This is a genomic window from Methylobacterium sp. 190mf (genome assembly GCF_900107945.1).
Lineage (GTDB): Bacteria > Pseudomonadota > Alphaproteobacteria > Rhizobiales > Beijerinckiaceae > Methylobacterium.
The window spans coordinates 1-56,439 of sequence record NZ_FNVI01000011.1 but is presented as its reverse complement, the minus strand read 5'-3'; the positions used below and the strand labels follow the sequence as shown (position 1 = coordinate 56,439).

The 56,439-nt window shown below is 70.7% G+C and carries 50 protein-coding genes and 1 riboswitch (1 of these 51 only partly in view); of the genes, 29 read left to right on the top strand and 21 right to left on the bottom strand.

Features of this window, described 5'->3' with window-relative positions:
* The 3 genes in view from C4T42_RS14670 to C4T42_RS14660 are tightly spaced (at most 44 nt apart) and all read left to right on the top strand, a layout consistent with a single transcriptional unit that may run on beyond the window.
* Window positions 1–310, top strand: partial view of an alpha-E domain-containing protein gene (locus tag C4T42_RS14670; RefSeq protein ID WP_056522445.1) — the final stretch only. Its footprint begins 638 nt before the window's first position; the window shows 310 of its 948 coding nt (coding positions 639–948); the start codon falls outside the window, past its left edge; the stop codon is at window positions 308–310.
* Window positions 311–331: 21 nt separating this feature from the next.
* The gene (locus C4T42_RS14665; protein ID WP_020093522.1) at window positions 332–1,159 is read left to right on the top strand and encodes a transglutaminase family protein; all 828 of its coding nucleotides are present in this window, start codon (window positions 332–334) and stop codon (window positions 1,157–1,159) included.
* Window positions 1,160–1,203: 44 nt separating this feature from the next.
* The gene (locus C4T42_RS14660; protein ID WP_020093523.1) at window positions 1,204–1,956 is read left to right on the top strand and encodes a peptidase; all 753 of its coding nucleotides are present in this window, start codon (window positions 1,204–1,206) and stop codon (window positions 1,954–1,956) included.
* Between the two features lie 58 nt (window positions 1,957–2,014).
* Here C4T42_RS14660 and C4T42_RS14655 read toward each other — a convergent pair whose 3' ends face one another.
* From C4T42_RS14655 to thiO, 4 genes are read right to left on the bottom strand one after another with little or no spacing between them, the layout of a single operon-like run.
* Window positions 2,015–2,671, bottom strand: coding sequence for a thiamine phosphate synthase (locus tag C4T42_RS14655; protein ID WP_103985298.1), 657 nt, complete (start codon window positions 2,669–2,671; stop codon window positions 2,015–2,017).
* Entirely contained in the window at window positions 2,668–3,471 is an 804-nt protein-coding gene (locus tag C4T42_RS14650; RefSeq protein ID WP_103985297.1) for a thiazole synthase, read from the bottom strand. The genes C4T42_RS14655 and C4T42_RS14650 overlap by 4 nt, the downstream gene beginning before the upstream one ends.
* A 2-nt stretch (window positions 3,472–3,473) precedes the next feature.
* Window positions 3,474–3,686, bottom strand: coding sequence for a sulfur carrier protein ThiS (thiS, locus tag C4T42_RS14645; RefSeq protein WP_103985296.1), 213 nt, complete (start codon window positions 3,684–3,686; stop codon window positions 3,474–3,476).
* Entirely contained in the window at window positions 3,683–4,906 is a 1,224-nt protein-coding gene (thiO, locus tag C4T42_RS14640; RefSeq protein WP_103985295.1) for a glycine oxidase ThiO, read from the bottom strand. Before thiO ends, thiS begins: the two co-directional genes overlap by 4 nt.
* A 64-nt stretch (window positions 4,907–4,970) precedes the next feature.
* Window positions 4,971–5,099, bottom strand: a riboswitch (TPP riboswitch).
* A 233-nt stretch (window positions 5,100–5,332) separates the two neighbouring features.
* Here thiO and C4T42_RS14635 point away from each other — a divergent pair.
* Together C4T42_RS14635 and C4T42_RS14630 are read left to right on the top strand one after the other, a co-directional pair.
* Window positions 5,333–5,839 (top strand): TIGR02281 family clan AA aspartic protease, encoded by a 507-nt coding sequence (locus tag C4T42_RS14635; RefSeq protein ID WP_244526933.1) that lies wholly within the window; start codon window positions 5,333–5,335, stop codon window positions 5,837–5,839.
* A gap of 397 nt (window positions 5,840–6,236) precedes the next feature.
* Entirely contained in the window at window positions 6,237–7,358 is a 1,122-nt protein-coding gene (locus C4T42_RS14630) for a glycosyltransferase (protein WP_244603205.1), read from the top strand.
* A gap of 88 nt (window positions 7,359–7,446) precedes the next feature.
* Here the strand turns inward: C4T42_RS14630 and C4T42_RS14625 are convergent, their stop codons facing one another.
* The 4 genes from C4T42_RS14625 to C4T42_RS14610 form a co-directional block, all read right to left on the bottom strand.
* Window positions 7,447–8,706 carry an adenylate/guanylate cyclase domain-containing protein gene (locus C4T42_RS14625; RefSeq protein WP_020093530.1) on the bottom strand — a complete coding sequence of 420 codons (1,260 nt, stop codon included), beginning with the start codon at window positions 8,704–8,706 and terminating at the stop codon, window positions 7,447–7,449.
* 76 nt (window positions 8,707–8,782) lie between these two features.
* The gene (rpoD, locus tag C4T42_RS14620; RefSeq protein WP_103985293.1) at window positions 8,783–10,765 is read right to left on the bottom strand and encodes an RNA polymerase sigma factor RpoD; all 1,983 of its coding nucleotides are present in this window, start codon (window positions 10,763–10,765) and stop codon (window positions 8,783–8,785) included.
* Window positions 10,766–10,963: 198 nt separating this feature from the next.
* Window positions 10,964–12,853: a DNA primase gene (gene dnaG / locus C4T42_RS14615; RefSeq protein WP_103985292.1), complete on the bottom strand. Its 1,890-nt coding sequence runs from the start codon at window positions 12,851–12,853 to the stop codon at window positions 10,964–10,966.
* A gap of 100 nt (window positions 12,854–12,953) precedes the next feature.
* Window positions 12,954–13,415, bottom strand: coding sequence for a GatB/YqeY domain-containing protein (locus tag C4T42_RS14610; RefSeq protein ID WP_020093533.1), 462 nt, complete (start codon window positions 13,413–13,415; stop codon window positions 12,954–12,956).
* A gap of 192 nt (window positions 13,416–13,607) precedes the next feature.
* Here C4T42_RS14610 and carA point away from each other — a divergent pair, with 192 nt between their 5' ends.
* Both carA and C4T42_RS14600 read left to right on the top strand, forming a co-directional pair.
* The gene (gene carA, locus C4T42_RS14605; protein ID WP_103985291.1) at window positions 13,608–14,831 is read left to right on the top strand and encodes a glutamine-hydrolyzing carbamoyl-phosphate synthase small subunit; all 1,224 of its coding nucleotides are present in this window, start codon (window positions 13,608–13,610) and stop codon (window positions 14,829–14,831) included.
* Between the two features lie 187 nt (window positions 14,832–15,018).
* On the top strand, window positions 15,019–15,396 hold the full coding sequence (locus tag C4T42_RS14600; RefSeq protein ID WP_103985290.1) for a hypothetical protein: 378 nt from the start codon (window positions 15,019–15,021) through the stop codon (window positions 15,394–15,396).
* Between the two features lie 33 nt (window positions 15,397–15,429).
* Here C4T42_RS14600 and C4T42_RS14595 read toward each other — a convergent pair whose 3' ends face one another.
* Window positions 15,430–15,819 carry a pseudoazurin gene (locus C4T42_RS14595; RefSeq protein ID WP_103985289.1) on the bottom strand — a complete coding sequence of 130 codons (390 nt, stop codon included), beginning with the start codon at window positions 15,817–15,819 and terminating at the stop codon, window positions 15,430–15,432.
* A gap of 353 nt (window positions 15,820–16,172) precedes the next feature.
* On the opposite strand from C4T42_RS14595, the gene carB reads away from it, so the two are divergent.
* The 7 genes from carB to C4T42_RS14560 all read left to right on the top strand — a co-directional run bounded on the left by carB (window position 16,173) and on the right by C4T42_RS14560 (window position 24,276).
* The gene (carB, locus tag C4T42_RS14590; RefSeq protein ID WP_103985288.1) at window positions 16,173–19,646 is read left to right on the top strand and encodes a carbamoyl-phosphate synthase large subunit; all 3,474 of its coding nucleotides are present in this window, start codon (window positions 16,173–16,175) and stop codon (window positions 19,644–19,646) included.
* Between the two features lie 90 nt (window positions 19,647–19,736).
* Window positions 19,737–20,213, top strand: coding sequence for a transcription elongation factor GreA (gene greA / locus C4T42_RS14585; protein WP_170855149.1), 477 nt, complete (start codon window positions 19,737–19,739; stop codon window positions 20,211–20,213).
* Between the two features lie 4 nt (window positions 20,214–20,217).
* Window positions 20,218–20,718: a hypothetical protein gene (locus C4T42_RS14580; protein WP_020093539.1), complete on the top strand. Its 501-nt coding sequence runs from the start codon at window positions 20,218–20,220 to the stop codon at window positions 20,716–20,718.
* 51 nt (window positions 20,719–20,769) lie between these two features.
* Window positions 20,770–21,819, top strand: a complete 1,050-nt coding sequence (locus C4T42_RS14575) for a mitochondrial fission ELM1 family protein (protein WP_103985287.1) — start codon at window positions 20,770–20,772, stop codon at window positions 21,817–21,819.
* A 14-nt stretch (window positions 21,820–21,833) separates the two neighbouring features.
* Complete coding sequence (gene trxB, locus C4T42_RS14570) at window positions 21,834–22,814, top strand: thioredoxin-disulfide reductase (RefSeq protein ID WP_103985286.1); 981 nt, start codon at window positions 21,834–21,836, stop codon at window positions 22,812–22,814.
* A 269-nt stretch (window positions 22,815–23,083) separates the two neighbouring features.
* Window positions 23,084–23,974 (top strand): LysR family transcriptional regulator, encoded by an 891-nt coding sequence (locus tag C4T42_RS14565; protein WP_012317569.1) that lies wholly within the window; start codon window positions 23,084–23,086, stop codon window positions 23,972–23,974.
* A 41-nt stretch (window positions 23,975–24,015) separates the two neighbouring features.
* Entirely contained in the window at window positions 24,016–24,276 is a 261-nt protein-coding gene (locus C4T42_RS14560; RefSeq protein ID WP_056522408.1) for a YARHG domain-containing protein, read from the top strand.
* A gap of 97 nt (window positions 24,277–24,373) precedes the next feature.
* Here C4T42_RS14560 and msrP read toward each other — a convergent pair whose 3' ends face one another.
* From msrP to C4T42_RS14540, 4 genes are all read right to left on the bottom strand, one after another.
* Entirely contained in the window at window positions 24,374–25,327 is a 954-nt protein-coding gene (msrP, locus tag C4T42_RS14555) for a protein-methionine-sulfoxide reductase catalytic subunit MsrP (protein ID WP_091680143.1), read from the bottom strand.
* A 161-nt stretch (window positions 25,328–25,488) separates the two neighbouring features.
* A complete protein-coding gene (locus tag C4T42_RS14550; protein WP_103985370.1) occupies window positions 25,489–27,180 on the bottom strand; it encodes an AMP-binding protein in 1,692 nt (563 codons plus the stop codon).
* A 153-nt stretch (window positions 27,181–27,333) separates the two neighbouring features.
* Window positions 27,334–28,065: a hypothetical protein gene (locus tag C4T42_RS14545; RefSeq protein ID WP_103985285.1), complete on the bottom strand. Its 732-nt coding sequence runs from the start codon at window positions 28,063–28,065 to the stop codon at window positions 27,334–27,336.
* Window positions 28,066–28,114: 49 nt separating this feature from the next.
* Entirely contained in the window at window positions 28,115–29,626 is a 1,512-nt protein-coding gene (locus C4T42_RS14540) for a leucyl aminopeptidase (protein WP_103985284.1), read from the bottom strand.
* Between the two features lie 184 nt (window positions 29,627–29,810).
* Here C4T42_RS14540 and lptF point away from each other — a divergent pair, with 184 nt between their 5' ends.
* From lptF to rsmA, 5 genes are all read left to right on the top strand, one after another.
* Complete coding sequence (gene lptF / locus C4T42_RS14535) at window positions 29,811–30,971, top strand: LPS export ABC transporter permease LptF (RefSeq protein WP_103985283.1); 1,161 nt, start codon at window positions 29,811–29,813, stop codon at window positions 30,969–30,971.
* Between the two features lie 8 nt (window positions 30,972–30,979).
* Window positions 30,980–32,068, top strand: coding sequence for an LPS export ABC transporter permease LptG (gene lptG / locus C4T42_RS14530; RefSeq protein WP_103985369.1), 1,089 nt, complete (start codon window positions 30,980–30,982; stop codon window positions 32,066–32,068).
* A gap of 77 nt (window positions 32,069–32,145) precedes the next feature.
* Window positions 32,146–34,725 carry an LPS-assembly protein LptD gene (locus C4T42_RS14525; RefSeq protein ID WP_103985282.1) on the top strand — a complete coding sequence of 860 codons (2,580 nt, stop codon included), beginning with the start codon at window positions 32,146–32,148 and terminating at the stop codon, window positions 34,723–34,725.
* Window positions 34,726–34,835: 110 nt separating this feature from the next.
* On the top strand, window positions 34,836–35,951 hold the full coding sequence (gene pdxA, locus C4T42_RS14520; RefSeq protein ID WP_103985281.1) for a 4-hydroxythreonine-4-phosphate dehydrogenase PdxA: 1,116 nt from the start codon (window positions 34,836–34,838) through the stop codon (window positions 35,949–35,951).
* A gap of 10 nt (window positions 35,952–35,961) precedes the next feature.
* Window positions 35,962–36,840 carry a 16S rRNA (adenine(1518)-N(6)/adenine(1519)-N(6))-dimethyltransferase RsmA gene (gene rsmA / locus C4T42_RS14515; RefSeq protein WP_056522390.1) on the top strand — a complete coding sequence of 293 codons (879 nt, stop codon included), beginning with the start codon at window positions 35,962–35,964 and terminating at the stop codon, window positions 36,838–36,840.
* A gap of 43 nt (window positions 36,841–36,883) precedes the next feature.
* On the opposite strand, the gene C4T42_RS14510 is transcribed toward rsmA, so the two are convergent.
* The 3 genes from C4T42_RS14510 to C4T42_RS14500 all read right to left on the bottom strand — a co-directional run bounded on the left by C4T42_RS14510 (window position 36,884) and on the right by C4T42_RS14500 (window position 39,893).
* Entirely contained in the window at window positions 36,884–37,858 is a 975-nt protein-coding gene (locus C4T42_RS14510; RefSeq protein WP_091977123.1) for a TIM44-like domain-containing protein, read from the bottom strand.
* Between the two features lie 172 nt (window positions 37,859–38,030).
* Window positions 38,031–39,128 carry an ATP-binding protein gene (locus tag C4T42_RS14505; protein ID WP_103985280.1) on the bottom strand — a complete coding sequence of 366 codons (1,098 nt, stop codon included), beginning with the start codon at window positions 39,126–39,128 and terminating at the stop codon, window positions 38,031–38,033.
* A 132-nt stretch (window positions 39,129–39,260) separates the two neighbouring features.
* Window positions 39,261–39,893, bottom strand: coding sequence for a helix-turn-helix transcriptional regulator (locus C4T42_RS14500; protein WP_012317556.1), 633 nt, complete (start codon window positions 39,891–39,893; stop codon window positions 39,261–39,263).
* A gap of 316 nt (window positions 39,894–40,209) precedes the next feature.
* On the opposite strand from C4T42_RS14500, the gene C4T42_RS14495 reads away from it, so the two are divergent.
* The 4 genes from C4T42_RS14495 (at window position 40,210) to C4T42_RS14480 (ending at window position 44,423) form a co-directional block, all read left to right on the top strand.
* A complete protein-coding gene (locus tag C4T42_RS14495) occupies window positions 40,210–40,560 on the top strand; it encodes a DUF952 domain-containing protein (protein ID WP_020093554.1) in 351 nt (116 codons plus the stop codon).
* On the top strand, window positions 40,557–41,633 hold the full coding sequence (locus C4T42_RS14490) for a quinone-dependent dihydroorotate dehydrogenase (protein ID WP_103985279.1): 1,077 nt from the start codon (window positions 40,557–40,559) through the stop codon (window positions 41,631–41,633). Before C4T42_RS14495 ends, C4T42_RS14490 begins: the two co-directional genes overlap by 4 nt.
* A gap of 199 nt (window positions 41,634–41,832) precedes the next feature.
* Entirely contained in the window at window positions 41,833–44,130 is a 2,298-nt protein-coding gene (locus C4T42_RS14485) for an FdhF/YdeP family oxidoreductase (RefSeq protein ID WP_103985278.1), read from the top strand.
* Entirely contained in the window at window positions 44,127–44,423 is a 297-nt protein-coding gene (locus C4T42_RS14480; protein ID WP_103985277.1) for a hypothetical protein, read from the top strand. The genes C4T42_RS14485 and C4T42_RS14480 overlap by 4 nt, the downstream gene beginning before the upstream one ends.
* A 78-nt stretch (window positions 44,424–44,501) precedes the next feature.
* Here C4T42_RS14480 and C4T42_RS14475 read toward each other — a convergent pair whose 3' ends face one another.
* Window positions 44,502–45,395 (bottom strand): CoA ester lyase, encoded by an 894-nt coding sequence (locus tag C4T42_RS14475; protein ID WP_091977129.1) that lies wholly within the window; start codon window positions 45,393–45,395, stop codon window positions 44,502–44,504.
* Window positions 45,396–45,610: 215 nt separating this feature from the next.
* Between C4T42_RS14475 and C4T42_RS14470 the strand changes: the two genes are divergently transcribed.
* A complete protein-coding gene (locus C4T42_RS14470) occupies window positions 45,611–45,952 on the top strand; it encodes a YMGG-like glycine zipper-containing protein (protein WP_103985276.1) in 342 nt (113 codons plus the stop codon).
* A 29-nt stretch (window positions 45,953–45,981) separates the two neighbouring features.
* Here the strand turns inward: C4T42_RS14470 and C4T42_RS14465 are convergent, their stop codons facing one another.
* The gene (locus tag C4T42_RS14465; RefSeq protein ID WP_103985275.1) at window positions 45,982–47,346 is read right to left on the bottom strand and encodes an MATE family efflux transporter; all 1,365 of its coding nucleotides are present in this window, start codon (window positions 47,344–47,346) and stop codon (window positions 45,982–45,984) included.
* A 142-nt stretch (window positions 47,347–47,488) separates the two neighbouring features.
* The gene (locus tag C4T42_RS14460; protein WP_020093561.1) at window positions 47,489–47,842 is read right to left on the bottom strand and encodes a DUF6460 domain-containing protein; all 354 of its coding nucleotides are present in this window, start codon (window positions 47,840–47,842) and stop codon (window positions 47,489–47,491) included.
* A gap of 276 nt (window positions 47,843–48,118) precedes the next feature.
* Here C4T42_RS14460 and C4T42_RS14455 point away from each other — a divergent pair, with 276 nt between their 5' ends.
* From C4T42_RS14455 to pdeM, 3 genes are read left to right on the top strand one after another with little or no spacing between them, the layout of a single operon-like run.
* Entirely contained in the window at window positions 48,119–49,075 is a 957-nt protein-coding gene (locus C4T42_RS14455; RefSeq protein ID WP_091680189.1) for an alpha/beta hydrolase, read from the top strand.
* The gene (locus tag C4T42_RS14450) at window positions 49,072–51,669 is read left to right on the top strand and encodes a ligase-associated DNA damage response DEXH box helicase (RefSeq protein ID WP_103985368.1); all 2,598 of its coding nucleotides are present in this window, start codon (window positions 49,072–49,074) and stop codon (window positions 51,667–51,669) included. Before C4T42_RS14455 ends, C4T42_RS14450 begins: the two co-directional genes overlap by 4 nt.
* Window positions 51,670–51,710: 41 nt before the next feature.
* Window positions 51,711–52,424, top strand: coding sequence for a ligase-associated DNA damage response endonuclease PdeM (gene pdeM / locus C4T42_RS14445; protein WP_091680165.1), 714 nt, complete (start codon window positions 51,711–51,713; stop codon window positions 52,422–52,424).
* A 9-nt stretch (window positions 52,425–52,433) separates the two neighbouring features.
* Here the strand turns inward: pdeM and C4T42_RS14440 are convergent, their stop codons facing one another.
* The gene (locus tag C4T42_RS14440) at window positions 52,434–53,894 is read right to left on the bottom strand and encodes a PAS domain-containing methyl-accepting chemotaxis protein (RefSeq protein ID WP_103985274.1); all 1,461 of its coding nucleotides are present in this window, start codon (window positions 53,892–53,894) and stop codon (window positions 52,434–52,436) included.
* 208 nt (window positions 53,895–54,102) lie between these two features.
* Window positions 54,103–55,089 (bottom strand): CorA family divalent cation transporter, encoded by a 987-nt coding sequence (locus tag C4T42_RS14435; protein ID WP_103985273.1) that lies wholly within the window; start codon window positions 55,087–55,089, stop codon window positions 54,103–54,105.
* Between the two features lie 212 nt (window positions 55,090–55,301).
* On the opposite strand from C4T42_RS14435, the gene groES reads away from it, so the two are divergent.
* Both groES and groEL read left to right on the top strand, forming a co-directional pair.
* Complete coding sequence (gene groES, locus C4T42_RS14430; protein ID WP_020093567.1) at window positions 55,302–55,592, top strand: co-chaperone GroES; 291 nt, start codon at window positions 55,302–55,304, stop codon at window positions 55,590–55,592.
* Between the two features lie 71 nt (window positions 55,593–55,663).
* A partial coding sequence (groEL, locus tag C4T42_RS14425) for a chaperonin GroEL (RefSeq protein ID WP_146074001.1) occupies window positions 55,664–56,439 on the top strand: 776 nt, incomplete at its 3' end.

The following is a 56,439-nucleotide window of genomic DNA, read 5'->3' as shown; positions in this document are numbered from 1 at the left end:
CGCCTACCACTGGGTCTACCGGGAGAGCATCAAGCCGCTGCTGGTGGCCGACCTCCTGATGCTCAACAAGCAGATGCCGCGCTCCTTCGCGAACTGCTACGGCGTGATCGTCGAGTATCTCGACCTGATCGCCGACGCCTACGGCCGCCGGGGCCCGAGCCAGCGCCTCGCCGGAAACATGTTGGCGAAGCTGGAGGGCGAGGATATCGACCGGGTCTTCGCCACCGGGCTGCACGAGTTCGTCGAGGCGTTCATCGCCGAGAACAACAAGGTGGGCGAGGCGATCGCGAAGCAGTATCTGGTCGGCTGAACAGGACGGACAGGACGGCGCATGCGCATCCGCGTGGTTCACGAGACCATCTACACGTACGAGCAGCCCGCCCGCGGGCTCGTGCAGGTCCTGCGGCTGACGCCGCGCGACCATGATGGGCAGTACGTCCGCGGGTGGCGGATCGACACCACCGTCGACGGGCGGCTGACCGCCCGCGAGGACGGGTTCGGCAACGTCGTCCACTGGTTCACCCCGGACGAGCCGGCCGACGCCCTGACCATCCGGGTCACCGGCGAGGTCGACACCGACGACACGCACGGCGTCGTGCGCGGCACGGTGGAGCGCCTGCCGGACGAGTTCTACCTGCGCGACACGGACCTGTGCGCCGCGAGCCCGGAGTTGCACGCCTTCGCGGAGCGCGTCGCCGCCGAGGACGACGGTGCGACCTTGGCCCGACTCCACCGGCTGATGGGGGCTGTCCACGGTGCTGTGGCCCACGAGCCCGGTCCCGCGAGCGGCGCGGTGCCGGCCGGCAAGGCGTTCGCGGCGGGCCGCGGGATCTGCCAGGATCTCGCCCACGTGCTCATCGCCGCCGCCCGCCACATCGGCATCCCGGCGCGCTACGTCGCCGGCTACCGGGCCCGGGAGGACGGGCAGGCGGATGTCGAGGCGCCCCACGGCTGGGTCGAGGCCCTGGTGCCGGATCTCGGCTGGGTGGCGTTCGACCCGTGCTACGATGTCAGCCCAACGGACAACTACATCCGCGTCGCCACCGGCCTGGACTATCTCGGGGCGGCGCCGATCCGCGGCAGCCGGACCGGCGGTGGCACCGAGACACTGGACGTGAAGCTCCGGGTCGAGCAAGGCAGGGCCGCCGCTCAATCCTGACCGTCCCGACCCCGGTCCGCCGACCGCACGAGAGCCCGAAAACGATGACCTACTGCGTCGGTGTCCTGGTGGAGGAAGGGCTGGTCATGGTCGCCGATACCCGCACCAATGCGGGGCTCGACGACATCTCGACCTACCGCAAGCTCCACCATTTCAACGTGCCGGGCGAGCGGGTGATGATGCTCGCCTCCGCGGGCAACCTCTCGATCACCCAGTCGGTGCTCAGCCTGCTCCAGGAGGGCGTGCCCGGTGAGGAGGAGGGTGAGCCGCCGCAGAAGCTCGTCGAGGCGCCGACCATGTTCCAGGCGGCGCAGCTGATCGGCCGGGCCATCCGGCGGGTGCGCGCCATCGAGAAGGACGGGTTCGAGGCGGCCAATATCCGGTTCTCGATCTCGCTGCTGTTCGGCGGCCAGATCGGCACCGGCGAGATGCGGCTGTACCTGATCTACTCCGCCGGCAATTTCATCGAGTGCAGCACCGACGCGCCGTTCCTCCAGATCGGTGAACACAAGTACGGGAAGCCGATCCTCGATCGGGCGGTGAAGTACACGACCGACCTCTATGACGCCCTCAAGGTGAGCCTGGTCTCGATGGATTCGACCATGCGGTCGAATCTGGGCGTCGGCCTGCCGATCGACATCGCGGTCGCCCGCCGGAACGCGCTGACGCTCGAGGTGAACCACCGGATCGAGGCCGGCGAGGGCTACTTCCACGATCTGCGCGAGCGCTGGTCGGCGGCGCTGCGCGCGGCGCACCGGGCGATCCCGCGCCCGCCCTACGGACCGTCCAACGCCTAGGGCAACCACAGCATCGGCCGTCTTGCTCCGCGGCGCTCGCCGGGACGGGGGCAGATTTCTACGTGGCTGTCCGAGCCGCTGAAGACTCCGCTGCGCCCCAGGCCTCCAAGAGCGCCCGGGTCGCGTCGGCCGGATCCAGGGCGCGCATCGGGCCACCCATGACGGCGAAGCCCGCAGCCCCCGCCGCGCGACAGGCCCCGATCATCTCCGGACCGACACCGCCCAGGGCCACGATCGGCAGGCCCACCGTGCGTGCGGCGGCGATGCCCTCCGGTCCGAGAGCCGGTCCGTAACCGGGCTTGCTCGTGGTCGTGAAGATGGGGCTGAGGGTCACGTAGTCGGCGCCGGCCCGCGCGGCGGCCGCGGCCTCACGCGGCGCGTGCGCGGAAACGCCGATGAGCGCAGCCGCGCCCAGGGTGGCCCGCGCCGCCGCGATCACCTCCGGTCCCGAGCCGCCGCCGAGATGCACGCCGTCGGCACCGAGGGCGCGCGCGAGCGCGACATCGCCTCCGATCGTCAGGACGCCGTTCGCGGCCCGCACGCGCTCGGCCACGCGCGCGCCGAGGCGCAGGCGGGCATCCGCCTCCAGGTCCCTGTCGCGGAACCAGATCCAGCGCCCGCCGCCGTCGAGGACCGCCTGGACGGTCTCGGCGAGGGGCCGCGGATGCCCGTGCCGGTCCGTCACCGCGAGCAGCGGCGACGGCAGCGCCCTCACGAGCCGACGAGGCCGAGCTGCGGGCTCGACGGCTCGGCCCGGCCGCGGCGGGGGATCCGCCCGGCGCGGTGCGCGTCGCGCCCGGCCTCCACGGCCCGGCCCATGGCGCGAGCCATCCGCACCGGATCGTCGGCCTTGGCCACGGCGGTGTTGATCAGGCAGGCGGAGGCGCCGAGCTCCATGGCGATCACCGCGTCCGAGGCGGTGCCGATCCCGGCATCCACCACTACCGGCACCGTCGCCCGGCGGCAGATCAGCTCCAGGTTGGCCGGGTTGGCCACCCCCATCCCGGAGCCGATCAGGGAGCCCATGGGCATCACCGCGGCGCAGCCGAGATCCTCCAGGCGCTGGCACACGATCGGGTCGTCGTTGCAGTAGGGCAGCACGACGAAGCCGTCGTCCACGAGATGGCGGCAGGCCTCGATCAGCTCCATCACGTCCGGGTAGAGCGTCTCGCGGTCGCCGATCACCTCGACCTTGATCCAGTTGGTGTCGAGCGCCTCGCGGGCGAGTTCGGCGGTCATGATCGCGTCGCGGGCCGTTTCGCAGCCGGCGGTGTTCGGCAGGAAGCGCTTGCCCTTCAGGATCTTGACCGTGTCCGAGCCGTGGCCTTGGAGCGAGACCCGGCGGATCGAGGCGGTGACCACGTCGGCGCCGCTCGCCGCGACGGCGTCGCGCATGATCGCCTGCGTCGGGTAGCCGGCGGTGCCGATAAACAGCCGGGACGACAGCCTCACCCCGGCGATGGTCAGGCTGTCATCCCCGCCCTCGGGGCGCGGCGGCGTGTGACTCTGGTCCATGCTCAACCTCCCTGCATGGCGCGGACGATCTCGACCCGGTCGCCCTCCGCGACCGGTGTCTCGCCCCAGTCCCGGCGGCGCAGAACGCGGCCGTTCAGCGCGATGGCGACGCCCTGCGGGCTCTCGATGCCGCTCTCCTCCGCCTCCAGGCGGAACAGGGCGTCCACCGTCTCGACCGCGCAGTCGCGCGGCTCACCGTTGACGAGGAGTTTCATGCCGAGGCCCTCAGCGCTTCCGGCTGGCCGAAGCGCGCGCGGGTGAAGGGACGCGCCACCTCCGGCAGCGCGCCGCGCAGCACCAGCGCGGCAATCGCGTCGGCGGTGACCGGGGCGAGCAGGTAGCCGTTGCGGTGATGCCCGGTGGCGGCGACGAGGCCAGGGGCGATCGCGTCGAGGATCGGTGCGTCGTCGTCCGAGGTCGGTCGGTAGCCGCTCCACACAGCCTCCACCTCCATCTCCTCGATGCCGGGCAGCACCCGGCGGGCGCCCTCCAGCAGGGCGTAGAGCCCGCCCGCGGTGACGCCGGGACGGAAGCCGCAATCCTCCACGGTCGCGCCCACGACGAGCTGGCCGTCGCTCTTCGGGGCCATGTGGACCTGCTCGGTCCAGACCATCCGCGCCAGGGTACCGGTCCGGGCGGTGGTGCGCAGGGCCAGGGACTGGCCCTTCAGCGGGCGGACCGGAAGGGCGAGCGCGTCGGGCAGCAGGCCGCCCTCCCCGCTCCAGGCGCCGGAGGCGAGGATGACGGTCTCGGCCGCGACGACGCGGTCGCCGGCGCGGATCCCGGTCACGCGGCCGCCCGACCAGTCCAGGGCGGTGACGGGGGTCCGCTCAACCAGGATCGCGCCGGCGCGGCGGCAGGCCTCGGTGAGGGCGTCCATGACCAGACGGGGATCGACCTGATGGTCGAGCGGGCAGTGGATCCCGGCGGTGATGGAGGGGCGCAGGCCCGGCTCCAGGCGCCGCACCTCGCTGCCCGGCAGCCACGTGGCCTCGAGCCCCGAGCGGCGCTGCAGCTCGTAGCGGAAGCGCAGGCGCTCGACCTCGTCGCGGCCGACCGCCAGCACCAGGGTGCCGTCGGCGCGGTAGTCGATCGCGCGGCCGGACGCGGCCTCCAGGGCGTCGCGGAACTCGGGCCAGAGCCGCAGCGAGTCCAGGGCGAGCGGCAGCAGCGGATCGGAGCCCGGCTCGTGCTCGGCGGCCGGGGCCAGCATGCCGGTGGCCGCGAGGCTCGCGCCCGCCCCGATCGTGTCCCGCTCCAGCACCGTCACGGCGCGGCCGGCCCGGGCGAGGCGCCACGCGATCGACAGCCCGATCAGCCCGCCGCCGACCACGGCGACGTCCGTCCGCGCCGGAAGGGTCGCCGGCGCGACGCTGCCGTCCGGGTTGCGGCGGCGGCCGATCGGTGAGGCGGGTCGGTCGAGGGGCACAATCATCTCCGCGGATTGCCGTCGCGGAGATCGGGCCGTGCGCTTCGGTGAGAAGCTGTGGCCTGCCTTTCAGGCGGCCGCGGTCCAATCCCTACGCCGGTATGAGCCGGATCAGGTTCGAAGGATTTCCGCGCCGCAGGTCCTGACGGACGTGCCAGCGGTTTCTCAGCCCCTTGCCGGGGATCTCCCTGGAACAGACGCAGATGTGGCTCCCCGGCCGCTGCCGGTCAACCCCGCGCCGCGAGCATCCAGTCGTTCCCGCTACAATCCGCGGATCCCGGTGACGATCTGGACACCAAGCGGAGCGGAATCGGCGCGCGCGCCGCGGCGGCGACCGCGATCGCGCACCATCCCTTCACCGGTCTGGCATCTCATCACCGGGATTCCGGAACGTCTCCGGTCGCCGGCACTCCACGTCACGGGCGGACTCGCGTGCGCGCAATCCTATTGATCTGCCTGCTCGGCTTCCTCGGTGTCACGGCCGCCTTGAAGCTGCGCGACGGCATGAGGCCGGCGCCGGTGGCCCTCGCCGTCACGCCGCCGCCGGAGCCCGTTCCCGCAGTCGACGCCGCCGGTGTGGCTCTCCAGGCCGGGCGCAACGGCCACTTCTTCGTCAACGCGCTGCTGGACGGCCGCTCGCTGCCGATGATGGTCGATACGGGAGCGAGCGCCTGCGCGTTCTCCGAGGAGGATGCCGCGCGGATCGGGATCCGAGTTACTCCGGCCGATTTCACCCGCGTCTGGAACACCGCGAACGGCACGGTCCGCGTGGCGCCGATCCGGATCGCCATCGTGCAGATCGGATCGATCACGGTCCGGGACGTCGATGCGGTCGTGATCCCGCGCGGGCTCCTGTCGACGAGCCTGCTGGGCATGTCGTTCCTCAGGCGTCTGCGCGATTTCGGCATCTCCGGCAGCACGATGACGCTCAGGGGCTGAAGCGGCCGGAGATCGACGCTAATCTGTCTGGTCGAGGCGCGCCTGTGGCGGGCCCCGGGCCTGCACCACGGGATCGGCTGCGGGCCCAACGCCCGCGCCGATGACCTACGGCGTTCGGGCCTCGTGCCAGCCCGATGGCGGGTGTCTCCTGATCCGCTCGACCAGTCTATCGGTCGCGGGTATTTGCAGTCATAAGACTGTGAGCCGGAGTATTTATATATAACTGGCCGATTATATGTCGTTTCAGATATTTAATCCAAATTTTGCCGAAGGACATGTTTGTTTTGTCAGCGCATTCCAGCAATGCTAGGAGCGTTCATGACTGCGCATCCGACGCGTGAGCGCACGACGGGACGGCTTCGGTATGAAGAATCGCGGATCGACGATCTGTTTGTCCATGATCGTGAAGGACGAGGCCCACGTTATCCGGCGTTGCCTCGATTCTGTTCGTCCGATCATCGATCATTGGATCGTCGTCGATACCGGCTCGACGGATGGAACCCAGGATGTCGTCCGTGCCGCGCTCGCGGACATACCGGGTGCCCTGGTCGAGCGCCCCTGGGTTGATTTCGCCTTCAACCGGAACGAGGCCTTGAAACTCGCGCGGCGTCACGCGCAGTACGCATTGATCATCGACGCCGACGATGAGCTGATCATCCCGGCGGACTTCACGATGCCGAAGCTGCGTGCGCCCGGCTATCGGTTCGAGATCATCGACGCGCACACGCGGTACTGGCGCAACCAGCTGGTCAGCACCCGGGAGAACTGGCGTTACCGGGGCGTCCTGCACGAATTCCTCAGCTGCCCCGGCGTGACAGAGACACCGATCCTCCCCCTCGCGATGCGTCGGGGCGACGACGGTGCCCGCCACCGCGACGCGACGGCGGACGCGCGGGATATCGCCGTCCTCGAGAAGGCGCTGGCGGTCGAGACGGACCCCTTCATGATCGCCCGGTACACGATGTACCTCGGCACGACCTACGACGCCGCCGGCGAGTACCGGAAAGCGCTCGCCTGCTTCCTGAAGCGGGCCGATCTCGGCGGATGGGACGAGGAGGTCTATTTCAACTTGCTGATGGCCGCGGTGAACGCGGAGCGCCTCGACGAGCCGGAGGACAGGGTGCTGCAGCTCTACGAGCGCGCCACCGCAATCCGTCCGGGACGGGCGGAGGCGCGCCACGGGGCCAGCCGATTCTGCAGGCTGAGGAAGCGGTTCGCGGAAGGCTATCGTTACGCCGAGGCGGGCTTGGCTCTCGAGCTTCCGAGCGAGGGCATCTCCCTGAACCCGTGGGTCTACGAGTACGGCTTGCTCGACGAGTTCGCCCTCAACGCGTACCACAGCGGCCAATTCAGCGCCTGCGGACATGCCTGCCTGAAGATCCTCGAGCAGGCGCATGTCCCGCGGGAGGTCGCCATACGCGCCGGCGCCCTGGCCCGGGACGTGATGGCGCAGATGATCGATCCGGTCTGGGGTTGCCGGCACACACCCTACGCTATGCCGTTCGTGCCGACGTGGTGAACCCGCACCGCGCGGATCGGCTGCGGGCCTCAGATCTCGGCTTATCTCCGCGAGCGCCGCGTGACGTCGGGACCGATCAAAGGGCCGCTCAGCTGGACTTGCGCGGGCGCAGGAATTTCGGCCGGAACACCGCCATGGGCTCGTCGAAGCCGTTGAGCCGGTGCTCTCCCATTGGGATCGGGTCTCCCCAGAGGAAGTCCACAAAGGGCTTCGACATCAGCAGCGGCTCGCCGAGGGCGCGGTTCAGCTGCGCGATGCGGCTCGCGAGGTTCACGTCGCGGCCGATCACCGTGAAGTCGAGGCGTGAGCCGGACCCGACATTGCCGTAGGCGGCCTCGCCGTGGTGGAGCGCGATGCCGGCGGCCACCGGCACCGGGAACTGGTGCAGGGCGTTCGCCTCGTCGAGGGCCGCCAGGGCGTGCTGGGCCGCCGTGAGCGCGCCCTTGGCCGCGCCGCCCAGATCGTCGCCGGTTTCCCGGAAGATCGCCAGCAGGCCGTCGCCAAGATACTTCAGGACCTCGCCGCCCTCACGCTCGATCGGCGGCACGAGGCAGTCGAAGAACACGTTGAGCAGGCCCACCGCCTCCTCCGGCGTCATGTCGGCGGTGGTGCGGGTGTAGTCGCGCATGTCGGCGAACAGGATCGCCGAGCGGATCCGGGTCACCTGCCCGCGGCGGATGTCGCCGGCCAGGATCGCCCGGTGCGGCTCGTCGCCGACATATAGCCGGAGCACGTGATCGAGCTGCTTGTTGAGGACGCGCATCTCCATCACGGCCGCCAGCGCCGGCATGACGAAGCGGAGGATCGCGATGTCGTCGTCCCGGAACCCCTCGGGGGCCCGCGTGGCGAAGGTGATGCCGTTCTGCGTGCCGTTCGTGAAGAACAGGGGCGCCACGACGTAGTGGGTGTAGCCGCCCGCCTTCAGGTCGGGAACGATCGCGTAGGCGTCGTCCGGAGTCTTCGACAGGTCGAGTATCAGCCACTCGCCGGTCTCGTGGACCGTGTGGAACGGGCTGTTGAGGTACGCGTCCGTCGAGCGGGCCCCGTGGGGGAACAGCCGCACGGTGGTGCCGCCGTCGCGGGTCCAGATTCGGCCGACTCCGGCATATTCCGAGTGCAGGGTGTCGATCGCTGTGGAGGCCCGGTCCACCGGCACGCCGATCGCGATCAGGCGCTCGGCCAGCCCGGCCAGCATCTCCTCGGCGTTGGGCATCCGCGCGCCTTCGCCGAGCAGCCAGTCGCGGATGCCCACGGAGGGCTGGAGCGCGCCGAAGGGCACGTCGTCGGCCTCCGAGCCGTCCGCGAAGGCCGTCGGGGATCCGGGCGTTGGCGGGCGGCGTTCGAGCATGGCGCCAGACTGGATGCCGCGCGGCACCGAGGCAACGCGGGCGACGGGGAAGCGCCGCGCGGTCCGCGGCGCGGGCTCAGTTGTCCAGGAAGCTCCTGAGCTTCCGGCTGCGCGAGGGATGCTTCAGCTTCCGCAGCGCCTTCGCCTCGATCTGGCGGATGCGCTCGCGGGTCACCGAGAACTGCTGGCCGACTTCCTCCAGGGTGTGGTCGGTGTTCATGCCGATGCCGAAGCGCATGCGCAGCACGCGCTCCTCGCGGGGCGTGAGCGAGGCGAGCACGCGCGTCGTGGTCTCGCGCAGGTTCGACTGGATCGCCGCGTCGATCGGCAGGACGACGTTCTTGTCCTCGATGAAGTCGCCGAGGTGGCTGTCCTCCTCGTCGCCGATAGGCGTCTCGAGGGAGATCGGCTCCTTGGCGATCTTCAGGACCTTGCGGACCTTCTCCAGCGGCATGGCCAGCTTCTCGGCCAACTCCTCCGGGGTCGGCTCGCGGCCGATCTCGTGCAGCATCTGGCGCGACGTGCGGACGATCTTGTTGATCGTCTCGATCATGTGCACCGGGATGCGGATGGTCCGGGCCTGGTCGGCGATCGAGCGGGTGATCGCCTGCCGGATCCACCACGTGGCGTAGGTCGAGAACTTGTAGCCGCGGCGGTACTCGAACTTGTCGACCGCCTTCATCAGGCCGATGTTGCCCTCCTGGATCAGGTCCAGGAACTGCAGGCCGCGGTTCGTGTACTTCTTGGCGATCGAGATCACGAGGCGCAGGTTCGCCTCGATCATCTCCTTCTTGGCCTGCCGGGCCTCGCGCTCGCCCTTCTGGACCATGTTGACGATGCGGCGGTACTCGCCGATCTCCAGGCCCGTCTCCGAAGCGAGGTCGAGGATCTGCGCGCGCAGCTCCGCCACCTGCCTCGAGCCGCGCTCGACCAGGTTCTTCCAGCCCTTGCCGCCGAGCGTACCGACGCGCTCCATCCAGTTCGGGTCGAGCTCGTAGCCCTGGTAGTGGCGCAGGAACTCGTCGCGGGCCACGCCGTGGCTCTCGGCGAAGCGCATCAGCCGGCCCTCGTGGCCGATCAACTGCTTGTTGATCGAGTAGAGCTGGCCGACCAGCGCCTCGATGCGATTGTTGTTCAGAGACAGGGACTTCACGTCGGCGACGACGATGTCCTTCAGCTCGATCTGCTTCTGGTTCTGGGCCGGGGTATTCTGTTCGCCGGCGGCCTTGCGCTCGGTGCCCTCGATCTGGAACTTGCGCAGCTTGCGGTAGTTCGCGGCGATCGCGTCGAAGGTCTCGAGGACCCGCGGCTTGATCTCCGCCTCCATGGCGGCGAGCGAGACGTTGTTCTCGAGGTCGTCCTCGTCGTCGCCACCCTCCGGCGGCGCGGGCGGCTCCGCATCGTCCCCGCCATCCTCGCCCTCGGCGATCTGCAGCGCGTTCTTGCCGTCCGGGCCCGCGTAGGTCGCCTCGAGGTCGATGATGTCGCGCAGGAGGACCTTGCCCTCCACGAGCTCGTCCCGCCAGATGATGATCGCCTGGAAGGTCAGCGGGCTCTCGCAGAGGCCCGCGATCATCGCCTCGCGGCCGGCCTCGATGCGCTTGGCGATGGCGATCTCGCCCTCGCGGGACAGGAGCTCCACCGAGCCCATCTCGCGCAGGTACATGCGCACCGGATCGTCGGTGCGGTCGGTCGGCTCCTTGGTGGTCGTGGCGACCGCGACGGCGCGCGCCGGCGCGACCTCGGCGACCTCGCCGCCTTCGGCCTCCTCCTCCTCGCCGTCCGCGGCCTTCTCGCCCGCGGCCTCGTCGGTCTCCTCGGCCTCGACGACGTTGATGCCCATCTCGGAGAGCTGCGAGAGCACGTCCTCGAGCTGGTCCGGATCGGACTGCCCCTCGGGCAGGACCTCGTTGACCTCCTCGTAGGTCACGTAGCCGCGCTTCTTGGCGAGCTTGACCATCCGCTTGACCGAAGCATCCGTCAGGTCGAGGAGCGGCCCGTCGGTCTGCTGCTCGGGGGCAGCGTCCGTCTCGTCCCGTTCCGTTGCCTTCGTCGCCATGATCAGCCTATTGTTTCGCACGCGGCGCGTAGCGGAGGCCCCGATGAGGCCAGTCCACGCCGTCGGCGCCGCTGTATGAGATCGGCGCCGGATCGCTCCGGTCGCCGTGAGTCGTCGGTTTCCGTATGCAAGCCCGAGGCTTGACCGATTGTTAACTATGGCGGGACACGTCACCCCGCCACCGCCATGACACAGGCATCACACGGCCGTCGAGTCGCTCGACACCGGTGCATCGGCCTCCGCCTCGGCGGCGATGACGGTTTCCAGCCTCGCCTTCACTTCGCAGAGCCATGCCCACCCGGCATCGGTCGGATCGTCCTCAAACGCCTGCCGTGCTTCGCGAAGTTCGCTATGTAGCGCTCCTGCCTGCCGGTGCAAGATCATCGCCTGTCGGAGCGCGTCTGCGCGGTGGGCAGGATCGGCGTGCGGGGCCAGGGTCGTGCGGTCCCGCGAGCGGGCCAGGGCGAGGATTCGGTCGGCCGCCCCTGTGAGTCCAGCGCGATTGATGCGGTTCTGCAACACCTCGGGCGCCGTGTCCTCGTCCTCGGCCGCGCAGGCCAGCAGGACCGACAGCAGCGCCCGGGCGTCGGGATCGGCGAAGTCGAGCTCGGCCGCCTCCTCTCCGAACTCCGCCATCATCTCGGGATGGGCCAGCAGGGTGCCGACGATCACCGCCTCGCGCACCGGGGCGGCGCCCGTGAAGCCCGCCGAGGCCGTCACCGAGGGACTCGGGCTCCCGGTGATGCGCGGCGAGACGGGCTCGCCGGGCCGGGCGAAGCGCTGGCGTCCGCGCGGGGCCGCGCCGGCGGCGCGGTTGGCGCGGGGCGACAGGCCGCGCAGGCGCTCCTCGACATCGTCGCGGTAGTAGCGCCGCACGGTCTCGTCGCGGATCGTCGCGACGGTGGTGCGCAGGGTCTGGGTCAGGCCGGCGCGGCGCTCCGGCGTGTCGACCGGTCCCGCCTCGAGGGCGCGCCGCCACAGCAGCTCCGAGAGGGGAAGCGCGGCCGCGAGCACCTGGTCGATGGCCGTCGGGCCGCCCGAGCGCAGCAGGTCGTCCGGATCCTGGCCGCCCGGCAGCAGCGCGATCCGCAGCGAGCGGCCGGGCTCGAGGAGCGGCAGCGCGATGTCGAGGGCCCGGAAGGCCGCCCGCTGGCCGGCCTTGTCGCCGTCGAAGCACAGGATCGGCTCGTCGGCGTGGCGCCAGAGCAGCCCGAGCTGGTCCTCGGTGAGAGCGGTGCCCAGCGGCGCCACCGTCTCGGGATGGCCCGCGAGCGTCATGGCGATGACGTCGACGTAGCCCTCCACCGCGATGATCGAGCCGCGATCATGCGCGGCCTTGCGGGCGCCGTGCAGGTTGTAGAGCGTCCGGCCCTTGTGGAAGAGCGGCGTCTCCGGCGAGTTGAGGTACTTGGCGCGCACCTCCTTGGCGAGCGCCCGGCCGCCGAAGGCCACGACCCGGCCGCGGGTGTCGGTGATCGGGAACATCACCCGGTCGCGGAAATAGTCGTAGGGGACGGAGACCCCCTCCCCCGCCGCGAGCAGGCCGAGTTCGACCATCAGCGCCTTCTCGACCCCCTGCCCGGCGAGGTGGTCGCGCAGGGCGTAGCGCTCGCCCGGCGCGTAGCCGAGGCGGAAGGCCCGCTGCGTCTCGTCCCGCAACCCGCGCCGCTCGAGATAGGCGCGGGCCTCGCTGCCCTGGCCCGACCGCAGGCGCTCCTCGAACCAGCGCGCGGCCATCTCCATGACCTCGATCGCCCCGGCCCGCTTCTGCTCGCTGGCCCGGTTGTCCTCGGTGGGCGCCGGCAGGCTGACGCCGGCCTCGCCCGCCAGCCGCTCGACCGCCTCGGGGAAGCTGAGGCCCTCCGTCTCCATCAGGAAGGTGAAGATGTCCCCGTGCTTGGAGGACGAGAAGCAGTGGTAGAACTGCTTCTGATCGTTCACGTAGAAGGACGGCGTCTTCTCGGCGTTGAACGGCGACAGGCCGCGCCACTCGCGTCCGGCCTTCTTCAACTGCACGCGGCGGCCGACCACCGACGAGGCCGGCAGCCGGGAACGGATCTCTTCCAGGATGTGGGGCGGATAGCGCACGGGGCCTGGGACGGGTTGCGTGAACCCGCTCCTATAGCGCGAGAGGCGTGACCGAGTCCCTCACACGCCCGGAATCCGGTGGAGGATTGCGGGGAGAGGTTCAGCCCTTCGCCGCCAGCGCGGCCTTCACCAGGCCGCTCGCCTTGCCGAAATCCATGCGGCCCGCGAAGGTGCCCTTCAGGGCAGCGATCACCTTGCCCATGTCCTTCGGGCCGGCCGCGCCGGTCTCGAGGATCGCCGCCTCGACCGCGGCCTTCGTCTCGGTCTCGTCCATCTGCTTCGGCAGGAACGTCTCGACGATGGCGATCTCGGCGCGCTCGTTGGCGGCGAGTTCCGGCCGGCCGCCCTGCTCGTAGACCGCGGCCGATTCGGTGCGCTGCTTGATCATCTTCTGGAGCAGCGACAGGATCTCCTCGTCGGAGATCGGCTCCTTGCCGTTGCCGCGGGCCTCGATGTCCCGGTCCTTCAGGGCGGCCTGAATCATCCGGACGGTCGCCAGCCGCTCCTTGTCGCCGGCCTTCATGGCCTCCTTCATCTCGGTGGTGAAGCGCGCGCGCAGCATCTCGATGAACCTTCCAACGGTCGAAGCGGGGGGCTGGCCTGCGATTTGCGGGTGTTGAGCCCTGCCGGCAGCGGAGCCACATTGACCCCATCGCGGGCCGCTCGCTAAGAGCGCCGCACACGATCATGCCGCAAGCCGAGAGCGCCGCAACCCGGCGCCCGCCTTCGGCCGGACATAAGCGAGACTCAGCCCATGCTGCAAGACGCCGCCGCGCATGCCCCCGAGCCTCAGGCTCCCGAGCCCTGGGCCGAGCCCGTCGCGACGGCCCTGCTGGTGCTGGCCGACGGCACCATCCTGGAGGGATTCGGCATCGGCCAGACCGGCGTGGCCGACGGCGAGGTCTGCTTCAACACCGCGATGACCGGCTACCAGGAGATCCTGACGGACCCGTCCTATGCCGGCCAGATCGTCACCTTCACCTTCCCGCATATCGGCAACGTCGGCACCAACGACGAGGATCTGGAGAGCCTGGAGGCGGCACCGGCCTCGGGCGTCCGCGGCACCGTCATCGCTTCGGCGGTGACGAACCCGTCGAATTGGCGGTCCTCGTCGCATCTCGACGGGTGGCTCAGGGCGCGCGGCATCGTCGGCATCACGGGCGTCGACACCCGGGCGCTCACGGCCCGCATCCGCGACCAGGGCATGCCCAACGCCGTGATCGCCAACGATCCCCAGGGCAATTTCGACCGCGAGGCCCTCAAGGCCCGCGCGGCGGCCCTCGCGCCGATGGAGGGGCTGGACCTCGTTCCGCCGGTGACGAGCCGCGCGCCGTCGGAATGGTCCGAGACCGTCTGGGCGCTGGGCAACGGCTACGGCACGCGCGCACCCGGCGAGGGCCTCAGGGTCGTGGCCATCGATTACGGCGTGAAGCGCAACATCCTGCGCCTCCTCGCCCAGGCCGGCTGCGACGTCACCGTCGTGCCGGCCACCACGACGGCCGAGGAGATCCTGGCGCTGAAGCCGGACGGCGTGTTCCTGTCGAACGGCCCCGGCGACCCGGCCGCCACCGGCGCCTACGCGGTCCCGGTGATTCGCAAGCTCTTGGACCAGAAGGTGCCGACCTTCGGCATCTGTCTCGGCCACCAGCTGATGGGTCTCGCCCTCGGCGGCCGGACCGTGAAGATGGGCCAGGGCCACCACGGTGCGAACCACCCGGTGAAGGACAAGACCACCGGCAAGGTCGAGATCGTGTCGATGAACCACGGCTTCGCAGTGGATCCGGACAGCCTGCCGGAGACGGCCGTGGAGACCCACGTGTCGCTGTTCGACGGCTCGAATTGCGGCCTGACCCTCACCGACCGCCCGGCCTTCTCGGTGCAGCACCACCCGGAGGCCTCCCCCGGCCCGCGCGACAGCCACTATCTCTTCGAGCGTTTCGTGACGCTGATGCGCTCGGGCGAACCCGAGCGCGCCTGACGCGTCGTCTTCGCGAGCGCCGCGGAGCCGCGGCGCGCGGCCTTTCAGTCCTGCGTCCCGATCCCAATCGGGCCGCGGCGGGGCCATAAAATCCGCCAGATCGGACGGCTTAAGGGAGCCCACGACGGCCCCTGAACGGCGGCGCATCCGCGCCCGGCGACGGCGGCCCGTCGCAGGGGATTGCCGGATGACCATCGACGAGGCGCGCGACGATTTCTCCCGCCTGCACCGCAGCTTCACCTTCCATCTCGGCGTCGCCGCGGGCCTGTCCTGGCTGACCGCCCTCTACGCCGCCGTCTACGCCCCCTGGGTGCGCAACATCCGGGCGCTGATCGATCCGACCGGCGGCTTCGACCGCGTCGAGAGCACGGTGTCCTACCTCTTCGCCATGCCGGCGGTCCTCGCCCTCGCCTGGATCTCGGTCTATTTCGGCCGCGAGGCCCTGCGCCGCGCGCAGACGCTCTCGAACGTCGCCGTGGAGTTCGCGGCCGCCGCATTGGTGGCCTTCGGAGTGTTCTACCTCTCGATCGACCGGGCGGTCGCCGCGCTCCACGCCGGCTTCTGAGACGGATCGGGGCGGCCAGAGCCGCCCCGGCGCCTACTGGACCTTCTCGAACAGCGGCTCGAACCGCTTGGCGGCCAGCTTGTTCTGCGGCACCGCCCGGACCGCCTCCAGATTGTCGGGCTTGTCGCCGACTTGGACGAGCCCGACCATCCCCATGATGTAGTGCGGCGAGCACTTGATGCCGTAGAGGCCGGGCTTGTCGAAGGTCACGGCCTCCTCCTTGCCGACCACCGTCTTGAACGGCGCCGCGCCCTCGGGCGCCATCCCCTTGATCAACTCGGCATTGTGACCCTTGTCGGCCGGCACGAACCGCACCGTGTCGCCGGGCTGGATCTTCACGAAGGCCGGGTCGAAGACCATCATCCCGCCCGGACCGCTGTTCAAGGTCTTGATGGCGATCTCCGAAGCGTTCGCGCCCGTCATCGAGCCGATCAGAAGTATCGCGAAGAGTGTCGCTGGCCTGGGCATTTTCGGTCTCGAGCGATGATGATATCGATCGGCGCGCTGGCCGACCCATCGGAGCTTAAGGTCCGGCGTCGATTTCCTGCAAGAAATCGATGAAGTCTTGTGAGAATTTATAAATCCTCCAAATCGAAGGATCGGTGCCGCATCCATGCGCCGGGCGCGCGGCCAGACTGCGCGGTTGTCCCGGCCTTCCAATGCGCCCGTCGCCCGTGTAAACGCGGGGCTCAACGACATTCCCGCCACGCGCGTCCGGGAGCAGGGCTCACTCGAGCCGTGCCCGATCGGGCGCGCTTGGCCTGAGAAGGCCCACGATGCCCAAACGCACCGACATCTCCTCGATCCTGATCATCGGTGCGGGTCCGATCATCATCGGACAGGCCTGCGAGTTCGATTATTCCGGCACCCAGGCCTGCAAGGCGCTCCGCGAGGAGGGCTACCGCATCGTCCTGGTGAACTCGAACCCCGCGACCATCATGACCGACCCGGACATGGCGGACGCGACCTACGTCGAGCCGATCACCCCGGAGATCGTCGCCAAGATCATCGAGAAGGAGCGCCCCGACGCGATCCTGCCCACGATGGGCGGCCAGACGGCGCTCAACTGCGCCCTGTCGCTGCAGAAGATGGGCGTGCTCGCGAAGTACGGCGTGCAGATGATCGGCGCCACCGCCGAGGCCATCGACAAGGCCGAGGACCGGAGCCTGTTCCGCGACGCCATGACCAAGATCGGGCTCGACACCCCGAAATCGGCGCTCGCCAACGCGTCCGCCGCCAAGAAGGCGGACCGTCAGGCCTACCTGGCCGAGATCGCCAGGATCGAGGAGGCGAACAGCGATCCGGCGGCGCGCCAGGCCGCGCTGGCGGCCTACGAGAAGAGCTGGGCCGCGGGCGAGACCGAGCGGCGCAAGCGCTACGGTGAGCACGCGATCGGGCAGGCGCTGATCGCGCTGGCCGAGGTCGGCCTGCCGGCGATCATCCGGCCGTCCTTCACCATGGGCGGCACCGGCGGCGGCATCGCGTACAACCGCGAGGAGTTCCTCGACATCGTCGAGCGCGGCATCGACGCGTCGCCGACCAACGAGGTGCTCATCGAGGAGAGCGTGCTCGGCTGGAAAGAGTACGAGATGGAGGTCGTCCGGGACCGGAACGACAACTGCATCATCGTCTGCTCCATCGAGAACATCGACCCGATGGGGGTCCACACGGGTGATTCGATCACCGTCGCGCCGGCGCTGACGCTCACCGACAAGGAGTACCAAGTGATGCGCGACGCATCGCTGGCGGTGCTCCGCGAGATCGGCGTCGAGACCGGCGGCTCGAACGTGCAGTTCGCGATCAACCCCGAGAACGGGCGTATGATCGTGATCGAGATGAATCCGCGCGTTTCGCGCTCCTCGGCGCTCGCCTCGAAGGCCACCGGCTTCCCGATCGCCAAGGTCGCCGCCAAGCTCGCGGTCGGCTACACGCTGGACGAGATCGCCAACGACATCACTGGCGGCGCGACGCCGGCCTCGTTCGAGCCGACGATCGACTACGTCGTCACCAAGATCCCGCGCTTCGCCTTCGAGAAGTTCCCGGGCGCCGAGCCGACGCTGACCACCGCCATGAAGTCGGTGGGCGAGGCCATGGCGATCGGCCGCTGCTTCGCCGAATCGCTGCAGAAGGCCCTGCGCTCGCTCGAGACCGGCCTGACCGGCCTCGACGACATCGAGATCGAGGGGCTCGGCAAGGGCGACGACCACAACGCCATCAAGGCGGCGATCGGCACCCCGACTCCGGACCGGCTGCTCAAGGTCGCGCAGGCCCTGCGGCTCGGCGTCAGCCACGAGCAGGTCTACGCCTCCTGCAAGATCGACCCGTGGTTCCTCGAGCAGCTCCAGGCGATCATCGACCTCGAGAACCGCGTGAAGGCCCACGGCCTGCCGAAGACGGCCGGTGCCTTCCGCCAGCTCAAGGCCGCCGGCTTCTCGGATGCCCGCCTCGCGGTGCTGGCCAGGACCGACGAGGCCGCCGTCAGCGCGGCCCGGCGCGCGCTGGCGGTGCGCCCGGTCTACAAGCGGATCGACACCTGCGCGGCCGAGTTCAAGTCGCCCACCGCCTACATGTACTCGACCTACGTGGCGCCGTTCGCGGGCGCGGTCGTGGACGAGGCGGAGCCCTCGGATCGCAAGAAGGTCGTGATCCTCGGCGGCGGCCCGAACCGGATCGGCCAGGGCATCGAGTTCGATTATTGCTGCTGCCACGCCTGCTTCGCGCTTTCGGACGCCGGCTACGAGACCATCATGGTCAACTGCAACCCGGAGACGGTCTCGACCGACTACGACACCTCGGACCGGCTCTACTTCGAGCCGCTGACCGCCGAGGACGTGCTGGAGATCATCGAGACCGAGCGGCAGGCCGGCACCCTGCACGGCGTGATCGTGCAGTTCGGCGGCCAGACCCCGCTGAAGCTCGCCCGCGCCCTCGAGGCCGCCGGCGTGCCGATCCTCGGCACCTCGCCCGACGCGATCGACCTCGCCGAGGACCGGGACCAGTTCAAGCGGCTCCTCGACAAGCTCGCGATGAAGCAGCCGAAGAACGGCATCGCCTACTCGGTCGAGCAGAGCCGGCTGGTGGCCGAGACGCTCGGCCTGCCCTTCGTGGTCCGCCCGAGCTACGTGCTCGGCGGCCGCGCCATGGCGATCATCCGCGACGAGACGCAGTTCGCCGACTACCTGCTCGACACGCTGCCGAGCCTGATCCCCTCCGAGGTGAAGGCCCGCTACCCGAACGACAAGACCGGCCAGATCAACACGGTGCTGGGCAAGAACCCGCTCCTGTTCGACCGCTACCTGTCGGACGCGGTCGAGGTCGATGTCGACGCGGTCTGCGACGGAAAGGACGTGTTCATCGCCGGCATCATGGAGCACATCGAGGAGGCCGGCATCCATTCCGGCGATTCGGCCTGCTCCCTGCCGCCGCGCTCGCTCTCGCCCGAGATCGTGGACGAGCTGGAGCGGCAGACCAAGGCCATGGCGCTGGCGCTCAACGTCGTCGGCCTGATGAACGTGCAGTACGCCATCAAGGACGGCACGATCTACGTGCTGGAGGTGAACCCCCGCGCCTCGCGCACGGTGCCGTTCGTCGCCAAGGTCATCGGCGAGCCGATCGCCAAGATCGCGGCCCGGATCATGGCGGGCGAGCCGCTCGCGACCTTCGGCCTGAAGCCCAAGACCCTGCCGCACATCGCCGTGAAGGAAGCGGTCTTCCCCTTCGCCCGCTTCCCCGGCGTCGACGTGCTGCTCGGACCGGAGATGCGCTCCACCGGCGAGGTGATCGGGCTCGACGCCAGCTTCGGCGTGGCCTTCGCCAAGAGCCAGCTCGGCTCGGGCACCCAGGTACCGAAGGCGGGGGCCGTCTTCGTCTCGGTGCGGGATGCCGACAAGGCCCGCATCCTGCCGACCATGAAGCTCCTGTCCGATCTCGGCTTCACCATCCTGGCGACCGGCGGCACGCAGCGCTACCTCGCGGAGAACGGCGTTCCGGCAGAGCGGATCAACAAGGTTCTGGAGGGCCGGCCGCACGTGGTCGACGCGATCAAGAACGGCGGGATCCACCTCGTCCTGAACACCACCGAGGGGGCCGGCGCCCTGTCGGACTCGCGCTCGCTCCGGCGCGCGGCCCTCTTGCATAAGGTGCCGTATTACACCACTCTAGCCGGCGCGATGGCCGCGGCCGAGGGGATCAAGGCCTATCTAGAAGGCGATCTCAAGGTCCGCGCGTTGCAGGAATACTTCGCGGCCTGAACCTCAGGGTTCCGCTGACTTCATTTCATGGCCCGGGGAGAGTGCTGCACTCTCGGCCGGGCCTCTTCATTGTGGCGCGAGACGATGGCGATAGACAAGGTTCCGATCACGGTGCGCGGGCTGGCAGCCCTCGAAGAGGAGCTGAAGCACCGCCAGCAGGTGGAGCGCCAGCGCATCATCCAGGCGATCGCGGAGGCCCGCGCGCTCGGCGACCTGTCGGAGAACGCCGAGTACCACGCCGCCAAGGAGGCGCAGTCCCACAACGAGGGCCGCGTCCTCGAACTGGAGAGCATGATCGCGCGGGCCGAAGTGATCGACGTCACGAAGCTCTCGGGTGACAGGATCAAGTTCGGCGCCACCGTGAAGCTCGTCGACGAGGACACGGAGGAGGAGAAGACCTACCAGATCGTGGGAGAGCCGGAGGCCGACGTGCGCTCGGGCCGCGTCTCGATCACCTCGCCGATCGCCCGCGCGCTGATCGGCAAGGGCGTCGGCGACACGGTCGAGGTCACCACGCCCGGGGGCGGCAAGTCCTACGAGGTCGTCGCCGTCCAGTACGGCGGCTGAGCCGATGCGCCCGCGTACGTGGGGCCGGCTCGCCGGCCTGCTCCTCGGTGCCGTCGCGGGGTCCGCGGCGGCGAGCGACTTTCCGCCGACTCCGGTCTTCTCCGACGTCCGGGTCGACGTGCGGCCGCTCCTGAACAAGGGCGCGGGGCTGCAGGCCGAGGCGCTGGCCGGCGACCTGACCGACGCCCTGCGGAAGAACTTCGCCGGTCGGATCGGCGGCCGCGGGCCGCGCCTCGTCGTGGTCGTGACGAGCCTGTCGCTCCGGCCCTATGTCGGCAGCGGCTCCCTGCGCGGCCTGGGCGGCAATTTCGAGACCGACTACATGGAGGGCGAGGCGCTGCTCGTCGGGCCCAAGGGGCAGGTGCTCGGGCGCTACCCGCAGATGACCGCGACGCCGTCGAGCTACGGCGGCGCGTGGTACGATCCGCAATTCGAGCAGCGCCGGCTCGCCGCCATCGCCGACATCTACGCCCAGTGGCTCGCCCGCGACCTGCCGCGGGATTAGAAGGCGGCTGCCGGCCCCGGTCGGCAGCGTGGGGCGTATCCGGTGAGGAGCATGGCAAGCATCTACGTGTCGGAGGCGCAGAGCGCGCCGGTCAGCAATTCGGACCCGCGGCGCGAGCGCCTGCCCGAGCTCGCCCGCGCCCGCGCCTGGATCGTCACGGACGGCAAGGCCGGCGACGAGAACCAGTGCGTCGGCATCGCCGAGACCCTGGGTCTCGACTTCGAGATCCGGAAGGTGCCGGCCTCAGGACCATTCGGCTGGATGGCGCCCTGGGGGCCGATCGACCCGCGCGAGGGCCCGCGCCGCCGGGCCGGCGCCCTGTCGGGCCCCTACCCCGACATCCTGATCGCCTCCGGCCGCCGGTCGGTCCCGTACCTGCGGACCGTGCGGCGCGCGACCGGCGGCCGGACCTTCACGGCCTTCCTGAAGGATCCGCGGACCGGCGCCGACAGCGCCGACTTCATCTGGGTGCCGGATTACGACGATCTGCGCGGTCCCAACGTCTTCACCACGCTCACGGCGCCGCACCTCGTCACCGCGGCGCGCCTGGCCGCGGCCCGGGCCCGGCCGGATCCGCGGCTCGCGCGCCTCGACGGCCCGCGGGTGGCGGTGCTGGTCGGCGGCGACAGCCGTCACCTGAGCTACCGCAAGACCGACATGAACCGCCTCGTGAAGGATCTGCGCGGGCTGGCCGCGCAGGGCTGCCGGCTGATGGTGACGATCTCCCGCCGGACGCCGAACCCGCTCCGCGACGCCGTGAAGGTGCTCGCCGCCGAGACCGGGGGGTTCCTCTGGGACGGGAGCGGCGACAACCCCTACGTGGCCATGCTGGCGCTCGCCGAGGCGATCGTCGTGACCTCCGACTCGGCCAACATGGTCAGCGAGGCGGTGTCCACCGGCGCGCCGGTCCTGCTGTTCGACCTGCCGCGTACCTATATCCGGCATCGGCGCATGTTCGCCGGGCTGGCGATCGCCGGGGCGCTGCGACCGTTCACCGGTCAGTTGGCGGATCTGACGTACAAGCCGATCGACGCGACTCCGGTGATCGCCCGGGCGCTCGCCCACGCCTATGCCGCGCGCCGCGCGGCCGGACCGGCCTGAGGAGACCGAGACAGATGGCCCACACCCACGCCAAGCTCGTCATCATCGGCTCGGGACCCGCCGGCTACACGGCGGCGATCTACGCCGCCCGCGCCATGGTCGAGCCGCTGCTGATCTCCGGCTTCCAGCCGGGCGGCCAGCTCATGATCACGACGGATGTCGAGAACTACCCGGGCTTCGCCGAGGCCATCCAGGGCCCCTGGCTGATGGAGCAGATGCGCCTCCAGGCCGAGCACGTCGGTACCCGGATCGTCTCGGAATACATCACGAAGGTCGATCTCAAGCAGCGGCCGTTCCGCCTCGAGGCCGATTCCGGCGAGACCTACTCGTGCGACGCCCTGGTCATCGCCACCGGGGCGCAGGCCAAGTGGCTCGGGATCCCGTCCGAGGCGGCGTTCCAGGGCGGCGGCGTCTCGGCCTGCGCGACCTGCGACGGGTTCTTCTTCCGCGGCAGGGACGTCGTGGTGGTCGGCGGCGGCAACACCGCGGTCGAGGAGGCCCTGTACCTCGCCAACATCGCCAGCAAGGTGACGGTGGTCCACCGCCGCGACAGCTTCCGCGCCGAGCGGATCCTACAGGAGCGCCTGTTCAAGCACCCGAACGTCGAGGTGCTGTGGCACCGCGAGATCGCCGAGATCTGCGGCGTGCAGAAACCGGCACCGAACGTGACGCACGTCCGTCTCAAAGATCCGCGCTCGGGCGAGATCAGCGAGGTGAAGGCCGACGGCGTGTTCGTGGCGATCGGCCATCAGCCGGCGACCGCCATCTTCGAGGGGCAGCTGCCCATGCGCCACGGCGGCTATCTCACCGTGAAGCCCGGCACGACCGAGACCGAGATCCCGGGCGTGTTCGCCGCCGGCGACGTCACGGACGACGTCTACCGCCAGGCGATCACCGCCGCCGGCATGGGCTGCATGGCGGCGCTGGAGGCGGAGAAGTTCCTGGCCAATCTCGAGATCGGCGAGAGTCCGGTCCAGGCCGCCGCGGCGGAATGACGGCCGGACGGGCTTCCGCACCTCCCGCGCGAAGCCGTCGGGCCCGGCATTTCAACAAGTTCGCGCTGCTTATGCTTGCGCAGGACCATGCACCGTGTGCATAGGAGTGCTGACTGCGCCGGGATGCACCGATTGCATGCCCGCGCGGTGTCGGGAGCGGCCATCCGCGCCCGGCACCGCGCAGTTCGCCCGGTGATCTGCCCGCCGCTTCGCGTCCCTTCTCCACCCCGGGCGCGACCCGCGGGCGCGCGCTGGTAGGGGTTCTCGCCTTGGACTGGGACAAGATCCGGATCTTCCTCAACGTCGCGGAGGCGGGGAGCTTCACCAAGGCGGGTGACGATATCGGGCTCAGCCAATCGGCGGTCAGCCGCCAGATCAGCGCCCTGGAGCGCGAGCTCAAGGCGCCGCTCTTCCACCGCCACGCCCGCGGCCTCCTGCTCACCGAGCAGGGCGACCTGCTGTTCCGCGCCGCGCGGGACATGAAGCTGCGCCTGGAGAATACCCGGGCCCGCCTCGTCGAGACCTCCGAGCGGCCGACCGGCGACCTGAAGGTCACCACCACGGTCGGCCTCGGCACGTCCTGGCTGTCGCAGCGGGTCGGCGAGTTTCTGGACCTCTACCCGGACGTGCGCATCGAGCTGATCCTCACCAACGAGGAGCTCGATCTGGCCATGCGCGAGGCCGACGTGGCGATCCGCATGCGCCGCCCGGCGCAGCCGGACCTGATCCAGCGGCGGCTGTTCACCGTGCACTACCACGCCTTCGCCAGTCCGGATTACGTGAAGCGGTTCGGCGAGCCCAAGACCATCGAGGAGCTCGACGACCACCGCCTCGTCTCCTTCGGCGGCAACGAGCCCTCGTACCTGCTGGCCGCCCACTGGCTCGCCGATGCGGGCCGCGAGGGCCGCGAGCGTCGCCAGGTCCACCTGACGGTGAACAATATCGGCGCCCTGCAGCGCGCCATGGAGGCCGGCGCCGGCATCGGCATCTTGCCCGATTACGCGGTGGATGGCGGCCAGCAGCTCGTGCAGGTGCTGCGCGAGACCGAGATGCCGAGTCTGGAGAGCTATCTCGTCTACGCCGAGGAGATGCGCTCGGTCGCCCGGGTGCAGGCGTTCCGCGACTTCCTCGTCTCGAAGGCGCAGCGCTGGACCTACTGAGCATCCGATGGTTGGATCCGGCTCCTCACGGAGACGATTCGATGCGCGCTGCTCTCTACGCTCTGATCCTCGTCGCGGGCTCCACCGGCGCGATGGCGGATGACTGCGCGGAAGCTTGGTACCAACGCAACCTGATCTACAAGCAGGCGGGCTACTGCTTCAGCACGCCGCGGGCGATCCGAACCTTCGGCAACGCCGATTGCCGGTACGACGCCATGGATCGCGTGCCGCTCTCGCGCCAGGAGCAGGCGACGGTGGCGGATCTGCAGGCCTTCGAGCGGGCCCATGCCTGCCCGCGCTAGGCCGCGGACCGTCTACCTCGTCGGCCGGGCAGCGTAGGAGCCGCGTCGTCGCTGCGGAAGCCGCGCCAGCATCAGCGCGGCTCCGGCAGGCCCGTGCTCACACGAACAGGCGCTCGCCCTCGAGGCCCTTGTAGAGGCCGGCGACCTGCTCGCCGTAGCCGTTGTAGATCAGCGTCGGCACGCGCTGGTCAGTGCCGAGGACGCGCTCGGTCGCCTGGCTCCAGCGCGGGTGCGGCACGGCCGGGTTCACGTTGGCCCAGAAGCCGTACTCCGAGGCCTGCAGACCCTCCCAGAAGGTCTTCGGCCGGTCGGCCGTGAACGAGATCTTCACCAGTGACTTGGCCGACTTGAACCCGTACTTCCACGGCACCGCGACGCGGATCGGCGCCCCGAACTGGTTGGGCAGCGGCTTGCCGTAGATCCCCGTGACCATGAAGGCGAGGTCGTTCCCGGCCTCAGCCAGGGTCAGGCCCTCCGTGTAGGGCCAGGGATAGAAGAACGCCCGCTGGCCGGGCGCCATCGCCTTGTCCATGAACGTCTCGAAGCGGATGTACTTCGCGCCGGAGGCGGGCTTGGCCAGCGCCACGAGCTTCGCCAGCGGGAATCCGGTCCAGGGCACCGCCATCGACCACGCCTCGACGCAGCGGTGACGGTAGAGACGCTCCTCCAGGCCGACCTTCCGGATCAGGTCGTCGACGCCGATCTCGAACGGCTTCTCGACGAGCCCGTCGATCTTCAGGGTCCAGGGCTGCGTCTTAAGGGCGTTGGCCGCCGGCAGCACCGTCTTCGACGTGCCGAACTCGTAGAAATTGTTGTAGTCGGCGCTGAAGCGCTCCGGGGTCAGGGGGCGGTCGAGCGTGTAGGCGGGGTTCTGCGGCGCCGGGTAGAGCGGCTGGTCGCCCGCCGCCGCAAGGGCCGCGCGTCCGCCCAGGAGCGAGCCGGCCGCGAGCCCGGCCGCGCCGCCGATCAGGGCCCGCCGATTGAGGAAGACGGCCTCCGGCGTCGCCAGATGCTCCGGAATCTCCCAACCGCGCCTGCGCTTGATCAACATGGCCGTCTCCTCGGATCTTCTGCCTGCACAACCCACAGATCGGCCGCGGCCGACAGGGGCGCAAGCGCCGCAGCCTGACCTTTCGGCGAACGGCGCGCAGGAGTTACGCCGCCCGTGAGCGGCACCGGGACGCAGGCCGTCTTCCGCCGCGCGGGCGAGGCTCAGGCCGGCGGCGTCTCGTCGCGCAGCATCCGCCGCAGCACCTTGCCGACATTGGTCTTCGGCAGGGTCTCGTGGAGCACCACGCGGCGGGGAACCTTGTACCCGGTGAGCTGGGTGCGGGCATGCGCCCGCAGGATATCGGTGGAGACCGACGGGTCCTTCAGGACCACGTGGGCCACCACCATCTCGCCGGTCTCCTCGCTCGGCGCGCCGACCACCGCGCATTCGAGCACGGCCGGGTGGGCCGCCAGCACGTCCTCGACCTCGTTCGGATAGACGTTGAAGCCGGAGACGAGGATCATGTCCTTCATCCGGTCGACGATCCGGACCTGGCCGTCCTCCTGCAGGATCGCGACGTCGCCCGTCCGGAAGAACCCGTCCGCGGTCATCGCCCGGGCGGTCTCCTCCGGCCGGTTCCAGTAGCCGCGCATCACCTGCGGACCGCGCACGCAGATCTCGCCCGGCTGCCCGGCCGGGAGGGGCTCGCCGGAGATGGCGCGGATCGAGACCTCCGTTGAGGGCAGCGGGTAGCCGATCGTGCCGGAGAAGTCGCGCATGCCTCGCGGGTTGACGCACACGACCGGCGAGGTCTCCGACAGGCCGTAGCCCTCGATGATCGTGTTGCCGGTCAGGGCCTTCCAGCGCTCGGCCACCGCCCGCTGGACGGCCGTGCCGCCGCCGACCACGAAGTCGAGGTGGGCGAAATCCACCGTGCCGATCTTCGGATGGTTGATCAGCACGTTGAACAGCGTGTTCACGCCCATCAGGTGGGTGAAGCGGGTGCGGCTCAGGGTCTTGACCATGCCGTCGCAGTCGCGCGGATTGGGGATCAGCAGGCAGGAGCCGCCGCTGCGCATGAACTGGAAGAAGCACGCGGTGAGCGCGAAGATGTGGTAGAGCGGCAGCGCCGTGACCACGCAGCGCGCGACGCTCGGATCCTTCGAGTTGAACCAGAGCTGCGACTGCTCGACGTTCGCCATGATGTTGCGGTGGCTCAGCATCGCCGCCTTGGCGATGCCCGTGGTGCCCCCGGTATATTGCAGGAAGGCGAGATCCTCCGGGTCGACCGACGCGGACGCGCGCGGCATCGTCCGGCCCTGGCGGAGCACGGTGGCGAACGGGATCGCCAGCCTCTCCGGCAGGCGGAACGGCGGCACCGCCTTGCGGACGTGCCGGCTCGCGAGGTTGATCACCCGCCCCTTCAGCCCGAGCCCGTCGCCCGGACCCACGAGGACGACCTGCTCCAGGGCCACGTCGGGCAGCGCCGCGGCGATAGTGGCGCCGAAATTCTCCAGGACGATCAGGATCCGCGCGCCGGAATCGTTGATCTGCTGCACGCATTCCCGGGGCGTGTAGAGCGGATTGGTGTTGACCACCGTCCCGCCCGCCAGGAGGACGCCGAAGATCGCCACGGCGTAGGCGGGGACGTTCGGCAGCATGATCGCCACGCGGTCGCCCTTCGCCAGACCCTGCCCGCGCAGCCAGGTCGCGAGGTCGCGCGCCTGCTGGCCGAGGGTCGCGTAGGTCATGGTGGAGCCGAAGCACAGCATCGCCGGCCGGCCCGCGAAGGCGGTCACGCTGGTCTCGAACAGGTCGACCAGGGTTCCGAGGCCCGCGACGTCGATCTCCGCCGGCACGCCGGGCGGATAGAAGGGCAGCCAGGGCCGGTCGGAGGCCCCGCGGCCCGGCATCGCTCCGGCCGTGGCGGCTCGAGCGCCGTGCTCCATCACGTTCGCCTCATGCATCGCGATGCCTCCCGCGGGCCCGACTCTCGGGGGCCGAGTCCCGCAACGCCTGTCGCGCCGACTCTGCGGGAACGGAGGCCGCCCCGCAAGGCAGGGGGTTCAGAGGGCTGGACGATGCCGGCGCAATGTCGCCAGCACGGTGTGGGGCAGAGCCGCAACGATCAACAGGCCGGCGGCGAGCGCGGCTTCCTCCGGCCGCATCGCCCGCCGGGGCCAGGGGCCGACGCCCAGGTCCCCGGCGAGGCCGATCAGGATCGCGCCGAGCCACAGGGCCAGGAAGGCGAGCGCCCCGTAGCCGACCCGGCGCAGCCGCGGCCGCAGGGGCCGGTTGGCCGCGACCGCGAACACGCCGAGGACGCCGCCGAACGTCAGCGCGCCCACGGCTGCGCCGAGCCCGTAGGCCAGCCACAGCGGCTGGTGGGTGAGGAAGGCCATGCCCCCGGTGGCGAAGGCGCCGCGCAGGACGAGGCCGCCGAAGGTCGGGTAGAGCCCCGCGGCGAGGAGCGCGACCGTGCCCGCCAGTCCGAACACGATCCGGCGCGGCGCGGAGCCCGGGCCCGGGCCCGTCGCCACCCGCGCGAGGTGGCCGAGCCCGTAGACCAGCGCGAAGGCGAAGAGCGGGTAGCGGCCGATGAAGTAGCCGAAGATCCAGGGCTCAAGCGGCTCCGGCACGGCGTCGCGCTGGCTCAGGCCGGTCGCCGCGACGACCGCCAGGGCGGCCAGCATGGCGAGAATCGGCCCCGCCGCTGCCAGAAGGCCGCCGGCGCGGCCTCCGGACGTCCCGGCGCCTGGGCCGACCCGGTCGAGCGCGGCGTTGGCGTGTGCGGCCATGCTGGGTTCACCCGGAGAGGCGCGCGGGGTCGGGACCGCCGCGGCCGCCTCAGCGGGCCTCGTAATGGTCGCGGATCAGCCGGTCGAGGAGGCGCACGCCCCAGCCCGCGCCCCAGCTGCGGTTGATCTCGCTGGCGTTCGACGACATCGCGACGCCGGCGATGTCGAGATGCGCCCACGGAACGTCCTCGACGTAGCGCTTGATGAACGAGGCCGCGGTGGCGGCGCCGCCGTGGCGGCCGCCGGTGTTCTTCATGTCGGCGAACTTGGAATCGATCGCCTTGTCGTAGGCGGGGATCAGCGGCATCCGCCACACCTTCTCGCCGGTCGCCTCGCCGGCGGCGTGGATGTTGCCCGCCAGCGTGTCATCGTTCGAGAACATACCGGCGATGTCCTGGCCCAGCGCCACGATGATCGCGCCGGTCAGCGTCGCGAGGTCGACGATCGCCTTGGGCTTTGTGCTGCGGATGACGTGTGTGATCACGTCGGCCAGCACCAGCCGTCCCTCGGCGTCGGTGTTGATCACCTCGATGGTCTGGCCCGACATGGAGGTCAGGATGTCGGAGGGGCGGTACGAGCCGCCGTCCGGCATGTTCTCCACGATGCCGATGGCGCCGACCACGTTGCAGCGCGCCTTGCGGGCGGCGAGCGCGTGGAGCGCGCCGACGACGGCGGCGGCGCCGCCCATGTCGCCCTTCATGTCCTCCATGCCGCCGCCCGGCTTGATCGAGACGCCGCCGGAATCGAACACGACGCCCTTGCCGATGAGGGCCACGGGCGCCTCGGCCGCGGGGCCGCCGTTCCAGCGCATGATCACGATCCGCGGCTCGCGGGCCGAGCCCTGCGCCACCGCGAGCAGCGCGCCCATGCCGAGTTCCCGCATCCGGGCCGGCTCCAGCACCTCGATCTCGACGCCGAGCTTGGCGAGTTCCGAGGCGCGGCGGGCGAACTCAGCCGGGAAGAGCACGTTCGGCGGCTCGTTCACGAGGTCGCGGGCCAGGACCACGCCGTCGGACAGGCTCTTGGCGCCCTCGCCCTCGCGGGCGGCCGCGCCGTGATCGGCGAGCAGCAGGGTCAGCGCGGTGACCGACTTGTCGTCGGCGTCGGGCTTCTTCTTGGTCTTGTAGCGGTCGAATGCGTAGGTCCGCAGGCGCGCGCCGAGAGCGAACTCGCCGGCCTGCGCCGCCGTGACGGTCGCGCCCGGCCAGTCGAGCACGACCCGGGCGGTCCGTCCCGCCACCTTGCCGGCGGTGAAGCCGCCGAGCGCCGGCCAGTCGGTCTTGGCCCGGTCCTTCTCCGAGCCCAGACCCACGACCACGAGGCGGTCGGCGCCGACGCCCGCCGGGGCCGGCAGGGACAGGGCGCTGAGCGAGCGGCCCTTGAACTTCTCGGAGGCCGCGGCGCGGGCCACGAGATCCGCCCCGGAGGCGCCGAGCGCCTCGCGGGCGGCCGACCCGAGCGACAGGTCGTCGCCGACGAAGACCACGAGATCGCCGGATCCGCCGGGGCCCTGGCCGCTCTGCTCCAGGGGACCGAAACCGATCTCGATACCGTCCGCCATACCCGTCGCCCTGCCCGTTATTCCGGAGCCGTACTACGCACCCGCGCGCCGAGGCGCGGGCGATCCGCCCTGTGTAGCCGCTGAGACGGAGAACGCAACGCGGCGTGACAGCCCTGGAATCGCCCCTTTTGTCGGGTCCCTGCCGCCTTGAGGGCGCGAGAGGACGAGCGGGACTGCCGGGCCGATGAGGCAGATCGAGCGCTACATCTTTCGGATCGCCCTGGGCGCCACCCTCGGCTGCCTGATCGGGCTGACGGGCACCATTTGGCTGACGCAGGCCCTGCGCGAGCTCGATCTCGTGACCGCCAAGGGCCAGACGCTGCTGGTCTTCCTCTTCGTCACCGGCCTGTCGCTGCCGACCCTCGTCGTCGTCATCGCCCCCGTGGCGCTGTTCATCGGCACGATCTACGCGCTCAACAAACTGAACGGCGATTCCGAGCTGATCGTCATGTCGGCGGCCGGGATGCCGCCGCGCTCGCTGCTGCGGCCCTTCCTCACCCTGGCGCTGTTCGTCAGCTTCCTGGTGGGGTTCCTGGTCGTGGTTGTCATGCCCGCGAGCTTCCAGGAGCTGCGCGACGTGATCACCCGGGTGCGCGGCGACTTCATCGCGAACGTCGTCAAGGAAGGGCAGTTCACCCAGCTCGACAACGGCATCACCTTCCACTTTCGCGAGCGCGGGCCGGGCGGCACCCTCAAGGGGCTGTTCATCCAGGACCGGCGCGAGGCCGGGAAGACCAAGGTCTACCTCGCCGAGCGCGGCAACGCGGTCGACGTCGACGGCCAGAGCTACCTGATCCTAGAGAACGGCAGCGTCCACCAGCAGCAGAAGGACTCGCGCGATTCCTCGATCCTGACCTTCGAGCGCTACACGATCGACCTCGCGGCCTTCGCGCCCCCTGATTCCGACACGATCTACAAGCCGCGCGAGCGCTCGACGGCGCAGCTCCTGTTCCCCGACACGACGGAGGGCTACTACAAGCTGCAGAAAGGCCGGTTCCGCGCCGAGCTGCACGACCGGCTCTCCGCCTGCCTCTACCCGCTGGCGCTGGTCTTCATCGCCTTCGCGGCTCTGGGCGATCCCCGCACGACCCGGCAGGGGCGCGGCGTCGCGATCGCCGGCGCGATCGTCGCCGTCGTGGCTCTGCGCATCGGCGGCTTCGCGGCGGTCAGCGCCGCCGCGCGCAGCCCCGCGGCGGTCCTGGCGGTCTACGGCGTGCCGCTGCTCGCGATCCTCCTGTCGAGCCTCCTCATCTTCTACGGGCCCCGGGTACGCGCGTTCAACGCCGCTCTGGCCCGCGCCGTCCGCGGCCGGTTCCGCGGCCCGCGCCTCGCGCCGGCGGCCTGAACCCGATGATGCTGATCGGCCCCACCCTCGGGCGGTACTTCGCCGCCCGGTTCCTCCGCACGGTGCTCGGCGTCTTCATCACCGTGTTCGCGCTGGTCTACACGCTCGACTTCGTCGAGCTGCTCCGCCGCGCCGGCGAGGCCCAGGGCGCGTCCGCCGGCCTGATGGCGCAGCTCTCGCTCTACCGCACCCCCGCGGTGGCGGAGGGCGTCCTGCCCTTCGCGGTCCTGTTCGGCTCCATGGCGGCCCTGCTCCAGCTCTCGCGCAAGCTGGAACTGGTGGTCGCCCGCGCGGCCGGGATCTCGGCCTGGCAGTTCCTGCAGCCCGGCTTCTTCGTGGCCCTCGCCCTCGGCGCGCTGGCGGTCGGCGTCTACAACCCGGTCTCCGCGATGCTGAAGCAGCGCTCCACCGAGATCGAGGCCAAGATCTTCGCCAAATCTACCAAGGCGAGTTCGGGCAAGGACCTCTGGATCCGCCAGAAGGGCCTCGACGGTGAGGCGATCCTCCGCGCCGAGACCGCCATCGAGGGCACCACCACTCTGGCGGGGGTGTCGGTCTTCGCGTTCGACGACGCCGGCAAGTTCGCCGAGCAGCTCGTCGCGGCCCGCGCGACGCTCCACGACGGCTACTGGGAGCTCTCCGATGTGCGCGTTCTCACACCGGGCGCACCGCCTGAGTCGTTCGACACCTACCTGATCGCCTCGAACCTCGACCCCGGACAGGTGCGTCAGGGGTTCACCCCCCCGGAATCTGTGCCTTTCTGGCAACTTCCCACAACGATCGCGCGGACCGAGCGCGCCGGTTTGGACGCCACCCGCTACCGTCTCCAGTACGATGTCCTGTGGGCGCGGCCGGTGCTGTTCGTGGCCATGGTCATCGTCGCCGCAACCGTTTCCTTACGGTTCTTCCGCTTTGGTGGTGTCGGTAAACTCGTCCTCGGTGGCGTCGCGGCCGGCTTCGCTCTCTACGTGGTCCGACAGGTCATGGAGGGGCTCGGAGCATCCGGACTCGTCGCCGCACCGGTGGCGGCCTGGTTCCCGGCCGTGGTAGGCAGTCTTCTCGGTACGCTCACGCTTCTGTACCAGGAAGACGGCTGACTTCCGCGATCCTTCGCGGGACGGGAGACGGGTGTTGAGGTTGGTGGCGGCAGACGTCACAGGGGTTGGGACGCGCGTTGCGTAAGGTCGCCGACATCCTGCGGAAGGCTGGTTTCCGGGCCGCGCTGGCGCTCGCCGCGCCGCTGGCCGGGGGCCTGTCCGCCCATGCCCAGGGCCTGCCCGCCGTCGCGGCCGGCAAGCCCGACGACAAGCTGCTCGTCGAGGCCGACGAGCTGATCTACGACAACGACCGCGGCACCGTGACGGCCCGGGGCAACGCCGAGCTGCATTACGGCCCTCGGACCCTGCAGGCCGACCGCGTGCGCTACGACCGGAATTCCGGCCGGGTCTTCGCCGAGGGCAATGTCCGCCTCACCGAGGCCGATGGCGGCGTCGTGACCGGCGCGCGCATGGAGCTCACCGACGACTTCAAGACCGGCTTCGTCGACGCCTTCCGCGGGCAGCAGACCGTGCAGCGGAAGTTCGAGACGGTGCGCACCCGCTTCTCCGCGCCGCGGGCCGAGCGTCTGAACGGCGAGCAGACGAGCTTCGAGTCCGGCAGCTACACGGCCTGCGAGCCGTGCAAGGACAACCCTGAGACGCCGCCGCTGTGGCAGATCAAGGCGAAGAAGATCATCCACGACAACGAGACCCACACGGTCTACTTCGACGACTCGACGCTCGAGATCGCCGGCATCCCGGTCGCCTACCTGCCGTATTTCGAGGCGCCGGACCCGACGGTTAAGCGCAAGACCGGCTTCCTGACGCCGCGCTTCGTCACGACGACCGCGCTCGGCAACGGCGTGTCGCTCCCGTACTTCATCAACCTCGCGCCGAACTACGACCTGACCCTGACGCCGACCCTGCTGAGCCGCCAGGGCCTGCTCGCGCAGGGCGAGTTCCGCCAGCGGATCGACAACGGCTTCTACAACATCCGCCTGTCGGGCATCTCGCAGACGACGCCGTCGGCCTTCCTGCCGAGCCCGCTCGGCGCCGGCGAGCGCGACTTCCGCGGCTCGGTCGAGTCGCAGGGCCGGTTCTACATCAACCCGCGCTGGCGCACGGGCTGGGACCTCGTCGGCGTGACCGACAAGTGGTTCCTCGACAATTACCGGATCCGCAACCAGAACATCACCACGGACTATTTCCGCGAGGCGACCTCGACCGCGTTCCTGATCGGCCAGGGCGACCGCTCGTGGTTCGAGGCGCGGGGCTACTACTTCAAGGGCCTGTCGAGCTTCGACTGGCAGAAGCAGCAACCCATCGTCGCGCCGGTGATCGACTACGACAAGCGGATCAACGGCCCATCGGAGATCGGCGGCGAGGTGCGCTTCCAGGCGAACATCACCAGCCTGACCCGCGAGACCACGCAGTACCAGGGCCTGCCGCGGACCTCGAGCTACCTGTTCTCGCCGAGCGTCAACGGCGTCAGCTTCCCGCTCTACCAGACCTGCACGGTCTTCCAGCGCGGCCTGTGCGCCATCGACGGGCTCGCCGGCACGAACACCCGCGCCTCCGCGGAGCTGTCCTGGCGCCGCAGCTTCATCGACGATCTGGGCCAGAAATTCACGCCCTTCGCGTATCTGCGCACGGACGCGTTCTTCAACAGCACGAGCTTCTCGGGCTACCAGAACGACCTCGTCCCGCAGGTCGCGCACGTCGACCAGGGCTTTGCCGGGCGGGTCATGCCGGCGATCGGCCTCGACTATCGCTACCCGTTCGTCGCCAATTTCGGCGCCCTCGGCGTCCACACCCTGGAGCCGATCGGCCAGATCATCGCGCGCCCGTCGGAGACCCGGATCGGCCGCCTGCCGAACGAGGACGCGCAGAGCCTCGTCTTCGACGACACCTCGCTGTTCGAGTGGGACAAGTTCTCGGGCTACGACCGGGTCGAGGGCGGCGTGCGCACCAATCTCGGCGGCCAGTACTCCGTCGTGACCCCGTCCGGCTGGTACGCGAACGTCCTGTTCGGCGAGTCCATCCAGCTCGCGGGCGTCAACTCGTTCCGCCGCGGCGACATCGCCAACACCGGCCTCGATTCGGGGCTCGAGACGCAGCGCTCGGACTTCGTCGGCCGGTTCCAGGTCTCGCCGAACCAGAACATCACGTTCATCAGCCGGGCCCGGTTCAACCAGTCCGACTTCCACGTGGCGCGGTTCGAGACCGGCGCGACGGCGCGGTTCGCGCCGTTCCTGCCGCTCACCGTCTCGGCCTTCTACTCGTACTACGAGGCGCAGCCGCTGCTGGGCTACAGCCACTATCGCGAGGGCATCACCGCCACCGCGACCTACAACATCACGCCGAACTGGTTCGTGTCGGGCTCGCTGCTCGTCGACCTGACCCACTACCTCGACGTGCGCAACACCTACACGGACGCGCTGAGCTCCTACCTGGCGAACCCGATCGGGACGGTGCCGATCTACCAGAACCCGGGCCGCTTCTACCTGTCGGGCGCGAGCTTCGGCGGCGGCTACCAGGACGAGTGCACCACAGTCTCGCTGAACTACATCAACTCGCCGATCGCGACCGCGACGGGCGTCCGCGAGCGCAACCAGACCGTGCTGCTGCGAGTCGAGCTGAAGACCCTGGGCGAGGCCGACCTGCGCCAGAACGTCGGGACCGCCACCACCGCCGACGGCATCGCCTCGATCCGCTGAGGAACCGGGACCGGCGGCGCGCCGGTCCGGCGCGTCGCCCGCCGCGATCCCGCCGCTCGGTCTGAGCCGCCGAGGATGCGCCCGCGCCGCGCGGGCGCTATAGAGCGCCCATGCCGCCCCTCGCCCTCACCCTCGGAGATCCCGCCGGCATCGGCCCGGAGCTGGCGCTCAGCGCGTGGCTCGGGCGCGGCGGGGCGGATCCGTTGCCGCCGTTCTTCCTGGTGGCCGATCCCGACTTCGTCGAGCGCCTCGCCCACCGCCTCGACCGTCCCGTCCCGGTGGCGGAGGTCGATCCGGAGACAGCAGCCGAGGTGTTCCCGCGCGCGCTCCCCGTGGTGCCCTTGCCGAGCGGCGCCCGCGTCGCCGCCGATCCCGGCGTCCCCGATTCCGGCAATGCCGGCGCGACCATCGAGTCGATCACCGCGGCGGTGGAGTTCGTGAAGGCCGGGCGCGCGAGCGCGGTGGTGACCAACCCGATCGCCAAGTTCGTGCTGACCCGGACGGGCTTCGCCCATCCCGGGCACACCGAGTTCCTGGCCGCCCTCGCGGTGCCGCCCGGCGTGACGCCGCCCCGGCCGGTGATGATGATCTGGAGCGCCGGCCTCTCGGTCGTGCCGGTGACGATCCACGTGCCGCTGAGGGACGTGCCGGACCTGCTCACCCAGGAACTCGTCGAGGAGACCGCCGCGATCGTCGCCCGGGACCTGCGGGAGCGGTTCGGCCTGCCCGAGCCGCGCCTCGTCCTCGCCGGCCTGAACCCGCACGCGGGCGAGGCCGGAACGATAGGCCGCGAGGACCGCGACGTCCTCGCCCCCGCCGTGGCGCGCCTGCGGGCGCGGGGCATCGACATCCGCGGGCCGCTCCCCGCCGACACCCTGTTCCACGCCCGCGCCCGCGAGACCTACGACGTCGCCCTCGCGCCCACGCACGATCAGGCCCTGATCCCGATCAAGACGATCGCGTTCGACGACGGTGTGAACGTCACCCTCGGCCTGCCCTTCGTGCGCACCTCGCCGGACCACGGGACGGCCTTCGACATCGCCGGCCAGGGCGTCGCCCGGCCGGACAGCCTCGTGGCGGCCCTGCGCCTCGCCGACCGGCTGGCCGCCAACGCGGCGGCGCGGAGCGAGGCCCCCGCCGGGGCCGAGATCATCCCGTTCAGCATCTATGCCGGCCGTCCCCGGCCCGTCGGCGCCCGCCACTTCGATCCCGAGGACGAGCTGTGAGGCAGCCAGCATGAGCGCCGGGGACGGTCTTCCCCCGCTGCGCGAGGTCGTCGCCCGCCACGGCCTGGAGCCGAAGAAGGCGCTCGGCCAGAACTTCCTCTACGACCTCAACCTGACCGGCCGGATCGCCCGGGCGGCCGGTCCGCTCGCGGGGGTGACCGTGGTGGAGGTCGGACCGGGCCCGGGGGGGCTGACGCGCGCGCTCCTCGCCGAGGGCGCCGCCCGCGTCGTGGCGATCGAGCGCGACCCGCGCGCCCTGCCGGCCCTCGCCGAGATCGCCGCCCACTATCCCGGCCGGCTCGAGGTGGTCGACGCCGACGCCCTCGCCTTCGACCCGCGGCCGCTGGTGGGCGAGGCGCCGGCGCGGATCGTCGCCAACCTGCCCTACAACGTCGGGACCGCCCTGCTCACCGGCTGGCTCGACGGGGAGGTCTGGCCGCCCTGGTGGGACCAGGCCGTGCTGATGTTCCAGCGGGAGGTCGCCGAGCGGATCGTCGCCGGCCCGGAGGAGCGGGCCGATTACGGCCGGCTTGGCGTCCTCTGCGGCTGGCGCACGGAGGCCGAGATCCTGTTCGACGTCAGCCCCTCGGCCTTCGTGCCGCCGCCCAAGGTGACCTCGAGCGTGGTCCGGCTGGTGCCGCGCGCCCAGCCCCTGCCCTGCCGCGCCGGCGCGCTCGAAGCCGTCACCCGGGCGGCCTTCGGCCAGCGGCGGAAGATGCTGCGCCAGAGCCTCAAGGCCTTGACGCCCGAGGCCGGCGCCCTGCTGGCCGCCGCCGGCCTGTCCGAGACCGCGCGCGCCGAGGAGATCCCGGTGTCCGGGTTCGTCGATCTCGCCAATCGGTGGGACGCGCATAGAAAAGCCGGCGCCCCGGTGGGGACGCCGGCCTGACGGAGAGCCGTGGCTCCGGCCCGGAGGCCGGAGCGTTGCCGGGTCAGCGGGTCTGCTGGATCGCCGAGAGCACCCAGCCGCGGCCGGGCTGGCGCAGGAAGGTCCAGAGCTCCGTCGCCTCGGACGAGTCCGTGGAGACGACGCGGCCGCTCGCCCGCTCGATCATCACGTCCTTGAGGGCGTAGCGCATGGCCACGGTCGCGTAGTCGGTGCGGTCCTCGCCCCAGGCCTCCGCGAGGTCGCCCTGCAGCAGCTTCACGTCCGAGATCTTGTTCACCACGCCGCGGGAGGCGTTGCCGCGCAGCTCCTCGTCGAAGTAGCTGACCATCTCGGGCGTCGACAGGTTGCCCAGGGTCACCCGATCCTCGCGCGAGTAGGCGTCCTGGATGTCGCCGAGCAGGCGCTCGAAGGCTTGGTAATCGGCCGGGCCGATCTGCACCGGGCGCGTCTGCGGCGGGCGCTGCCCACCGCCGAACATGCCGCCGGGAGCCGGGCCGCCCGGAGCGCCGCCCATCGGGCCGCGGGCGCCCGGCTGATCGTCGAGCGACGAGCGGGCGTAGGGCGCGCCGGCGCCGGCCGGCTCGTTCCGGCGGCGGAAGAACCGCAGGGCCAGCATCACCACGAGCACGACGAGACCGACCTGGAACAGGAGTCCGATCATCGAGGCGAGGCCACCGAGACCGCCGAAGAAGCCGCCACCGAGCAGCGCGCCGATCAGGCCGGCGCCGAGCAGGCCCGCGAAGAACCCGCCGCCGAAGCGGCGACCGGGCGCGGCCGGGGCCTGCATGCCGGGGCTGCCCATGCCGGGCGAAGGCGCGGTCTGCGAGCGCTGCATCGTCGTGCCGCCGCCCGGAGCGGTCGGCGTGGCGGAGGGCGCCGTGTAGGTGCGCGAGCCGCGGGACCCGACAGACCCGCCGCCGCCCGGACGGGCTTCCACGACGGGTGCCGCGACGGTCAGCGCAGCGGCCAGCGCCAGGAGGGCGGCCACACGCCGGCGGCGCGAAATCTCAGTAAACATGAACACGCCTCAGAGGACGAGAACCGGGTGGCGCGGAGCGCCAGTGACGATATGGGAACGGTCGGGCAGCGGTTTTAGTCCTGGCCGCCGTCGCCCGGGCGACGTTTTCCACCGGATCGCAGCGGCGCATTCCGAGCCCGCCCGTCGCGCCCATCGCGTGAATGGCACGGCGCTAGTGGAGCGTGCGCTCCGGGGCGGCCGGGAAGGAGAGGCGCACCTGCGTCCCCTCCCCGCTGCGGCTGTCGAGGGTGATGGTCCCGTTCTGCCGCTTCATGAGGCCGTGCACGATCGCGAGGCCCGCGCCCCGCCCCGCTTCGTGGCTGGTCTGGAACGGCGCCAGAGCTCGGGCGAGCATCTCGGGCGACATGCCCTGCCCGGTGTCGCCGACCGCGATCCCGACGCTCCCCTGGCCCGGCTGCTGCAGGGAGCGGTCGCCGGGATCCACCCGGAAGGTCGACAGGGTCAGCGTCCCGCCCGACGGCATCGCCTCGCAGGCATTAGCGACGAGATGCCGCAGGGCGAACTCGATCTGCGTGGGATTGCTGATCGCCCGCGGCAGGCCCGGCGTCGCCGCCACGGTGAGGCGGATCCCAGGCGGCAGGTCGGGCTCGAGGCGGGCGGCGAGGTCGGCCACGATGGCGTCGAGGTCGACCGACCGGACGTCCGGCGCGATGCGGCGCGAATAGGCGAGCAGGTGCCGGGTCAGGATCGCCGCGCGCTCGGTGGCGTCGGCCGAGCGGGCGATCGCCCGCTGGACGAACGGCTCCTGCCGGTCCCCGAGCCGCCGCTTGAGTCCGTCGATGTAGCCGATCAGGATCTGCAGGAAGTTGTTGAACTCGTGGGCGACGCTGTTGGTCAGGAGTCCCAGCGCCTCGCGCTGGCGGGAGAGCGCGAGTGCGCCCTCGGCCTCGCGCCGGGCCGTCTCGTCGCGGATCTGGCCGATGCGGAACGGGGTTCCGGGCAGGGGCGCCGTCTCCAGGCGGGCCCAGAAGCTCGTCCCGTCCGCGCGCGTGGCCAGGAATTCCTGAGGCTCGGCGCCGGCGGGATCGAGGGGGCCCGTGCGCTGCGCCAGGATCAGATCGAGTCCCTGCGCGACGAGCCGCTCCGCCGGGTAGCCGGCGATCCGCTCCAGGGCGGGATTGGCGTGGCGGACACGGCCCTGCGGATCGAGCACTAGGCTGGGCGTCGGCAGCGCGTCGAGGAGCGCGCGGGCCTCGTCCGCCAGCGACCCGCCTTCGGCCGCGCTGTGATCCGTCCCGGGCTGCGCCATGCTGCGTTCGCGCTCAGCGGATGCGGAAGGTCCGCGACGGGCCAGCGATAGCGATGAACGGCCTCACGGCCAAGCGTGGATCCGCGGGTGGATCCGCGCGTCGATCGGCGTGCCGACCCGTCCGGGCACCGCCTACTGGCGCACCCACATCACCCGGGCCATCCAGGCCACCTCGCCGAGATTAAGGACCCGGTCCTCGTGCTCGGGGTTCAGGGAGGCCAGTTCCACGGTCCGGGCGGTGCGCCGCCGCAGCTCCTTGGCCAGGACCTCGCCGCCGTGCAGGCGGACCACGACGCGGTCGCCCTTGCGCACGCTGGCCGTCGGCGACACGATCAGGACGTCGCCGTCCCGGAACAGCGGCAGCATGGAATCGCCCTGGATCTCCAGCGCGAAGGCCCGCTCCTCGCCGAGATCCGGAAACTCGATCTCCTCCCAGCCGGCGCCCCCGGTGGGCATGCCCTCGTCGGTGAACAGGCGGCCGGCCCCGGCCTGGGTCAGGCCGATCAGCGGCACCATCGTGCGGGCGGGGATCTCGCGGGCCTCGATGAGCCTCAGGAACTCGTCGAGGCTCGAGCCGGTGGCGGCCAGGACCTTCGACACGGATTCGGTGGACGGCCAGCGCTTGCGGCCGTCGGCGCCCACGCGCTTCGACCGGTTGAAGCTGGTCGCGTCGAGGCCGGCGCGGCGGGCGAGGCCCGAGGCCGAGTAGCCGTGGCGCTCGGCGAGCCGGTCGATGGCGTTCCAGATCTGCTCGTGCGACAGCATAGCGGGCTCGGAAGCTCAGCCTGAGCGGGCCGGCACCCCCGTCTCACCAGCCGGGATCCGGCTGCCTCGGAGGCACGGAGACGGTTCGCCCGCCGGGTCCGTTCGACACCCGCCGGGTACGCGCGGAGATACTTGACAATCTGCTTTCCGGATCCGCTCTGCCGGTCCGGACGGGGCTGTGTGACGTCCAGCCTAGTCGTAGGAAAGTAGAACTACGGCCGGCAGATTGCAATCGCTCCTCGAATCGGGCGGGGCGCGGCGCGGTTGCCGCCGCGGCCCGGCGCCTCTATCGCAGCGTCGTCTCCGAGGAGCTTCGATGCCGCTCATCTACAAGATCTGTCCGCGCCCTCTGTGGCGCGAGGCCGAGGCCGCGGGCCGGTTCACGGGCGCCCCGATCGATCATCAGGACGGCTTCATCCACTTCTCGACGGCCGCCCAGGTCGCCGAGACGGCGGCCCGGCACTTCGCCGGGCAGGACGACCTGCTCCTCGTCGCGGTCGAGGCCGACGCCCTCGGCGACGGCCTGCGCTACGAGCCCTCTCGCGGCGGCGACCTGTTCCCGCATCTCTACGGCCCGCTACCGCTGTCCGCCGTGGTCGCGGTGGACGATATGCCGCTGGGCGCCGACGGCCGGCACGCCTTCCCGGCCGGGATCCTGCCGGCATGATCGCGGCCGCCTTCCCCCTCGTCAGACCGCTGCTGCACCGCCTCGACGCGGAGCGCGCGCACGACCTGACCCTCGCCGCCCTGGCGCTCCTGCCCGCGGGGCCGCGGCCGGCGGACGACCCGCGCCTCGCCGTCGACCTGCTCGGCCGCCGCTTCCCCAACCCGGTCGGCCTCGCGGCCGGCTTCGACAAGGGCGCGCGCGTTCCCGACGCGCTGCTGGGCCTCGGCTTCGGCTTCGTCGAGGTCGGCGGGGTCGTGCCGCGGCCCCAGCCCGGCAACCCGCGGCCGCGGGTCTTCCGCCTCCCCGACGACCGCGCCGTGATCAACCGCTTCGGCCTCAACAGCGAGGGGCTGGAGGTGGTGGCCGACCGTCTGCGCGCTCGGAGGGGGCGAGCCGGTATCGTCGGCGTCAACATCGGCGCGAACAAGGAATCCGCCGACCGCCTCGCCGACTACGCCGCCTGCACCGCAGCCCTCGCGCCGCTCGTCGACTTCGTCACGGTCAACGTCTCCTCGCCCAACACGCCGGGCCTGCGCGACCTCCAGGGTGAGGCCTTCCTCGACGAGCTGCTCGCCCGCACGGTCGAGGCCCGGGACGCGGCAGGCGCCGGCGCGGCGGTCCTCCTCAAGATCGCCCCCGACATGGCGCTCGACGCCCTCGACGCGGTCTGCGCGACGGCGCAGCGGCGCGGGGTCCAGGCCCTCGTCGTGTCCAACACCACGGTGGCCCGCCCGGCGAGCCTGCGCGAGCAGGGTCTCGCGCGGGAGACGGGCGGCCTCTCGGGGCGGCCGCTCTTCGGCCCGGCGACGCGGATGCTCGCCCAGACGCGCCTGCGCGTCGGGGACGCGCTGCCGCTCATCGGGGTCGGCGGCGTGGATTCGGCCGAGGCGGCCTGGACCAAGATCCGGGCCGGAGCGAGCCTCGTGCAGCTCTACTCGGCGCTGGTCTACGAGGGGCCGGGCCTCGTCGGGCGCATCAAGGACGGGATCCTGCGGCGCATGAGCGAGGCCGGCATCGCCTCGCTCCGGCAGGTCGTCGGGCGCGACGCCGCCGACCTCGCCCGCGGGGACTGAGCCGGCGCGGGCGAGCCGGTCGCGGCGCCGCGCCAGACAATTTTTTTCGGGTCGCAGTTTAGAAAGGCTTTGCACAGCGGGAGCTTAGCCTGTGCCCCATGCATGAGGGGCCTGCGCCGGCACGCCATTGTGAGGGCGTCGGAGAGGCGCTTATCTCGCGGTTGCGAGACACATCGCGTCAGCCAATCCAGGACGGTTCATGGCCCAGTCTGAAGGGTCCACCAAGCGCTCCTCCGCCGCCGGCGGCTGGGGTGCTCTGAAGAGCTGCGGCAAGCACCTGCTCGGCAGCCGCGCACCCCTCACCGGCGCCCGCGCGCTGCTGAAGGCGAACCAGCCCGACGGGTTCGACTGCCCCGGCTGCGCCTGGGGCGACCCGGAGCACGGCTCGTCCTTCGAGTTCTGCGAGAACGGCGTGAAGGCGGTCTCCTGGGAGGCGACCGACAAGCGCACGAAGCCGTCCTTCTTCGCCAAGCACACCCTGACCGAGCTGCGCACCTGGAGCGACTACGCCCTGGAGGGCCAGGGCCGCCTGACGCACCCGATGCGCTATGACGCTGCGAGCGACCGCTACCTGCCGGTGAGCTGGGACGAGGCCTTCGCGGAGATCGGCGCGACCCTGCGCGGACTCGACCATCCGGACCAGGCCGAGTTCTACACCTCGGGCCGCGCCTCCAACGAGGCGGCGTACCTGTACCAGCTCTTCGCCCGCGCCTACGGGACCAACAACTTCCCCGACTGCTCGAACATGTGCCACGAGGCGAGCGGCGTCGCGCTGATCGACGCCATCGGCATCGGCAAGGGCACGGTCCTGCTGGAGGATTTCGAGAAGGCGGACGCGATCTTCTGCGTCGGCCAGAATCCCGGCACCAACCACCCGCGGATGCTCGGCGACCTGCGCCGGGCGGCCGAGCGCGGCGCCAAGGTCGTGGTGCTGAACCCGGTCCGTGAGCGCGGCCTGGAGCGCTTCGCCGATCCGCAGAACACCGTCGAGATGCTGCGCGGCGCCAGCCGCCCCATCGCCAGCCACTACCTGCAGCCGCGCTCGGGCGGCGACATGGCGGCCTTCCGGGGCATCGCCAAGGTCGTGTTCGCCCGCGACGCCGAGGCGCTGGCGGCGGGCCGGCCCTCGCTCCTCGACCGCGCCTTCCTCGAGCACCACACCGCCGGGCTCGAGGCCTACCGCGCCGCCGTCGAGGCGACGTCCTGGGACGCGATCCTCGACCAGTCGGGCCTGACCGTGGACGAGATCGCCGCGATGGCGGACGTCTATCTGGGCGCCCAGCGGGTCATCGCGACCTGGGCCATGGGCGTGACCCAGCACCGCCACTCGGTGGCGACGATCCGGGAGATCGCCAACCTGCTGTTCCTGCGCGGCCATATCGGCCGGGCCGGCGCGGGCCTCTGTCCGGTCCGCGGCCACTCGAACGTGCAGGGCGACCGCACGGTCGGCATCAACGAGCGCCCGTCCGCCGCCTTCCTGGATTCCCTGGAGCAGCATTTCGGTCTCGCCATGCCGCGCCGGCACGGCCACAACGTCCTGGCGGCGATCCGGGCCATGCGGGACGGCACGGCGAAGGCCTTCATCGGGCTCGGCGGCAACTTCCTGCGGGCGACGCCCGACACGCCCGTCGTGGCGCAGGCGCTGGCCTCGTGCCGGCTCACCGTGCACATCGCCACCAAGCTCAACCACGCCCACCTCGTGCCGGGCGCGGTCGGCTACCTGCTGCCCTGCCTGGGCCGAACCGAGATCGACCGGGGCGCCGAGGGCAAGATCCAGATCGTGACCGTCGAGGATTCGATGAGCATGGTCCACGGGTCGGGCGGCATCAACAAGCCGGCCTCGAAGGAGCTCCGCTCCGAGATCGCCATCATCGCCGGCATGGCGCAGGCGACCGTCGGCTCCGCCGCCATCGACTGGGCCGGCTTCGCCGCGGATTACGACCGGATCCGCGAGGCGATCGCCGCCACGATCCCGGGCTTCACCGGCTACAACACCCGGGTGCGCAAGCCGCGCGGCTTCATGCTGCGCAACCTCGCTGCCGAGCGGGTGTTCGAGACGGCGACCGGCCGGGCCACCTTCTCGGCCGACGCCCTGCCGGCCGAGACCGAGCACCAGGCCGCCCGGAAGACCCGCGACACCTACGTGCTGCAGACCTTCCGCAGTCACGACCAGTACAACACGACGATCTACGGCCTGGATGACCGCTACCGCGGCGTCTACGGCGAGCGCCGCGTGATCTTCGCCCACCCGGATGACCTCGCGGAGATCCGCGACCGGCTCGGCGACCGGGTCGACGTCGTCGGCACGCACGACGACGGCATCACCCGCCGCGCGGAGGATTTCCGCCTCGTGCCCTTCGACATGCCGCGGGGGGCGCTGGCCGGCTACTATCCGGAGCTGAACGTGCTCGTGCCGCTCTCGACCTACGGCGAGAAGAGCGACACGCCGACCTCCAAGTCGGTGCTGGTCACCCTGCAGGCGCGCGCGGCCGCGTGAGCGCGGAGCCCGACGAGGCGGCGTTCGTCGCCGCCCTCGACCGGGTTTCGGCCGCCCGCCCGGATCTCGACCCGCTGGCGGCGGGCCTCCTGGCGGCGCTCGACCTCGGCCTGCCGGGCGACAGCCGCGCCTTCGCCCGCACCTTCGGGGTGGAGCACGCCCTGGTGCTGCGCGCCCTCTCGGGCCTGGACGAGGCGGGCCTCGTCGCCGTCACGGCCCGCGACGGGCGCACCCAGCGGACGCGCTACACGACCGCCGATTCAGGGCCGTCGGTGCCGTCATTACGCGCGTAGCGAAGTGACCCAGGGACCGCGACAGACTCGGTCGTGGCGCTGCCCTGGATCGCTTCGCTCCGGCGAGGACGGACGCGCTCAGAACCCCTTCGCCTTGATCGCCTCGGCCCAGGTAACCGCCCGCCGGTTCACGCCGAGATGCTGCCGCTCGTAGAGCCGGCCCTCCAGCTTGATCGCGCCGCGCTTGGCGTATTCCGGGCGCTCGAACGCCTCGATCACCAGCTTGGCCCGGCGCACCTCCTCCTCGGTCGGAGCGAAGGACGTGTTGGCCGGCTCCAGCTGCGTCGGGTGGATCAGGGTCTTGCCGTCGAAGCCCAGGTCCCGGGCCTGCCGACACTCGTCGCGGCAGCCCTCTGTGTCGGCGATGTCGTTGTAGACGCCGTCGAGGATCGCGAGCCCCTCCGCCCGCGCGGCGGCCAGCGCCATCATCATCCAGGGCAGCATCGGCACGCGGCCGGGGACGATCTTGGCCCAGGTGTCCTTGGCGAGGTCGTTGGTGCCGAGCACGAGGCAGGTCAGCCGGTTGCGCGGGTCGCGCTTCGCCCGGGCGATCTCCTGGATGTTGAGGATCGAGGCCGGGGTCTCGATCATCGCCCAGATCGCGATTCCGTCCGGCGCGTCGAGGGATTCGAGCCGGTCGGCGATGCTCTCCAGCACGGCGGGGGACGAGACCTTCGGCATCAGGATCGCGTCGGGCTTGGCCTCGATGGCGGCGTGGAGATCCGCCTCGCCCCACGGGGTCTGCGGGGCGTTGACCCGGATGACCAGCTCGCGGCTGCCGTAGGCGCCGCTCTTCACCGCGGCGCAGACCTGATCGCGGGCGAGCTCCTTCTCCTCCGGGCCGACGGCGTCCTCGAGGTCGAGGATGATGCTGTCCACCGGCAGGGACTTGGCCTTGTCGAGCGCCCGCTGGTTCGAGCCGGGCATGTAGAGCACGCTGCGGCGCAGGCGCAGATCGGTGGTCGTGGCCATCGGCTTCTCCCTCCTGGGCCGTCGCGCGGCCTCCCGTCGTTGCGCTGCACCCTAAAGCACGAACCCGGCCGCGCCACACCCTAAAGGTCGGGGCGGGTGAGTCCCCGCGCGGTTTGATACCGCGCCGTCTCTCCGCAGATCGAAGCCGCGGTTTGGTCATGTTCCGCCGCTTAAAGGCCGGACGAAACCAATTCTCGAAGTCCGGGATCTCTACGATGCGCAAAGTCTTGATCACCCTCGCCTTGCTCGGGACATTGGCGGCACCTGAGGCGGCCCGGGCCCAGAGCCGGACCACCCTCGGCGTCGGCTCCGGCGCGGTCGCGGGGGCGCTGGTCGGCGGCCCGATCGGCGCCGTCGCGGGGGCCGTGGTCGGCGGCTTCGTGGGGAACTCGTCGGAGCGCGGGCGCCGGCACGTCCGCCGGGGACGCCGCTACGGCTACGCGGCCCCGCGCCGGTCCTACCCGCGGCGGGCGGAGGCCGCCGTACCGCGGACCACCGGCTCCGTGGCCCGCGCCGTGCCGCCGGCCCAGCCCACCACTTGGAAGGATCCGCGCTAGCACGTCTCGAGGTCGCGCTCGGCTGCCGCCTAGGCCGCCGGTTCGAGGGCGGCCGCGGCCGGCGTCCGGAACGTGTCCCGGGCGAGGCGCGGGAACGCGATCGCCTGTCCGAGGCCCCGGGCGCCCAGGAAGCTCACGAAGGCCAGCCACAGCCCGGTATTGCCGAAGCCCAGGCTCTCGACGAGCGCGAGGATCGCGCAGTAGGCGACGAGCGCGCACACCATCAGGTTGCGCATCGCCCGCGTCCAGGTCGCGCCGATATAGATCCCGTCATACGCGAAGGGCGCCGCGGCGGCGAGCGGCGCCAGGGCGGCGAGGACGAGGTAGGACCGGGCCGCCTCGCGCACCGGTCCGTTCGTGGTCACGGCATCGATGAAGGCCGGGCCGCCCGCCAGCGACACCAGGCTGACCGCGAGGCCGAAGCCGAGGCACCAGCGCAGGCTCAGGGCGGCGGCCGCGTCGAACGCCTCCCGGTCCCGGGCGCCGACGGCCTGGCCGCACAGGGTCTCGGCCGCCGTGGCGAAGCCGTCCAGGAAGAAACCGCCGATCAGGAAGAGATTCCACAGGACCGAGTTCGCGGCCAGGACCACGTCGCCCTGCCGGGCGCCGAGCGCCGAGAACAGCACGATGCCGGTGATCAGCGCGAGCGTCCGCAGGATGACGTCGCCGTTGACGCTGAGCGTCCGGCGGAGCGCCGCGGCGTCGCGGAGGTCGCGCAGCGGCACCCGGAACGGTCGGGAGCCGAGCCGCGCCAGGAGAATCAGCCCGAGGCCGAGCCCGAGCGCCTCGGCGCCGAGGGTCGCCAGCGCCGCGCCGGCGAGGCCCAGGCCGAAGCCCAGGACCAGAATGAGCGTCAGCGCGACGTTGGTCAGGTTGATGGCGATCTGCAGCAGCAGGCCGAGATCGGTGCGCCCGCGCCCCAGGACCGAGCCGAGCACGCCGTAGCTCGCCAGCACGAAGGGCGCGGACAGGATGCGGATGTGGAAGTAGGTCGCGAGACCGGCGATCACCGCCGCGCTCGCCCCGCTGATCGCGAAGGCGAGCTGCGCGAGGGGACCCTGCAGGACCACCAGGACGAGCCCGATCAGCGCGCCCGCCGCCAGCGCCCGCGCCAGGATGCGATCGACCTCGGCGTCGTCGCGTCCGCCGACCGCCTGCGCGGTCAGGCCGGCGGTCGCCATGCGGAGCGCCCCGAACGACCAGAAGATCGCGTCGAAGATCACCGCGCCGAGGGCGATGGCGCCGAGCAGCGCCGCGTCGCCGAGCCGCCCGATCACCGCCGCGCCGACGAAGCCGAGCATCGGCGTCGTGACGTTGGCGATCGTCATGGGCAGCGCCAGGGCCAGGACGCGGCGGTTCGTCGGACGGCCCGAGCTGGCGACGGTGTGAATCATGCCGCACGCTAAGAAGCCGCGCCGTCCGCGCAAAGCGGGGTGATCGCATCGGCTGGTTGCGATGGCGGGCGGCCGAACTGCCCGAACCGCCGGCGCGCCGGGCCGTCGGGGCGCGACCGGGCCGGGTCGGCCCCGGACTTCGTCAGCGGGAGACGGCGAAGAGGCGCGCGATCAGCCAGAGCGGCACGACCACGATCGCCCCGGCGACGATCCAGCCGCCGAAATCGTGGAGCGAGGCGAGCCCGACCTCCACCAGCGCCCGCGCCGAATCGTAGACGTGCCAGAACAGCCGCCCCGGCGTCAGACCGAGCATCGACATGAAGGCGCCGACCAGCACCGACAGGAACAGGAGCCGCAAGAACACGCCGGCCGGCGAGCCGCCGAGGAACCGCCGCAGAGCGGAGGGGCGCGACCGGTAGCTGTCCGCGCCGTAGGGGGCGTTCGGCGGGGCGCCCTGCTGATAGCCTTGCCGGCGCCGGTCGTGATCGACGAGCATTGCATCCTCGTGAAGCCTCAGGGCCCTCGGATCGGCGACGAAGCGGGCGGAACCGTGGCCGGCACACCACACCGCGTCGAAACTCGAGCGCGGATCAGGCGTTGGCGGGTTTCTCGCGCGCCGTGCAGATGGCAAGCGGCGTCGCGCGCGCCAAGATGCCGGACGGGGTGGACTACGCCGCGGGACTCTCGCGGCGCGGCCTCGGCCAAAGGGAGAACTCCCGGGAATCGGGAATTGGTGTGAGAGGCTCTGAGTGCCGACGGGACCATACGCACGATGATCGACCACGCCCTGTTCGACCCGGCGACGATCGATCCCGAGACGCTCCGGCTCAACGCCGAGATCGTCGCGGCGCACGCCGCGCTGCCCGATCCCTGGTCGCTGCCGATCGCCGAGGTGCGCGAGCGGCGCCGTCTGGGCACCAAGGCGGCGCCCGCCATGCCGCACAGCGCCCGGGCGGAGTGGCTGACGATCGACGGGCCCGGCGGCCCGCTCAAGCTCCGCGTGGTCCGGCCCAAGCCCGGCACGAAGCTGCGCGGCGCCTACCTGCACATCCACCGCGGCGGCTGGGTCTGGGGCTCCGCCGACGAGCAGGATCCCTGGCTGGAGCGCATCGCCGACACCTGCGGCTTCGTCGCCCTGTCGGTCGAGTACCGCCTCGCCCCCGAGCACCCGTATCCGGCGGCGCTGCTCGACTGCGAGGCGGCGGCCCTGTGGCTGGCCGGTCCGGGCAAGACCGAGTTCGGCATCCACGCGCTGACCATCGGCGGCGAGTCGGTGGGGGCGCACCTCGCCGTGATGGTGCTGCTGCGGTTGCGCGACAAGCACAACCTGCCGCGGGCCTTCCGGGGCGCCAACCTCAACGCCGGCTTCTTCGATCTCGGTCTCACACCGTCGGTGCGGAACTGGGGCGAGGAGCGGCTGGTCGTGAACACCCGCGATCTGACCAAGTTCGCCGACGGCTACGTCCGCGAGGGCATCGACCGGCGCCGGCCGGACGTGTCGCCGATCTACGCCGACCTGAAGGGTCTGCCGCCGGCCCTCTTCACCATCGGCACCGCCGACCCACTCCTCGACGACACGCTGTACATGTCGGCGCGCTGGGCGGCGGCGGGCAATGGCGGCCACACGGCGATCTATCCCGGCGGCTGCCACGTCTTCGCCCGCTACCCGAGCCCGATGAGCGAGCGGGCGCTGGAGCTGATCGACCGCTTCCTGATGGCGCTAGCCTGAGCGACCCGTCCGAGATCCTGCCGGAGCGGTTCCGCGCCTGGTTTGCCGGGCGCGGCTGGGCGCCCCGATCGCACCAGCTCGATCTCCTGCGGATCGCCGGCGCCGGCCGCTCTGCCCTGCTGGTGGCGCCGACCGGGGCCGGCAAGACGCTGGCCGGCTTCCTGCCGAGCCTCGTGGCCCTCGCCGAGCGTGGCCCCCAGCGGAAGGCGGCGGGCCTCCACACCCTCTACGTCTCGCCCCTGAAGGCGCTCGCGGTCGACATCGCCCGCAACCTGGACGCGCCGATCGCCGAGATGGCGCTGCCCGTGCGCGTCGAGACCCGCACCGGCGACACCCCGGCCCACAAGCGCACCCGCCAGATCAGCCGGCCGCCGGACATCCTGCTGACCACGCCCGAGCAGCTGGCGCTGCTGATCGCCCATCGGGAGGCGGCGGAATTCTTCTCCGGATTGCGCTGCGTGGTGCTCGACGAGCTGCACGCGCTGGTGACCTCGAAGCGCGGCGACCTGCTGTCCCTGGCACTGGCGCGGCTGCACCGGCTGAGCCCCGGCCTCGCGGCGATCGGGCTGTCGGCCACGGTGCGGGAACCGGACGAGCTGCGGAAGTACCTGGTGCCGCAGGGGCCGCTTCCCCCTCCTCCCGCCGCGCGCGGGGACGGCGCGTCCAGTCCTGACGCGTCTCCTCCCCCACCCCGACCCTCTCCCGGACGGGACGGGGAGCGCGCCGCGCCGCCCATGGCCGATCTCGTCACCGTCGCCGGCGGCGCGAAGGCGGACCTGCGCATGCTCGATCTCGGCCGGGCGCTGCCGATCTCCGGCCACACCGCGTGGCACTCGATGCCGGCGATCTACGACCTCATCCGCGAGCACCGGACCACGCTGGTCTTCGTGAACACCCGCCTCCAGGCCGAGTACACGTTCCAGGAGCTGTGGCGGCTCAACGACGACGCCCTGCCGATCGCGATCCACCACGGCTCGCTCGACGCCCAGCAGCGCCGCCGGGTCGAGGCCGCGATGGCGGCGGGCCAGCTCCGGGCGATCGTCTGCACCGCGACCCTCGACCTCGGGATCGACTGGGGCGACGTCGATCTCGTGGTCAATGTCGGCGCGCCGAAGGGGGCGAGCCGCATCATGCAGCGGATCGGCCGGGCCAACCACCGCATGGACGAGCCCTCGAAGGCCTACCTCGTCCCGGGCAACCGTTTCGAGATGCTGGAGTGCCAGGCGGCGCTGGACGCCGTCGAGGAGGCCGCCCAGGACACGCCGGACGCCCGCCAGGGCGCCCTCGACGTCCTCGCCCAGCACGTCCTCGGCATGGCCTGCGCCGACGCCTTCGATCCCCTCGACCTCTACGACGAGATCGTCTCGGCGGCGCCCTACGCCGGCCTGACCTGGGAATCGTTCGAGCAGGTGGTCGACTACGTCGCCACCGGCGGCTACGCGCTGCGCGCCTACGAGCGCTTCGCCAAAATCCTGCGCGGGCCGGACGGTCTCTGGCGCGTGCGCGACGCCCGCACCGCCCAGGCCTACCGGATGAATGTCGGCACGATCGTCGAGGCGGCCCGGGTGAGGGTCCGCCTCGGCCGGACCCTGCGCGGCAAGCCCGGCACGGTGCTGCCGAAGACCGGCCGCGTGCTCGGGGAGATCGAGGACGAGTTCGCCGAGACGTTGACGGTCGGCGACACGTTCCTGTTCGCCGGCGAGACCCTGCGCTTCGAGGGGCTCGCCGAGGACGAGTGCCTCGTCACCCGCGCGCCGGCTGGCACCGACCCGGCGATCCCGTCCTACGCGGGCGCGAAGTTCCCGCTCTCGACCTTCCTGGCCGCCCGGGTCCGGGCGCTGATCGCCGACCCGTTCGAGTGGGACCGCCTGCCCGAGCAGATCGGCGCGTACCTGCTCCAGCAGCGCCGCCGCTCGGTCCTGCCGGGCGAGCGCGACCTGCTCGTCGAGACCTTTCCGCGCGGCAAGCGCTACTACCTCACGGCCTTCCCGTTCGAGGGCCGCCTCGCCCACCAGACCCTCGGCATGCTGCTGACCCGGCGGCTGGAGCGTTCCGGCCTGCGCCCGCTCGGCTTCGCGGCCAACGATTACGGCATCGCCATCTGGTCGACCCGCGACGTCTCGGAGCGCGCCGCGATCGATCCGGACTTCATCGGCGACCTCTTCGCCGTCGACATGCTGGGCGACGATCTGGAGGCGTGGCTCGACGAATCGGCCATGATGAAGCGCACCTTCCGGCAATGCGCGGTGATCGCCGGGCTGATCGAGCGCCATCACCCGGGCCAGAAGAAGTCCGGCCGGCAGGTCACGATCTCGACCGACCTGATCTACGACGTGCTGCGCAAGCACCAGCCCGACCACCTGCTGCTGCGGGCCGCGCGGCAGGATGCGGCAACCGGACTCCTCGACGTTAGGCGCCTCGGCATGATGCTAGAGCGCATCCAGGGGCGAATCATCCACAGGTCTCTCGACCGGGTCTCGCCGCTCTCCGTGTCCGTGATGCTCGAGATCGGGCGCGAGCGGGTCTACGGCGAGGGCGCCGACGAGATCCTGGCCGAGGCCGAGGCGGAGCTTCTCCAAGAGGCTCTGTCCTGACCGTCGATCCGCCCTCCCCCGACGACACCGAGGATGCGATCTTGGCGGCCGGCCTGAGACTCGAGAAGACTCCCAAGCACCCCACCCTGCAGCTTGCGGGCGAGACGCTGGTGCTCGACCTCTGCGGCGGCCTCTGGCTGCCGGAGCACCGGACGCTGATCGTGTCCGATCTCCACTTGGAGAAGGGCTCGTCCTACGCGGCCCGCTCCGGCCAGTTCCTGCCGCCCTACGACACCCGGGAGACGCTCGCCTGCCTGCACGAGGCGGTGGTGCGGCACGATCCGGCCCGGGTGGTGGCGCTGGGCGATTCCTTCCACGACGCCCGCGGTCCCGAGCGCATGGAGCCGGGCGACCGCGCCCTGGTGGCGGCCCTGCAGGAGGGCCGGGACTGGGTCTGGATCGCCGGCAACCACGACGCGGCCGTGAACGAGGGCGTCGGCGGCCGCTACGCGGACGCGCTGACGCTCGGCGGCCTCGTCCTGCGCCACGAGCCGAGCCCGGAGCCCGTGCCCGGCGAGATCGCCGGCCATCTCCATCCCTGCGGGAAGGTGGCGATGCGCGGGCGGGCGGTGCGCCGCCGCTGCTTCGTCACGGACGGCACCCGCCTCGTCATGCCGGCCTTCGGCGCCTACGCCGGCGGCCTGAACGTCCGCGACCGGGCGATCGAGAGCCTGTTCCCCGACGGCTTCACCGCCCATCTCCTCGGGGACGGGCGGGTCTTCGCCATCGGCCGGGCGCAGCTCGCCCGGGACTGAGTCGCCCGGTCAGGCCGTCTTCATGAACCGGATCACGCTCTCCGACAGGCTCGTCGAGTGGCCGGCGAGGCTCTCGGCGATGCCCTGGACCGTCTGGGCGAGCTGACCGGTGGCGTTGGCGGCCTCGGAGACGCCGCCGATATTGCCCGCCATCTCGTGGGTCGAGACCGCCTGCTCCTCGACGGCGCTCGCCATCGCCAGGGTGAGCTTGGACAGTTCGTCCACCGCGGCCGTGATCATCTCGATGGCGCCGACGGCCTCGCCGGTCGCGCTCTGGATCGCCGAGACCTGCTGCGTGATCTCGCCGGTCGCCTTGGCGGTCTGCTCGGCGAGCGCCTTCACCTCGGAGGCCACCACGGCGAAGCCGCGCCCGGCGGCGCCCGCGCGGGCCGCCTCGATGGTGGCGTTCAGCGCCAGCAGGTTGGTCTGGTCGGCGATCGACTTGATCATGCCCACCACCGCGTCGACCTTGCGGGCGTTCTCGGCGAGCTGGCGCATGGTCGCGTCGGTGGTCCCCGCCTGGGCGGCGATCTGCTGCGCGCGCTCCGAGACCCGCCCGACTTGGCCGGAGATCTCCTGGATCGCGCCGTTCATCTGCTCGGAGTTCGACGCGACCGACGACGCCTTGTGGCGCGCGGATTCGGCCGACTGCATCAGGCCCACGGCCGAGCTCTGCATCTCCTGGATGGCGGAGCCGACGGCCTCGACGACCCGCTTGACGTCGGTCTCCATGTTCACCTGCGCGGTGACGACCGCCCAGGTCAGCATCGGGCCGAGGTACTGCCCCTTCTCGTCGTTCACGGCCGTGACCCGCAGGTTGAGGGTCTCGGGCCCGACCTTGATCTTGGTGCTGTGCGGCAGCCGGCTCGCGTCGGCCAGCATGGTGCGCTGGTGGCTGGGGTTCTTGTGGAAGATGTCGAATGAGCGGCCGAGCATGTCGTCGACCTTCACCGGCAGGTGCTGGTCGATCGTGCCGAGGGTCTTGCGCGACGTGGCGTTCATGTAGTCGATCTTGAAGTTGTCCTTCAGATCGGCCGTCATGACCGCAACCGGAACGTTGTCGATCATCGTCAGGAGCCGGTTGATCTCCTTTTTCTTCGCCGAGATGTCCGCGGCGAACTTGACGACCTTGATCGGCTTGCCGCGCGCGTCGAGGACAGGATTGTACGTCGCCTCGAGCCAGACCGAGTCGCCCTCCTTGTCGAGGCGCAGGAACTCGCCCGTGACGTACTGGCCGTCCTTCAGCTTGCTCCAGAACGCCGCGTAATCGGCGGACTCGGCGTAGCTCTTGTCCACGAAGATGCGGTGATGGCGGTTCCGGACGTCGCTGAGGCCGAATTTCATCAATCGCAGGAAGTTCTCGTTCGCGTGAAGGACCGTTCCGTCCATCGAGAACTCGATGATCGCCAGCGAGCGGTCGAGCGCGTCGATCTTGGCCTGGGCTTCATTGAAAACAGTGCGATTGAACATGGTACGGCTCGCGTTCCCCCGGCGTGGGGTGTAGCCTCACAGCGTTAATGAATCCCTTATTCTGGCATTTGTCCAGTTTAAGAATTGCCTGACGGAAATCGAATGCTTGGAGCGCCGCGCCCTCTGTGCGTCCATAACCGGACCGACGCCATCGTCGAGATTGCATTCAAATATAAACTCAGTCAGGGCCGAAGCATACTTACGAATATCAGAACCAGCCGCGCATGCGAAAGTATACGATCGGCGCGACCGCGCTGATGAGGATCAGGCCGAGCGCGTAGGGATATCCGAGCGCCCAATCCAGCTCGGGCATGTGCTTGAAATTCATGCCGTAGATCGACGCGATCAGCGTCGGCGGGACGCCGACCACCGAGACGACGGTGAGGACGCGGAAGACGTTGTTCTGCTCGATGGTGATCAGGCCGAGGGCCGCGTCGAGCAGGAACTGCACGTTCTCGGCGAGCCGCGTCTCGAACTCGTCGAGGGATTCGATGTCCCGCTTGATCGTCTCGAAGCGCGCATCCTCCGGCAGGCCGAGGCTGTCGCAGGCCGCGGCGACGAACGGGATGATCCGTTCGAGCCCGAGCAGACTCGACCGGATCTTGCCCAGAACCTTCCCGCGGTTGCTGATGCCCCGCAGGATCCGGCGCAGGGCGAGGTCGCGGCGCCGGGGCGGCGGGCTCTCCAGGCGCCGCCGCTCGGCACCGCGGACGTCGAAGTCGAAGATGCGGGTCGAGAGCGTGTCGAGCTCGGAGCCCATATCCTCGAGGGCGTCGGCGAGGCTGTCGACCAGTTCCTCCAGCACGACGAGGAAGATCTCGCTCGGCGTCGTGCTGCCGTCGCCGTCGGCGATACGCTTCGCGGACGCCTCGAAGGCGCGCAGGTCGTGGAAGCGGATCGTGACGAGGTGATCCTTGGTCAGCAGGAAGCCCAGCGGCTTCAGCTGCGACGCGCTTTGCTCGAACGTGATCATCGGGGTCGAGAGCGAGAGGCCGCCCTTGACCCGGCGCAGGCGGCTCGACGTCTCGACCTCCGAGAGCGCCGCCCGCGACGGCACCCGCAGGCCGGTCGCGGCCTCGACCGCCGCAGCCTCCTCCGGCGTGGGGTCGTTCAGGTCGAGCCACACGGTGTCGCGCGCGATCGGGCCGCCGGGTCGCAGCGCGACCGGGCCTTCGGGTCCGTATAGGCTCAGCATGAGAGCGCGTTATCCATGAGGGGGGAACGGGGCCGCCAGCGCGTCATCGCACCGTCGCGCGGGGGTGCGACAGCCTTGACTCGGAACCCGCCCGCGCCTATCTCGCGGCCGTCTTTGGCACTCGCCGAGACAGAGTGCTAACAGTCGAGTTTGCGAGCGGTCCCGCCGGCCGCATCAACGCCAACTCAAGACCTGAAGCAAGAGGGCAGCTCATGAAGTTCCGTCCGCTGCACGACCGCGTGGTCGTCCGTCGCATCGAAGGCGAAGAGAAGACCAAGGGCGGCATCATCATCCCGGACACCGCCAAGGAGAAGCCGCAGGAGGGCGAGGTCGTCGCCGTCGGTCCCGGCGCCCGCGACGAGGCCGGCCGCGTCAACGCGCTCGACGTGAAGGCTGGCGACCGCGTCCTGTTCGGCAAGTGGTCCGGCACCGAGGTCAAGATCGACGGTCAGGACCTCCTGATCATGAAGGAATCCGACATCATGGGCGTCGTCGCCGCCTGATCGGGTCACCCGCCATCGCCCTTTGAGGCCGTCCCGGACTCGGGGTTCAACAACCAGCTAAGAGGCACACAATGGCAGCGAAAGACGTTCGTTTCTCCGCCGACGCCCGCGATAAGATGCTGCGCGGCGTCGACATCCTCGCCGACGCGGTGAAGGTGACGCTCGGCCCGAAGGGCCGCAACGTCGTGATCGAGAAGAGCTTCGGCGCCCCGCGCATCACCAAGGACGGTGTGACGGTCGCCAAGGAGATCGAGCTCGCCGACAAGTTCGAGAACATGGGCGCCCAGATGGTGCGCGAAGTGGCCTCGAAGACCAACGACATCGCGGGTGACGGCACCACCACCGCGACCGTGCTGGCCCAGGCCATCGTCCGCGAGGGCGCCAAGTACGTCGCCGCCGGCATCAACCCGATGGACCTGAAGCGCGGCATCGACCTCGCCACCCAGGCGGCCGTCAAGGACATCATCGCGCGCGCCAAGAAGGTCTCGACCTCCGACGAGGTCGCCCAGGTCGGCACGATCTCCGCCAACGGCGACAAGGAGATCGGCGAGATGATCGCCCACGCCATGCAGAAGGTGGGCAACGAGGGCGTGATCACGGTCGAGGAGGCCAAGACGGCCGAGACCGAGCTCGACGTCGTCGAGGGCATGCAGTTCGACCGCGGCTACCTCTCCCCGTACTTCATCACGAACGCGGAGAAGATGGTCGCCGAGCTCGAGGATCCCTACATCCTCATCCACGAGAAGAAGCTCTCGTCGCTCCAGGCCATGCTGCCGGTGCTCGAGGCCGTCGTTCAGACCGGCAAGCCGCTCCTGATCATCGCCGAGGACATCGAGGGCGAGGCTCT

What these genes read in the sequence shown, in the direction of transcription:
- C4T42_RS14665 (WP_020093522.1), top strand. Translation starts at nt 332, where the DNA reads ATGCGCATCCGCGTGGTTCACGAGACCATCTACACGTACGAGCAGCCC.
- C4T42_RS14660 (WP_020093523.1), top strand. Translation starts at nt 1,204, where the DNA reads ATGACCTACTGCGTCGGTGTCCTGGTGGAGGAAGGGCTGGTCATGGTC.
- C4T42_RS14650 (WP_103985297.1), bottom strand. Translation starts at nt 3,471, where the DNA reads ATGGACCAGAGTCACACGCCGCCGCGCCCCGAGGGCGGGGATGACAGC.
- thiS (WP_103985296.1), bottom strand. Translation starts at nt 3,686, where the DNA reads ATGAAACTCCTCGTCAACGGTGAGCCGCGCGACTGCGCGGTCGAGACG.
- thiO (WP_103985295.1), bottom strand. Translation starts at nt 4,906, where the DNA reads ATGATTGTGCCCCTCGACCGACCCGCCTCACCGATCGGCCGCCGCCGC.
- C4T42_RS14630 (WP_244603205.1), top strand. Translation starts at nt 6,237, where the DNA reads ATGATCGTGAAGGACGAGGCCCACGTTATCCGGCGTTGCCTCGATTCT.
- C4T42_RS14625 (WP_020093530.1), bottom strand. Translation starts at nt 8,706, where the DNA reads ATGCTCGAACGCCGCCCGCCAACGCCCGGATCCCCGACGGCCTTCGCG.
- rpoD (WP_103985293.1), bottom strand. Translation starts at nt 10,765, where the DNA reads ATGGCGACGAAGGCAACGGAACGGGACGAGACGGACGCTGCCCCCGAG.
- C4T42_RS14610 (WP_020093533.1), bottom strand. Translation starts at nt 13,415, where the DNA reads ATGCTGCGCGCGCGCTTCACCACCGAGATGAAGGAGGCCATGAAGGCC.
- carA (WP_103985291.1), top strand. Translation starts at nt 13,608, where the DNA reads ATGCTGCAAGACGCCGCCGCGCATGCCCCCGAGCCTCAGGCTCCCGAG.
- C4T42_RS14600 (WP_103985290.1), top strand. Translation starts at nt 15,019, where the DNA reads ATGACCATCGACGAGGCGCGCGACGATTTCTCCCGCCTGCACCGCAGC.
- C4T42_RS14595 (WP_103985289.1), bottom strand. Translation starts at nt 15,819, where the DNA reads ATGACGGGCGCGAACGCTTCGGAGATCGCCATCAAGACCTTGAACAGC.
- carB (WP_103985288.1), top strand. Translation starts at nt 16,173, where the DNA reads ATGCCCAAACGCACCGACATCTCCTCGATCCTGATCATCGGTGCGGGT.
- C4T42_RS14580 (WP_020093539.1), top strand. Translation starts at nt 20,218, where the DNA reads ATGCGCCCGCGTACGTGGGGCCGGCTCGCCGGCCTGCTCCTCGGTGCC.
- C4T42_RS14575 (WP_103985287.1), top strand. Translation starts at nt 20,770, where the DNA reads ATGGCAAGCATCTACGTGTCGGAGGCGCAGAGCGCGCCGGTCAGCAAT.
- trxB (WP_103985286.1), top strand. Translation starts at nt 21,834, where the DNA reads ATGGCCCACACCCACGCCAAGCTCGTCATCATCGGCTCGGGACCCGCC.
- C4T42_RS14560 (WP_056522408.1), top strand. Translation starts at nt 24,016, where the DNA reads ATGCGCGCTGCTCTCTACGCTCTGATCCTCGTCGCGGGCTCCACCGGC.
- msrP (WP_091680143.1), bottom strand. Translation starts at nt 25,327, where the DNA reads ATGTTGATCAAGCGCAGGCGCGGTTGGGAGATTCCGGAGCATCTGGCG.
- C4T42_RS14550 (WP_103985370.1), bottom strand. Translation starts at nt 27,180, where the DNA reads ATGCCGGGCCGCGGGGCCTCCGACCGGCCCTGGCTGCCCTTCTATCCG.
- C4T42_RS14545 (WP_103985285.1), bottom strand. Translation starts at nt 28,065, where the DNA reads ATGGCCGCACACGCCAACGCCGCGCTCGACCGGGTCGGCCCAGGCGCC.
- C4T42_RS14540 (WP_103985284.1), bottom strand. Translation starts at nt 29,626, where the DNA reads ATGGCGGACGGTATCGAGATCGGTTTCGGTCCCCTGGAGCAGAGCGGC.
- lptF (WP_103985283.1), top strand. Translation starts at nt 29,811, where the DNA reads ATGAGGCAGATCGAGCGCTACATCTTTCGGATCGCCCTGGGCGCCACC.
- lptG (WP_103985369.1), top strand. Translation starts at nt 30,980, where the DNA reads ATGCTGATCGGCCCCACCCTCGGGCGGTACTTCGCCGCCCGGTTCCTC.
- pdxA (WP_103985281.1), top strand. Translation starts at nt 34,836, where the DNA reads ATGCCGCCCCTCGCCCTCACCCTCGGAGATCCCGCCGGCATCGGCCCG.
- rsmA (WP_056522390.1), top strand. Translation starts at nt 35,962, where the DNA reads ATGAGCGCCGGGGACGGTCTTCCCCCGCTGCGCGAGGTCGTCGCCCGC.
- C4T42_RS14510 (WP_091977123.1), bottom strand. Translation starts at nt 37,858, where the DNA reads ATGTTTACTGAGATTTCGCGCCGCCGGCGTGTGGCCGCCCTCCTGGCG.
- C4T42_RS14505 (WP_103985280.1), bottom strand. Translation starts at nt 39,128, where the DNA reads ATGGCGCAGCCCGGGACGGATCACAGCGCGGCCGAAGGCGGGTCGCTG.
- C4T42_RS14500 (WP_012317556.1), bottom strand. Translation starts at nt 39,893, where the DNA reads ATGCTGTCGCACGAGCAGATCTGGAACGCCATCGACCGGCTCGCCGAG.
- C4T42_RS14495 (WP_020093554.1), top strand. Translation starts at nt 40,210, where the DNA reads ATGCCGCTCATCTACAAGATCTGTCCGCGCCCTCTGTGGCGCGAGGCC.
- C4T42_RS14490 (WP_103985279.1), top strand. Translation starts at nt 40,557, where the DNA reads ATGATCGCGGCCGCCTTCCCCCTCGTCAGACCGCTGCTGCACCGCCTC.
- C4T42_RS14485 (WP_103985278.1), top strand. Translation starts at nt 41,833, where the DNA reads ATGGCCCAGTCTGAAGGGTCCACCAAGCGCTCCTCCGCCGCCGGCGGC.
- C4T42_RS14475 (WP_091977129.1), bottom strand. Translation starts at nt 45,395, where the DNA reads ATGGCCACGACCACCGATCTGCGCCTGCGCCGCAGCGTGCTCTACATG.
- C4T42_RS14470 (WP_103985276.1), top strand. Translation starts at nt 45,611, where the DNA reads ATGCGCAAAGTCTTGATCACCCTCGCCTTGCTCGGGACATTGGCGGCA.
- C4T42_RS14465 (WP_103985275.1), bottom strand. Translation starts at nt 47,346, where the DNA reads ATGATTCACACCGTCGCCAGCTCGGGCCGTCCGACGAACCGCCGCGTC.
- C4T42_RS14460 (WP_020093561.1), bottom strand. Translation starts at nt 47,842, where the DNA reads ATGCTCGTCGATCACGACCGGCGCCGGCAAGGCTATCAGCAGGGCGCC.
- C4T42_RS14455 (WP_091680189.1), top strand. Translation starts at nt 48,119, where the DNA reads ATGATCGACCACGCCCTGTTCGACCCGGCGACGATCGATCCCGAGACG.
- C4T42_RS14440 (WP_103985274.1), bottom strand. Translation starts at nt 53,894, where the DNA reads ATGTTCAATCGCACTGTTTTCAATGAAGCCCAGGCCAAGATCGACGCG.
- C4T42_RS14435 (WP_103985273.1), bottom strand. Translation starts at nt 55,089, where the DNA reads ATGCTGAGCCTATACGGACCCGAAGGCCCGGTCGCGCTGCGACCCGGC.
- groES (WP_020093567.1), top strand. Translation starts at nt 55,302, where the DNA reads ATGAAGTTCCGTCCGCTGCACGACCGCGTGGTCGTCCGTCGCATCGAA.